Genomic DNA, 57,671 nt, shown 5'->3' with positions numbered 1-57,671 from the left:
CGCCGGTTTATCTAAAATGTCGATAGACATAACCAAGGCACTATTTAGAAAATTAGCCACTCAAGGGGTTACCTTTACCAGCGAAACAATTCGTTCTTTAAAAGCAACTTACTACCGTATTGGTTTAGACTTTATAGAAACGTATCATAACGATGCACTGATGAATGGTTTAACCTTAGATGTGCACCAAGAGGAAAAGGCCGTAGAAATGTTTGCCAAAAATGTTATGGAAGCAGGTCAGCACTTTTTAGATAACCCAATGGAAGCGCCATTTGTGCCAAGTTGGAACCGTGTTGTATCGGCCATGCCAGATGTTTTTGAGCGCTTAAGAGAAGCGGTTGATCTTGATAATAAAGAATTTAGTGAATAAATAAAACAATAATAAGGGGCGCGTGTGAATACAGTAAGTGAATTATTTTTACAGCGGGTAGAGCAACATCTACATATTATTTATAAAGATGTTGAACTGCCCTTGAGTATTACAGAGCTGGCTGAGCAGCTTATAACTATAATTTTAGGCGACAGCCCGCTGCGCGACCCTACACCCCATACTAACCGTTGGGACGAGCAAGATATTATATTAATAGCCTATGGCGACTCTATTATTAAGCACGATGAGGGAGACCAAGCTGTTGCAAAACCGGTAGAAGCACCGCTTAAAACCTTGCACCGGTTTATAAAAGAGCAGTGCGATATGCAGCTTAATGCTTTGCATATATTGCCATTTTACCCGTATAGCTCTGATGAAGGCTTTGCGGTAATGAACTACGTGCAAGTAAATGAATCGCTAGGAGATTGGCAAGATATAAAAAATATCGCCAAAGATGTAAAGCTAATGGCAGATTTAGTGATTAATCATTGCTCTAGCCGAAGTGTATGGTTTGAAAACTTTTTAAACGATTTAGACCCCGGCAAAGATTACTTTAAAACGGCAAGTTTAACCGATGATTTATCTAATGTAGTACGCCCGCGTACGTCACCGCTATTAAATACGGTAACCACACCAAGCGGCGAAAAACATGTATGGTGTACGTTTAGCCACGACCAAGTTGATTTTGATTTTGGTAACCCGGAAGTTTTAAAAGAATTTATAAGCATTATTCGCCATTATTTAGATAACGGCGTACGTTTGTTTAGGCTAGATGCGGTTGCATTTTTATGGAAGCAGCTCAATACAAATTGCATTAATTTACCGCAAACGCATGAAGCCGTTAGGCTTATTCGCACCCTAATAGAGCATACTGAGCCAAGCGTTGTCATAATTACTGAAACAAACATACCAAACCAAGAAAACCTCTCTTACTTTGGTAACGCCAACGAAGCCCACAGTATTTATAACTTTGCTTTACCGCCTTTATTACTGCATACATTACTCAGTGGAGATAGCACAGCCATTAAGCATTGGATGATGAGTATGCCGCCTGCGCAAAACGGCACCACATACTTTAACTTTATTGCCTCGCACGATGGCATTGGACTTAGGCCAATAGAAGGCTTGTTACAACCAAGCGAAGTGGCGTCATTGGTGAGTACGTCTATGCAATTTGGCGGGCGTGTATCAATGCGTACCAGTAACGATGGTACGCACACACCGTATGAGCTAAATATTGCACTTTTTGATGCATTACAAGGCACGCACAATGGACAAGATAAGTTTGGCCTTGAGCGATTTATGTGTGCACACGCCATTATGTTTGCGCTTGAAGGGATCCCTGGGCTTTATATTCATAGCTTGCTTGGCACAACGAACGATTACGAACGCTTTGAAAACTCACAGCATAACCGTGCAATTAACCGTCATCGTTGGCAAGAGTCAAAACTATTATCGGCTTTAGGTGATAAATATAGCCATCATCACAAAGTGTTTAATGGTATTAAGCATTTATTAGGTATTCGAAAAAAACAAAGTGCATTTCACCCTAATGCCACGCAATTTACGCTGCACTTAGCGGGGGGGTTATTTGGTTTTTGGCGGCAAAGTATAGACAGGCGCCAAAGTATATTTTGTGTTTATAACATAAGTGATAAACCACAAGTACTTACTCTTGCAGATTTAAATTTAATTAACACTCAGCAGTGGTTTGATTTAGTGGCTAATGAAACAATTACCGAGGATCAACTCACTATAGAGCTAGAGCCATATCAAAGTGTATGGTTAAGTAATATTAAATAAAGTGCAGTAATACCAATTTGCAAAATAGCTCACCTAATTAAGCGCATTGGTATAAAAAGGCTCGCAGTGCGAGCCTTTAACTTAATTAATAAACGTTGTTACTAATTATAAGCTGTAGCTTAAGTTAATGTAGCCAAAGCGGCCAATGTTATCGTAACTTGCGCTGTTTTCGCCGGTCCCGCGTGTACCGTACGGAAGTTTACGATTAAATAGGTTATCAACACCTACTTTAACGCCTAAGCCGCTATCGAAGTTGTAACCCACAGTCATATCAGTAATAAAGTATTTACCGTAAGACATTTGGTTACTTGGGTTAGGGTTGCTCGCAAGCTCTACATTTGTGTATAAATCAACTTCGCTGATAAAGCGTGTTTCAACCGTTGAATAAAAGTTATCCATTGCATAGCTAACCGATAGGTTAGTTTGCCATTTCGCTTCGCCAGTTGTACCTGCGTACTCAATATATGAACTAGGATCATCTTGGAACGGGTAATCTTTACGTTCAATAAGGTAAGTACCAATTAAACGTGTTTTAAAGCTACCTTCAAGCGCATCAAAGTCATAGCCTAGTTCAAAATCAACACCAGACGCCTTTTGACCAGCTACGTTAAGTACTGAGTTTTGAATTAGCGAAATTTCACCACTGGCATTACGTGTAATTAAATTACAGTACTGATTGTCTATACCTGTCGTGCTATCAACACAGCGGTCAAGAATTTCTTGCGCGTCGATTGTGTCAATTGCATCTTCAAGGTCAATTTCCCAGTAATCAATAGTCAGTACGGCATTGTCTAAAAACTCTGGTTGATAAACAATACCAACCGTTGTACTTGTTGACTCTTCTCCTTTTACATCGCGGTTACCGCTTGTTAAACCATCTAAAGAGGCTGAATCGTAATCTGAGTTAAAGTCACTCGCTACACCTAACGCGGCACAGTTAGCAGAGCGTGTTGCAGCATTCGATAAGTCACCTAGGTTTTCAGCGCGACATGGGTCTTCTACATTGTAGAAAGTTTGGCTTGCTGCACCAAATACTTCACTTATGTTAGGCGCACGAAGTGCTGCAGATTGCGTTACACGCACACGTAGTTCATCGTTAACAGTCCAATCAAGGCCTAGTTTCCAGCTAGTTGCTTCGCCAATTGTGCTGTAATCAGCATGACGTACAGCGGTATCAAATACTAAATCTTGAATAAGCGGTAAGTCAGTTAAAATAGGCATAGTCGCTTCAAAAAATACTTCACGCACATTAAACGAGCCTTTATCTTCGCCTAAAGCGTTAAAAAATGTACCTTCTGCGTTATCTGGCTCTTTTGTTTCGCTTTCTTCTTTACGGTATTCAGCACCAAACGCAACACCTACGTAACCTGCTGGTAATTCAAAAATAGCGCCATTGGCAAGTGAACCAGAAACCACGGTTTGTTTAATAGTTGACGTACCTACAGATACCGTATTTATGTAATCAATCGCTTGTTGAGATGGTGCGCCAAAACCCATAATGTTTACCGGTACACAGCCATCAGCTTGTGCAGCAGCGCTGCGACATACGATGTTGCCATCTGCATCTTCAACGGCATCAAGTGCATTAAAGTAGTTGGCTAAAATCATATTAGCGCCATTTTCGCGCTCTAAGTCAGTTTGACCATACACAACTGATGTATCTAATTCCCAGTCTTCAAACACAGTTCCTTTTAAGCCTGTAACAAAACGGGTTGTTTCACGGGTATTGTTTTCAACGCGGCGGCCCAGATCGGTCATCATGCGGTTAACCATGATTGAATCAACGCCTTCCTCTTCCATTCGCGCTTTGATATCTGGGTCTAGGTAAGGGTTATCAATTTTAATGCTGTTGTCGCTGTCAAAAAAGAAAAACGCAGGTTGACCTATGCTTTCGCCTTGGCTATTTACGTATTTTGCATCAAAGTAGACGTTTAAATCGTCGGTAACATCGTAGTTAACTTTAAAGTTTACGTTGTAACGCTCAAACTCAGGTTGAATTTCTTCAAATTGGCCAAGGTTAAACGAATCACAATTTGCACATGAAAGGCCATCTACATTATTGCCAATGTATAGGTCACGTGCGCTGCTATCCGGGTTAAAGCTATTTGTAAAACCATCTTCAAGTGCGTAAACACCCGCGTTGTTAATAGCGTAGTAACCTGCATTAGGTGTTAAAATTTTATCAGGAAAGTCAGCACTATCTTTGTTCTCATCCGTTTGAGCTTGATTACGTAAGCTGCTAAAAGATGTGCTAGTCCAAGGGTGGTCAAGTGCATTTAATGAATCTTGGCCTGAGTACTCAATAGCAAAAGCGGCATTACCACGGTCGTTATCAAAATTAGAGCCGTACGAGAACGTTGCTTTTTCGTTGTTGTAGCTGTTTAAATCGGCAAAACCACGGGTAACGCTAAAATCCATACCTTCAATGTTGTCTTTTAATATAAAGTTGACAACACCTGTAACCGCATCAGCACCGTATACAGCTGATGCACCACCAGTAATAATTTCTACTCGCTCAACCCAGACGCTCGGAATAGTATTTGTATCAACAGCTTGAGAGCCCGCTGAGCTAGATACGTGGCGCTTACCGTTTACAAGTACTAAGGTACGGTCGGTACCCATGTTACGTAAATCAAGAATGTTTAAACCAGCAGTACCAATAAAGCGGCCTGAGTTAGCCATTGAATATGTATTGCCAAGTGCTGGTAAGTTGTTTAGCGCTTCACCAATGTTTACAGCGCCAGTATTAATTAGCTGCTCGCCGCTTATAACTGTTACTGGTGCCGGTGCAATAGCGCCTTCACGTAAAATACGCGAACCCGTTACTTCAACGCGTTCAATTTTTGTCGCTTGCTCATCTTGTGCAAGTACAGAATTACTCGCTGTTGCAGCAGCAGTAATTAATGCACATTTAATGCTAGTAGAAAGTAAATTATGACGTTTCATGTGTTTCCCAAAGGAGATTTTATAATAATTAAATACATTAACTTTTTAGCTAAATACACAGTGCATTTAGCCTAAGCCCTATAACTTTTGTTATAGGGCTGGCGATTATTGCATGCTGAAACAATGAATAGAAGCGTCGTAATTTTTGCTTTTTCAGTAAGTTAACTCTTTATTAAATTGTCTAAAGTTGCCGATTATTATTATTAACGCAACAATAAACCGCTCGGGTTTTGTTAATAGTATTGAGGGTTAAAAGAGGTTGGTGTTACATTTTTTGTTGTTTTACAGGTGTGTTTACGTTTGGTTTATTTATTGGTTTGTTTTTTAATCTTTTTATGGCTTTGAAGTTGGTGTGGGGCTTAACTATGTTTTGCTCGTAAATTGAACTGTGGAGTTAAAAATGAGCTTTAATGTGTTTTTAATGTAATTACTTTGTGTCGGTTGACCCCGAAAGAGTAACATGATGAAACAGTTATATGTTTCTAAAAACAATAAATTGAGTAAATTTCATCTAAAAAAATAAAAAAGGCCCAATTAAGGGCCTTTCTAGGGAGGGTTAAAAACTAAAAATCGTATGATAAGTTTACATAGCCAAAACGGCCAATATTATCGTAACTTGCACTACCACTACCTGTACCACGTGTACCGTATGGAAGCTCTCTGTTAAATACGTTATCTACGCCTAATTTAACACCCATGCCATTATCAAAGTTATAACCTACTGTTATATCTGAAATAATATAAGTGCCATAGTTCATTAAGCTACTAGGGTTAGGGTTGTCTTCAAGTTCTTGTTCTGTGTATAAGCTCACTTGTTCAATATAGCGAGTGCTTAAAGAGGTGTAGAAACGCTCGTAGCTATACTCTATATTAATGTTAGCTTGCCACTCAGCTTCGCCAGTTGTACCCGCATATTCAATGAACTCTTCTGGTTCATCTTGGAATGGGAACTCTTTACGTTCAATTAAGTAAGTACCAATTAAACGGGTTGCAAAGCTACCCTCAAGGGCATCAAAGTCATAAGCAAGTTCAAAATCAATACCAGAAGCTTCTTGGCCTGATACGTTTAGAACTGAGTTTTGAATTAGCGTAATTTCACTGTTTGCATCACGCGTTATTAAATCACAGTATTGATTTTCAATACCTGAAGTGCTGTCGACACAGCGATCCAGAATTTCTTGAGATGCAATTGTAGAAATCGCATCTTCTAGTTCTATTTTCCAGTAATCTACCGTTAATACTGCATTTTCAATGAAATCAGGCTGGTACACTAAACCTATCGTTGTACTTGTTGATTCTTCACCTTTAACATCACGGTTACCACTTTGTAAGCCTTCAAGTGTTTGTGAGTCGTAGTCTGATTCAAAGCCAACTGGTACACCAAGCGCAGCACAGTTAGCACGGCGAGTGTCGCTATTTTGTAAATCATTTAAGTTATCGGCTAAACAAGGATCATCTACGTTATAGAAAGTCTGGCTAGGTGCGCCAAAAATTTCACCAATATTAGGCGCTCTTAGTGCTTCAGACTGTGTAAATCGCAAGCGTACTTGGTCATTAACAGTCCAATCTAAGCCAAGCTTCCAGCTTGTTGCATCACCAATGGTGCTGTAATCAGCGTAACGCACAGCTGCATCCAGTACTAAATCTTGAACAAAAGGAAGGTCAGAGACTAAAGGGATAGTGGCCTCAGCAAAAACTTCATTTACATCAAATTCGCCCTTATCCTCACCTAAAGCATTGAAGAAAGTCCCCTCAGCGTTATCAGGTTCAATTGTTTCACTTTCTTCTTTACGGTATTCAACACCAAATGCCATACCAACATAACCTGCCGGTACTTCAAAAAGTGCACCATTTGCCAGTGAAGCTGAAACCACTGTTTGTGTGATTTCAGAAGTACCGGTTGATACGGTATTAATATAATCAATGGCTTCTTGGCTAGGTGCGCCAAAGCCCATAATGTTTACAGGCACACAGCCGTCAGCACGTGCAGCTTCACTACGACATACAATGTTGCCTTCGTCATCTTCAATTGCATCAAGCGCGTAAGAATAGTTATCCAAAATCATATTAGCGCCATTTACACGCTCAAGCTCGGTTTTACCATGAACCACTGAAGCATCTAGATCCCAATCTTCTAAAACTGTTCCCTTTAAACCCGCTACAAAGCGCGTGGTTTCACGGGTGTTATTTTCGATACGACGACCTAAATCTGTCATCATACGTAAAACATTAATCGAGTCGACGCCTTCGCCATCATTAGCCTCTTCCATTAATGTTCTGACGCTGTCATCTAAGTATGGGTTATCTATACTGATTGTATTTCTAGGATCGCCGAAGAAGAATGCTGGTTGACCAATGCTTTCACCTTCACTGTTTACGTATTTTGCTTCAAAATAAGCATTTAAGTCTTCTGTTACGTCATAGTTGACTTTGAAATTAACATTGTATCTTTCAAATTCAGGCTGTATTTCATCAAATTGTGCAAGGTTAAACGAGTCACAATCGGCACACAGTAATCCATCAACATTGTCACCAATATAAATATCTCGCTGTGTTCCATCTGGATTAAACGTATTTACATAGCCGTTACCTACGCTAAATACGCCTGCGTTATTAATTGCATAGTAGCCTGCATTTGGTGTGTAAATTTTATCAGGAAAGTTTGGGTCATCTTTATTAGCATCAGTTTGTGCTTGGTTGCGTAAACTTGAGTAAGAGCCGTCTGTCCACGGGTGATCAAGTGCGTTTAATGAGTCTTGACCAGAGTATTCAACTGCAAATGCTGCGTTACCGCGGCCATTATCAAAGTTTTTACCATATGAAAAAGTGGCTTTTTCGTTGTTATAATCACTTAGATCAGAAACCCCTTTAGTCACACTTACGTTTAAGCCTTCAATGTTGTCTTTTAAGATAAAGTTAACTACGCCCGTTACCGCATCCGCACCATAAACGGCCGATGCACCACCGGTAACTATTTCAACGCGCTCAACCCATACACTTGGAATAGTATTCGTATCGACTGATTGAGAGCCCGCAGAACTTGAAACATGGCGCTTACCATTAACAAGTACTAAGGTACGGTCTGTACCCATATTACGTAAATCAAGAATATTTAAACCGGCAGTACCAATGAACCTGCCTGAGTTTGCAAGTGAGTATGTATTACCCAACGCTGGTAATTTGTTTAAGGCTTCACCAATATTAACTGCGCCGGTGTTAATAAGATCTTCGCCAGAGATAACGGTAACAGGGGCAGGGGCTATTGCGCCTACACGGCTGATTTTAGAACCTGTTACTTCTATTCTTTCTAATTTTTTTTCATCCTCTTCTGCCGCTAATGATGAAAATGCTAAACCTGCAGTTGAGAGACAAAGTGCAGCTTTAATACTGTGAGAGACTATATTAAACGTTTTCATTGAAATTCCCTAGATGATTACTTGTGATTTTAGGTACAGCTCTTGTGCAATGTGTATTAATTACTACGAGCTGTTTATTTATTATTTACATTGCACGTTAACAATTAACATGGATGTATATGGGAACAACTAATTTTCGCTGAAATCACAATAAAATAAGCCCAAATACAGTGTTAATTAAATGAAAAAAATATGCTTAACCTTTGTTTTAAAATAAGATTATTCTTCTAATTGAAATTGTTGTCACTGTTTTTAAATTGTATTTAATATAGGTAATTCATGTGTTTGTATTGATGTTTTTGAGTTTTTATTAGGCGGTGTTAATTTCTATTGTCCCTTTTATGGGGTGTTTTTTTAAGGTGTATTATTTGTATTTACTGTTTAGTTACATTTATAAAGGTAATACTTGTTATTTACTCGTTTATTGTAAAGCCCCTTTACAGTTATCTAGCTTCCTATGCGCCTTGAGTTACTTTATTACGTAAACTTGATACACTTATACTGTTTTTTATAAATAGGTTTTACCATGAAGTTTTTAGTTTTAATTTTTACTTTTGTATTTAGTACTGCGGCCATTTCAGAGCAAGAAGTTGATCTCGAAGTTAATATGAAAAATACAGGCCTTGCTTATAAAAATGCGGTGCAAGCAGTAGGTATAGGTGGCTTTAATACCGCCATAGATAAGTTTATTACTTTGGTTGAAACCAGTAAAAAAGCGACCTTTCATAAAGAAGCACAAATGTCGCTACAAGGGCTAGATAAAGTTATTGCGCAAGCAAAGTTGGCAAAAAAATTAGCGAATGAGCGCGGGCTTGATGCAGCAAAGCCAGCCCTTAAAAATATAGATGATTTACGCAAGAAGTATCATGAGTTGCACGAGCCTCCGGGTTTTTTTGACTTATTGTTTGGTAATTAACCTCAGCTTTTTTGTAAATTAATGTCGAGCAGTTATTTCAGCGCTACATATGCTAACTTTTTCGCTATAGCGCATTATTGATGCGCAGATTTGTGATGTTTTAATAAAATGTATAGCTGCAGATTAAGTAGTTTGAATGCTCATTTTTCAATATTTTAGTAAAGCTCTTATCTAGGGTGCAGATTAATTAAGGAATAGTAATGGAAATTTCAGTGTCATTGTTAGAGGGTCAAAAACAAAGTGCAAAATTTGGCGACCTTGAAGTAATAAGCGATCAAAGTATTAATGCTGGTGGCGGTGCCGAACACCCAGAACCGTTTGACTACTTCTTAGTAAGCATGGTGCTATGTGCTGGGTTTTATGCACGTAAATTTTGTGAGCAACGCGATATCTCTACACAAGGGATGACGCTTACGCAAAATAATGAAAACATAGATGAAGAAGGTAAAAAATTATTTTCTATCGAAATTAATTTACCAGATGGCTTTCCTCAAAAATATAAAAAAGCACTTATTGCTGCGGTTAATACGTGTACTGTTAAAAAAGTGATTCAGGCCCAACCTGAGTTTTCTGTAGTTGTTAAATAAAAATTACGGGTAAACATGGTTCGTTTACCCGTATACTTCACGGGATTAGTGTTATTTTTTCTTCATTCCTTGTACTGCTTTAAAACGTGGATTGTCTTTACATATTACAAAAACACGTCCTTTTCGCTTCACTATTTGACATCCTGGTCGTTGCTTAGCGCTTTTAAGCGAGCTTAATACTTTCATTACTCACCTTTTTTGGCAGTAGATAAGTTTTTAAAGCGACGGTTAAACTGCGCGACACGGCCGTCACTAGCCACTGTTTTTTGCTTACCAGTATAAAATGGGTGCGAGTCGCTAGACACATCAATAGGCACATACGGATACGTTTTCCCTTCAAGCTCAATAGTGCGGTCTGTTTTAATGGTTGAGCCAATAATGAAGTAGCTATCGGCAGCTGTATCGTGAAAAGCAACCACGTTGTAATCTGGATGGATATTAGGTTTCATAATACGCCTTAAGTTGTTATGTGATAATATAACTATAGGTTATCGCGTTTACGGTATTCGTGCAAATGATTTTTACTCTCATTTACTGACGTTTTTGCTGACTAATCGCGCAAATAATTCAAAAAATAACCACTTAAACCAAAAATACTGGCTATTAGTTTTTAGCCTGTTATAACTATATAAAAAGTGTTAACAAGAAAATTTTTTACGGTTTAGAGGTAAGCTATGAGCGACGCAGCACAACAAGAACAAATAGACCAAGGGGTGATGGAAACCCTTAGAGAGCGCGATCACACAGTCTTATCTGAGCAAATTAATCCAATAGACTGTACACACAACGATATTATTGAGTTATTAGCACAATATATGGCGTTAAGTGAGCAAGATAACGACGAACTATTTGACGATTGGTTTGATAATCTAAATAAAGAACAGCACACTGTTTTAAAAGTGTTTGAGGTATACCGCGGACAATACGAGCACCAAAATTAATACTTAGGCGCTGGTTAAACATTCACTTAGCTGCGCCTTATTAATTAACCACCAACCTGAGCTTTGGATAATAAAATCATCTCAAACTGCTAATTTGTTTTGTTTCACATAAAATTTTTAGCTAGCGAAAGCAAACTTAAATATTATAACCACAGCTCAGATTAATGAATGCAATTATAATCAGAGTGTTAAGGCGTTTTCATACAGTTTTTGTCTGCATAGGGCGGGGCTAAACTGACATCAGGGTTCCAAATTCTACCCCACACTTTACTTAGGCTACTTAAATTTGAGCGCTGATTTAGTTTTTCAAAGTTGCTTACCTGCACTCCTTTGTTAGTTTTTTCGCCAACTGCAAAATTAAATACGTAATAACACTCCATGCCCATACGTAAGTCAGATAAAACAATTTTATTTTGCTGCTCTTTCACGCTATAAAAACCTTTAGTAAACCACTGCAAACGTTGTACGCCCCATTCATTTTTAATATCGTTTAGCAAAGCGGGGCTTGTGTTATAGCGGTTTATTGTAACCTCTTCAGAGGAGTCAAATACCGAGGCATAACTTATGTAATATTGCCCATCAGACATCGCTACAACTCGCCATAGCAAGGTTGTAAGCGGGGCGGGGGTGCTTACATAGTTATTAATGTGTATGTGTTTATGTGCAAACGCGGCGTCTATTTTATTGTTAATTATTACTTTTAAAATAAGAGAGCTACATAAATAAAGGCTACTGAGCACAAGCATAGCGGCGTTAATTTTATAAATGCGCGGTGTGTGTATTTTAGGTATTAAAGTGCACAGAAAGGCCAAGAATAACGGCAGGGTGTACAGGGGATCGATTATAAATATATTTGAAATAGCAAAAGGGTGCTCGCTAAGCGGCCAGATTAATTGCGTACCATATACTGTAAAGCTATCAAGTAATGCATGGGTCGATAAACATAAAAATACCAGCCAAAACCAGCGTGCTTTATGTATTTGCATACCGGAGTGTATTTTTAAAATAAGCCAAACAATAAGTGGGCTAATTAATAAATGCACTATAAACGAATGGCTGAAACCGCGATGATAAGTAAATGCCTCCACTGGCCCGCCATAAGGAATAAAAACATCTAAGTCGGGTAAAGTACCTAAAGCAGCACCCCATAAAGCGGCTTTTCGGCCAATTTTATTACCTAATACGGCGTAACCTACTGCGCTACCTAAAACTACCTGTGTTAACGAGTCCATTTTATTCCTTCTTATTTAGGGTGTTAGTTATGCTGCCCTTGGGCTTAAAACCAATCCACAATAATACTTAATCATATTGCGGGGCTAAACGTGTCGCTACCTGCGTTAAAAAATTTTAATTTACGACTGCATGGATGCAGAAGGTAGAGCAATGCAGGAGCAATTGCTGAGAACAACGAAATAGCAAATTTTTTGCTTAGCTATCCACACGTTTTTCCAGTCACAATATAGATTACTTAATTAAGCGTTTGGTATAAAAACGTCACTTACAATTTCAGCAGTGGTTTTATAAAATCTAAAAAAGCAATTATACGTGACGATACAGCACTGTTTTTGTAATACACCGCTTGCACAATTTCGCGGTTGTTTGGCGTGCTGATACTCCCTGGCAGAATTTCAATTAGCTTGCCTGATTTTAAATCATCGCCAATCATAAAGTGCGAAAGCAGCGCGACCCCTTGGTTTGCCAAGCATAGCTGGCGTACAGTTTCGCCGCTACTGGCAGTTAAGCCAAAATTTAAAGCTGTGGGCGATTTTAGCGGCCAGTTATTAAGTTTGGGCGAGTCGGTAAAACCAATGAGTTTATGCTGGATTAAGTCGCTGGTGTGCGAAATAGTCGGTGTATGTTTAAGGTAACTAGGGCTTGCAACTAAATGCAATTTACTTACGCCGAGCTTTTTTGCATGTAGGTTGGAGTCTTTTAACTCGCCTATACGAATTGCTAAGTCGGTTTTATGTTCGAGCAAATCTATAATGCTGTCGTGGGAGGTTATATCGAGCGTAATGTGGGGATATTGCGTATTAAATTCAGCAATTAAAGGTACCAATTGGTGCAGTACAAAGGGGCTTGCTGCATCAATACGTAATTTTCCACTAGGGGCTTGTTTTAAAAGCTTTATTGCTTCTTCGCCGGTTTGTAAGGTGTTTAAGCCATCGCGAGCATATTTAATAAAGGTATGGCCCTCTTCGGTTAGCTCTAATCGGCGAGTGGTCCTATTTAGTAATGTACATTGTAACGTGTTTTCAAGGCGAGACACGGCCCGCGATACTTTTGCTACTTGCTGATCAAGCAAATTAGCTGCTGCTGAAAAACTTCCGCTGTCTACTACCGTTAAAAACATTTCTAAGTCTTCGGTTTTTGCATGCTGAGCCATACGTGAGCACCTTACTTTTGCATTAATTACAAAAGTATTTTGTCACTAATGCTATTTTTTGCAAACACATTTTTAGTCAAACTGTAAGTCTTAACTAATAATGAGGATTTAATTATGCCATTGGCTTTGTGGGCGCTCACCTTAAGCGCATTTGCAATAGGAACAACCGAGTTCGTAATAGTGGGATTAGTGCCTACTATTGCAAACGATTTAGGCGTAAGCCTACCTTCAGCCGGTTTGCTAGTTAGTTTATATGCAGTAGGGGTTGCCATTGGTGCACCAGTACTGACCGCACTAACTGGGCGTTGGAACCGTAAAATTGTACTAATAAGCTTAATGGGCTTATTTGTCTTAGGTAACTTACTTGCATGGCAAGCGCCTAGTTACGAAACATTAATACTAGCGCGTATTCTAACAGGCTTGGCTCACGGGGTTTTTTTCTCAATTGGCTCAATGATTGCCACAAGCTTAGTAAGTAAAGATAAAGAAGCCAGTGCTATTGCTATTATGTTTACCGGACTTACTGTAGCGCTAGTGACGGGGGTGCCACTAGGTACTTGGATTGGCCAACACTTTGGCTGGCGAGCAACGTTTTTAGTGGTGTCGGTACTGGGTTTAATCGCTTTAATTGGCAGCGCTATTTTAGTACCAAAAAACTTAAAACAGTCTATTCCGGCAACGTTTAAAGAGCAGCTTCAGGTGATTGTTAAGCCGCGCTTATTACTCGTATATTTAATGACAATTTTAGGTTACGGCGGCACGTTCACTGCGTTTACTTACTTAGCACCTATTTTAGAGCAAGAAACAGGTTTTGCTCCTTCAGCGATTGGTTTAATTATGCTGGTTTACGGTGTATCGGTAGCCATTGGTAATATTTGGGGTGGAAAACTGGCTGATAAACGCGGCCCAATTAGCGCACTGAGTATTATATTTAGCGCGCTGACAATTATTTTATTGGCTTTTACTTTTACGATGGAGTCAAAAGTAGCGGCCGTACTGACTATTCTAGTTTGGGGTGCATTTGCGTTTGGTAACGTACCAGGCTTACAGCTTTATGTCGTAAAACAGGCGCAAAAGCATACTCCTAATGCGGTAGATGTCGCATCGGGCTTAAACATAGCGGCGTTTAATATTGGTATCGCACTGGGCTCAATTATTGGTGGCAGTGTAGTAGAGGGTATGTCACTTCAAGATACCGCTTGGATTGGCGCAGCAATTTGTGCTCTAGCATTAGTAGTAACTCGTTACAGTGGCATGCTTGATAAGCGAGAAGTGAAACAAGCATAAAGTATTCTGCTAAGGTTGAAACTTAAATTTATGACCTCATTACCTGTATTGAGGTCATAATTTTTAGGTGACAACACAAAAGAAGTAAAAGGTGTATTTCGTAAAACTTTAAACAGTTTGTATTTTTAACCGATTATTTTATAAGGACAAAGCCATGACACAACGTGTAATAGAAATGCCAGATTTAGGCATGGGAACATTCCGTTTAGAAGGCGATACCGCCTACAATTCAGTAAAAATGGCGTTAGAAGTGGGGTTTCGTCATATTGATACTGCGCAAATTTATGGTAACGAAGAGCAAGTAGGCCAAGCCATAAAAGATAGTAATATTCCGCGCAGCGAAATATTTTTAACCACCAAAGTGTGGAACAACAAGCTTAACAAAACTGACTTTATTGCCAGCGTTGAAAAGTCACTTGAGAAATTACAAGTAGACTCTGTCGATCTACTGCTTATTCATTGGCCTGCGCCTTCAAATGATGAACCAATGAGTGAGTACCTAACAGAGCTTTTAAAAGCTAAGCAGCTTGGTTTAACAAAACATATTGGCGTATCTAATTTTACTATTGCCAACTTAAACGAAGCAATGCAAACACTTGATTCGCGAGAAATATTTACTAACCAAGTTGAGGTGCATCCGTATTTAACCAATACTAAGCTACGCGCTTTTTGTGCCCAGCACGACATTCACGTTACAGCGTATATGCCATTTGTAGTTGGTAAAGTACTAAAAGATCAAACTATTATTGATATTGCTAATAAGCATGAGGCATCGCCAGCGCAAGTAGTTATTGCATGGATTAATGCCAACGGCATGACCACTATTCCATCGTCAACTAAGCGTAAAAACTTAGAAGATAACTTTAATGACCATGTTAAATTAGATGCTGAAGACATTGCTCGTATTGACGGACTTGATTGTGGCGACCGCCAAGCAACGCCTGATTTTGCGCCGCAGTGGGATCAGTAATAAAATACGCAAAACAACATTAGGTGTAGCAAAGCTGCACCTTTATTTTTTTAAAAGGACTCCGTATGTTAACGGTAATTGCCACTATAGCGAGCAAAAATATCGACGCAGAGGTTGTTTTAACTGCGCTCGAAAATCTGCAAAAGTATTCACGTCAAGAAGTGGGTTGTTTGCGTTACGAGTTGTCGGTTAAACGAGACTCAGACAATACCGAGTACCTTGTAAGTGAGCAGTGGGCGTCGCAAGAACACTTTGAAGCTCATAAACAAGAGCCTCACTACAAAGCATTTGGTACCCAAGTTACCGGGCTTGTAACAAGCAGTAATATTGATGTGTACGACACCATCGGCTAGTAAAAGCACTCTTATTAGTTAATGAGTAAAATACAGGGGCGACGTAAGCATACATCGCCATTTGCGTTACTTAGTCTTTTAAATACCCACCTCGTATTAAAACCTCAGCCTTTTATTTAATCGATAAATCGTACTTTAAAATAAGTGCATCTATGTAACGGGCACGTAATGTGTGTTGTTTTTCGTGATCGGCGCCGTGGCCTAATGCTTTATTGAGTAACTTCATCGCGGGGTGAAGCTGCGTACGCTCTTGTTGGTTTAAACTCCCTTTAGTGCGCAATTCAGTAATATCGTCTACCAGCAAGCGGCCTATATCCACACATACTATTTCGTCAATTAAACCGTTTTGTGTCAGTACGCCGTATTTGCTGCATAAAAACTGTTGCCACACTTGCTGTAAATGCTCGTCTATTTCGCAGCCAAATAATTCTTCATTAAAACTAAAGCCTTGCTGAGCAAGTTTACTCAGGCTTGCCGTGTACTGCTGCGCAAAGTAATTAAAGGCATTACTAGAGGATTCAATTTTTTGTTTTATTAGCCCTTGCCCCCAATTTACACAGCCGCGCGGGTAATAGTCATCGTACTCTTCACATTCATACAAACCAGAGTACGAGCTGCAACTTAATTGGCTTTTTATACAATAACTTGGTTTAGGAAAAATACTTTGCTGCTGCCATGTATCTAGTTGCTCGGCATCAATATTTAAAGCATGGCAAAGCTCATCGGTGTTATAAAAATGAGTGGCTAAGTAGTCAGATAAACGCATAATGGCTCGCTTAAAGTTAAAAATATAAATACTGTTTAAATGTACAGTGTTTATATTTTGTATTATCAAACTAAATAACACAAGCCATTTTACGTTTATTATTCGCTTAGGCCTGCAAAAATGCGTGCAAGTATGTTACAAATAGCGCAAGTTTTATAAATAATGAATTTTTATGCGCACCCTAGAACAAATTAAACAAGCAAGCTTAATTACCGCCATTAAAACCCCATACTTAGCCAATGGTGAAATAGATTTAGCAAAGTACGATGAACTCGTTGAAATACAAATTGCAGCGGGTGTAGATGGCATTGTGGTTGGTGGTACAACCGGCGAAGGCCAGCTAATGAACTGGGAAGAGCATTTAATGCTTATCGCGCACAGTGCAAATAAATATGGCGATAAGCTGGTGATTGTAGGGAATACGGGGAGCAATAATACCCGCGAAGCTATTAAAGCCACTAAGTATGGCTTTGCAAGTGGTATGCATGCCGCGCTGCAAATTAACCCATATTATGGCCGCACTTCTATTGCTGGTGTTAACGAGCACTTTAAACGTGTACTGGATATAGGCCCTGCGTTTATTTACAACGTAGCAGGGCGAACAGGGCAAGATTTAACCCCTGATATTATTGAGCCATTAGCAAAACACCCTAATTTAATTGGTGTAAAAGAATGTGGTGGTAACGAGCGTATTGCCCATTACGAACAGCAAGGCATTGCGTGTTGGTCAGGTAACGATGACGAAGCACACGATGCACGTCACACGCACAATGCACACGGTGTTATATCGGTCACATCTAATCTTATACCAGGGTTGTTCCGCCAGTTAATGGATACTAAAAATGATGCGTTAAATACCTCATTACAACCTTTAATGAACTGGCTATTCTGCGAGCCAAACCCGATTGCAATAAACACCGCAATGATGATGACAGGCGCGGTAAATCCCGTATTTAGATTACCGTATGTGCCACTGAGCGATGAGCAACAAGCACAAGGCGAGGCCTTAATAAACGCGCTTAACGTTGATGATATTGTGGGCAATAAAGCTAAGTGTATAAAACAAAGTGATATTGCTTTGCTTTCTTAGGTTATATGAGCCAGCGCTGAACAGTTAGTAAGTGCTGGCATTTATTTAATGAATATTTTACTTTTATTGCTAATATCGGTAAAATTCTCGCCCCCTTACTTACTAAATAACGTTTATTTGTGAAATTTGTTGTTGAACAACTCGCTACATGGATTAAGCCTGAACAGCGACAAAGCCCCTCTGAAAATTGGTACGACTCATCACCAATTACATTAAGTTGGGTACCTGCAATGCAGCGCAGAAGAATGACACCATTTGTAAAAATGGTTTTACATACAGCGCACCAGGTTACAAATGATAAAGGGTATGAAAACATGCCTGTTATTTTTTCATCACGCCATGGCGATTTCCATAAAACAGCTAATTTATTAGGAGAGCTTGGTGAGAAACAACCTCTATCTCCGACAGGCTTTGGTTTAAGTGTGCACAACGCTGCGATTGGTATGTATAGCATTATTAGCGGTAACACCCAACCTATGAACGCTATCGCAGCGGGTAAGGATAGCTTTGCTTGCGCTTTGATTGAAGCATATATAAAGTTGGTTGAGTATAAACAACCACATATATTACTTGTGCATACAGATGAGTCACTCCCAGAGCCGTACACAACATTTGTTGATGAGGCACAAATAACACATTCTATTGCGTTAGTTATACGTTTAGCTACAGAAAAAGAAGCTCATTTTAGTTTAACTAAACAAGCCACTAACAATAGCGAACAAACAACTACTCCTTTAAGTTTAGAGCTTGCTAAAGCAATGTTTAACAAACAAAGCGCCAGTGCTAATGGTTGGTTGTTAACACACTATGCTTAATACAATAATAAGAGTAATAGGCCTTGTTTGGCGCATTATAGCCACTGGCCTTTGTTTTAGTGTATTTGGTTTAGGTGGGCTATTTTTAGCCTTACTACTATTCCCCGTTCAACGTTTATTTCAACGCTGTCCTGTAAAGCAAAAAGAAGATGCGCGTACGGTAGTGCATTATAGCTTTAAATTTTTTGTCGCTTTAATGCATTATACTGGCGCTATCCGTTTTCATATTAAAGATAAAGCCCATTTAGCTAATTTGAAAGGCGAGCTTGTTTTGGCTAATCACCCATCACTTATTGATGTTGTGGTACTTATATCGGTTATTAAAAATGTTGATTGCGTTGTAAAAGCACACCTTTTTAAAAACCCTTTTATGCGTGGTGTGATAAAAAGTACAGGTTATATAAGCAATGAAGACCCGCAAGAATTATTAAAAGAATGCGAGCAAACACTAAAAAGAGGGAATAACTTAATTGTTTTTCCTGAGGGAACACGTTCAGTACCTCATAATTCGCTTAAATTTAAAAGAGGGGCTGCAAATATAGCCCTTAGATGTCATGCCCCTATAACCACCGTATTGATTAAAATGAAACCTTATACGTTAACTAAAGGGACGCCTTGGTACAAAGTAGCCCCATACCAAGCGCATTTTTCTATGCAACTAGCACCACATTCTTTCAAAAGCGATATTATTTATACAAGCGACGTACCAGCAATACAGTCCCGCCAGCTTACGAAAGGCTTACAACAATACTTTACAAAAGAGCTTAGCTATATATGAGTGAATTAAAACAACAAATTAAACAATTGATTATTTCGAGCCTAGATCTTGAAGATATGACCACTGCCGATATAAAAGACGACGAGCCTTTATTTGTAGATGGTTTAGGGCTAGATAGCATTGATGCGCTAGAGCTCGGGCTTGCTATCAAAAAAGAATTTGACGTAAAAATTGATGCAAATTCAGAACAAACTAAAGCGCATTTTGCGAGTGTTAACTCTTTAGCGCAATTTATAGAACAATCACGTACTTAATTAACACACACTAGGAATAATAATGAAAACCGCTGCTGAAATTTATGATGTATTACACGGCATTTTAGAAAATGAATTTGAAATAGATGCTGAAGATATCTCTTTAGAAGCTAACCTGTACGAAGATTTAGACTTAGACAGTATTGACGCTGTAGATTTAGTTGTTAAGTTACGTGAAATTACAGGTAAGAAAATTGAGCCTGACGCATTTAAACAAGTTCGCACTGTGCAAGATGTTGTATCTGCAATAGAAAAGCTCGTTAAATAAGCATGTTTAAGGCATTTTTAACAGCGTTAATAATGATTTTTTTAACCTGTTACCCTTTCATTGTTTATATAGGGCTGACACGTTTCAACAGTTATTTAATCACTGTGATTTTATTAACACTGTTAATAATAAGGCTTTGGTTAAGCAAGCCTTTATTAGCTAAAATGCCATGGATAAAGCCAGCCTCATTACTTGGAATTTTAGCTATTGGCTTATCTAAAACGATGGGCAGTGATTTTGGTATTCGGCTTTATCCGGTTATTGTAAATACTGTTATGTTTTTTGTTTTTGCTTACTCGCTTTATAAAGGTCCAAGTATCATAGAAACGTTTGCGCGTATCACTGAGCCAAAGCTTGATAAAAGAGCCATTTCGTACACTAAAAATGTAACTAAAATATGGTGCGTTTTTTTTGTTTTTAACGCCAGTATAGCGTTATACACTAGTGTGTTTACAAGTCTTGATGTGTGGGCATTTTATAACGGTTTTATTGCATACATTATTATGGGTGTTTTATTTGCAGTAGAGTGGTTAGTAAGGAAAAAAGTAAAAAGGAATGCAGGTGTTTAATACTTTAGATAACGCAAGCATAAATATTCGATTTAATCATAATGGCTCAGCGTTATCTGAGCGTCAATTTGTTAATGATATTAATCAAGTTTTGGCTAAAATTCCGCAATCGCCTACTAAAGCATCGGCAGTGCTTTTCAACAGTAGTAGCTATGATTTTGCTGTAAACCTTTTTGCATTGGCGCATAAAGGCTGGACTATAATTTTACCGCCTAATGGTCAAAGCGAAACACTCAATGCGCTTTTAGAGCAAACCCCTTACTATTTGGGCGATAGTGATTTGGTCGAGCATGCGACTACGCCATTTGATAATATTGGTAATTTAACAACGACACCTAACTACACACCGTTCAATAAAATTGCTTGGCCGAGTGAAGGTAACCTTGTTTTTTATACTTCTGGCTCTTCAGGTCAAGCTAAGCCTATTTTTAAATCGTGGCGTGTGCTTAATAAAGAGGTAAAAACGCTCAACAGTACGTTTGCTTTAAAACGTAACCCTGTATTTATTGCCAGTGTTTCGCATCAGCATATTTACGGTTTGTTATTTAGAGTGTTATGGCCGCTTAGCAATAACCACATAATTGATACAGACTTGCTTAACTACCCCGAGCATATTGCTACTAAACTTAAAACAATTACACAGGCCGTGTTTATATCCAGTCCGGCACAGCTAAAGCGGCTGCATCAAGATAACGTTTTAATAGAAGAAAAGTCACATTTACAGTGGATTTTTTCATCTGGTGGGCCGCTTCAAAATGAAGACGCTGTCACTTTAAATAAACAGCTAAATAAACCCATTACTCAAGTATTTGGCAGCACCGAAACTGGCGGAATTGCATATCGTCAGGTTGTGTCTTTAGAGAACGTTAGTCATTGGCAACTATTTTTAGGGATCACATTACACAGTACCTCTGAACAACGATTAGTGTTGAATTCGCCTTTAGTTGAGCAAACAAACTATTTATTAGATGACCGAGGTACATTATTTCAAAATGGCCAATTTGAATTACTAGGTCGTTTTGACCGTATTATAAAGCTTGAAGAAAAACGCTTAAGCCTTGACGAACTAGAGCTACATTTATGCAAAAGTGAGTGGGTACAGGAAGCTAAAGTAATAATGCTAAATGGGAAACGTTTAGTATTAGGCGCTGTTATAGTGCTTACACAGAAAGGACAAGCATATTTAAATACAAATGGAAAGTTAGCGACTAATACGCTTTTAAAAACACATACATTGAATCGTTTTGAAGGGATCTGCACGCCTAAAAAATGGCGTTTTCTAAATCAATTACCCTACAACACGCAAGCTAAAATAAATTTAAAAGTATTGGAGTCTCTTTTTGTCAAAGCTGATTAACACAAAGCCTGAACTTGTTAACTGTGTATCGTCAACGCAGAGTCATTGCCTAACGCTTTTTATACCGCCAAGTTTAGATTATTTTAAAGGTCACTTTAGTCAGGGCCCTATTTTAGCAGGTGTAGTGCAGCTCGATTGGGCCGTAAATGCCATGCGAAAATACTTTAATGTTACACGTGAAGTAAAAGATATTGAAGTGCTTAAGTTTCAGGTTGTTATTACCCCTGGTCTAACAATTAAATTAACTGTTGAAGAAAAGCCTGGCGGTAAGTATGGCTTTTCGTATCAATCAGATAAAGGCCAACACGCCTCTGGGCGTATAGTGTTTAAAAGTGATACAGATGAATAATTTTTGTATTGTTATACCTAATTTTAATCATGTAAGTGTTATAGATGAAGTACTTGCAGCGTTAACTGAGTATACGCTGCCAATAATAATGGTTGATGATGCCAGTAGTGTGCAGGCAAAATCTCTTTTTGCTACTCTTGAGAAAAAATATGCCCACCTCACTCTTATATCGCATGAGCAAAATGAAGGCAAAGGCGGTGCGGTACAAACAGGTTTGCGCTGCGCGTATGAGCAAGGTTATAGCCATGCAATACAAGTAGATGCAGATGGGCAACATAATTTATCAGATATCAAAAAGTTGATTGAGCTTTCAAACACACACCCACAGGCATTAATTAGTTGTTGCCCAGTGTATGATGAATCGGTTCCTAAGCACCGTTACTTAGCACGTTATTTAACCCATGTGTGGGTATGGATAGAAACGCTCAGCTTTAAAATTGTGGACTCAATGTGTGGTTTTAGAGTCTACCCTTTAAATGTGACTAATAAGCTTATAAGTGAGGTTAATCTCGGTAAGCGTATGGACTTTGATCCAGAAATACTGGTTAGGTTATATTGGCGCAACGTTCCATTTGTTTTTTTACCAAGCCAGGTTATTTACCCAGAAAATGGCTTGTCACACTTCCAGCCACTCCAAGATAATGTGCGTATTTCGTGGTTACATACGCGTTTATTTTTTGGCATGCTTCTTCGTTCACCTGTTTTACTATGGCATAAATATAAGAGACGTTATGGCCGTTAAACATTGGTCTAAAATGCAAGAGCGAGGTAACTTTTTAGGTATACAAATATTACTATTTGCCCATAAAGTACTTGGTCGTAAAGGGCTGTGGGTTATTTTGTTCCCGGTTGTTTGCTATTTGTTTATTACCGGTAAAGTTGCACGCGCGGCTTCTAAGCAGTTTTTAGTCCAAGTTAATAATTACAATAATGTTGAGCGTAAAGTAACTTTTAAACAACAGCTTATGCATTTTTGTAGTTTTGCCGATAGTGCCCTTGATAAAATTGATGGTTGGCTCGGTCGAATTTCAAAAAAGGATATCCAATATACTAATGAACAGCTGTTTATTGATTTAAATGAGCAACAGCAAGGGGCCATTTTTATTGGCTCTCACTTGGGTAACCTTGAGGTATGTAGAGCACTGAGCCTGCATCGCAGCAGTAAAAAAATTAATGTGCTTGTATTTACTCATCACGCTGTTGAATTTAATAAAATGCTTAAAAAAATTAACCCCGCGGTGTCGGTTAACTTAATTCAAGTGAGCGATATGGGGCCTGATCTAGCTATTTTATTAAAAGATAAAGTAGAGCAGGGTGAAATAGTCGTTATTGTTGGTGATAGAACAAGCGCTACAACGGGTGAGCGATCAACACGTGTTGAGTTTTTAGGTAAGCCAGCATCTTTTTCTCAAGGGCCTTTTATATTAGCTGCATTATTAGATTGCCCCGTTTACTTTTTATTTTGCTTAAAAGATAACAAAACAAAAAAGTATCATGTGATTTTTGAACATTATAGCCAAACATTAAAAATACCCCGCTCACAAAGGCAAGGTCTATTAACCACTGTAATTACAGATTTTTCTGCGCGTTTAGGCTTTTATGCCGCGCGGTATCCTTATCAGTGGTTTAATTTTTATGATTTTTGGCAAAACGATCAGCAAGTAGAACGCAGCAATGCAAAGGAGAAGTAGAGTGTCAGCTCAGGAAGTACAGCTTTTTGGAAACCAACAACTTTCTATTGAAGATATTGTTAATATTGCACATCAAAATACTCAGGTGCAATTAAGTGGCTGCGAGCAATTTAGCGCAAAGATTGATAGCGCGCTTAGCTTTTTAGACTCTCTACTCAAAGAAGATGGTGTGATTTATGGGGTAACTACAGGCTATGGTGACTCAGTCACGGTTCCTGTGCCACTTAACTTAGTTGATGAGCTGCCATTACATTTAACGCGCTTTCATGGTTGTGGACTAGGCGATGTGTTTAATAAAGTACAAGGGCGTGCAATTTTAGCTACTCGCTTAGCATCACTTTCACAAGGCTATTCTGGCGTAAGCTGGGAAATGCTTAATCTTCTCAAAGACTATTTAAACCTTGATATAGTACCTGTTATTCCTCAAGAAGGTTCGGTAGGCGCTAGCGGTGATTTAACCCCACTGTCGTATGTAGCAGGTGCTATGGTTGGTGAACGTGATGTTTTTTACAAAGATAAAATACTTAACAGCGCCCAGGTAATGCAAGCGGCTGGTTTAAAGCCTTTAACGCTTCGCCCAAAAGAGGGGCTTGCAGTTATGAATGGTACAGCTGTGATGACCGCACTGGCTTGTTTAGCGTTTGATAGAGCTAATTATTTAGCAAAACTTGCAAGTAGGATTACTGCATTGTCTAGCCTTGCTCTCAAAGGTAATAGTCATCATTTTGATGAAATTTTATTCTCTGTTAAGCCTCATCCTGGGCAGCAACAAGTTGCTAAATGGATACGAGATGATTTAAACCATCATGACCATCCTCGTAACGCTGATAGACTGCAAGATAGGTACTCTATTCGCTGTGCACCGCATGTTATTGGTGTATTGCAAGATAGTTTGCCATTTTTCAGGCTGATGATAGAAAACGAGCTTAATTCTGCAAACGATAACCCTATTATTGATGGCGAGGGTGAGCATGTACTTCATGGTGGCCATTTTTATGGCGGCCACATTGCAATGGCAATGGATAGTATGAAAACGGCGATTGCAAATCTGGCAGATTTAGCTGACAGGCAAATCGCTTCATTGGTCGATACTAAATTTAATAATGGATTACCATCAAATTTATCAGACAGTGAGGCTGAACGTCGTTACATAAATCATGGCTTTAAAGCCGTGCAAATAGGCGCCAGTGCTTATACTGCTGAAGCACTTAAGTTAACGATGCCTGCAAGTGTATTTTCTCGCTCTACTGAGTGCCATAATCAAGATAAAGTAAGTATGGGGACTATTGCCTCACGTGATTGTTTGCGTATTTTACAGCTTACAGAGCAGGTTATTGCAAGTACGTTACTAGCAAGTATTCAAGGGGTGAGGCTGCGTATTAAACAAGGCGAACTCGAATTTTCAAGTTTAACTGCAGATATGCAAGCGATGTATACTGACATAACTCATTATTTCGAAAACCTAACTGAAGATAGGCCAATGGAAGCGGTACTTAGACAAACCATTAGTTATATTCAAGAAAAACGTTGGGCTTTATATGAATAGTAAAGGCGCTTTGCTAACTCATGAAGTGGAAATTGAAATTCCATTTCATGACTGCGATCCGATGAATGTTGTATGGCATGGTAATTACCCTCGCTACTTAGAGGTGGCTCGCTGTGAGTTACTGCGATTATTTGATTACGACTATCCTCAAATGATGGAGTCGGGTTATGCGTGGCCAATAGTGGATATGCAAATTAAGTACGTGGCATCCGCCATATTTACCCAAAAAATTAAAGTGACCGCGCATTTAAAAGAGTTCGAAAACCGATTAAAAATTGATTATGTAATTACAGATGCCATAACGAATAAGCGTATTACTAAAGCGACTACTACTCAAGTTGCTGTTGAGATATCGACTAAAGAAATGCAGTTTGCCTCACCAGCGGTGATAGTTGATAAGCTTGCAAAAGTACTTAGCTAATATTGGATGATACTATGAATTATTTTAAAAATTGTGTGTTTGTAAGTTGTCTTTATTTTGTTTTTTTTAGTGCCAGTTTATTAGCTGCTACGACAGTTTCGGGTGAATTTAAGCAATTAAAGCATTTTGCCGGCTTCTCTAAACCATTCATCTCTAAAGGGGAGTTTACACTTGAAGGGGAAAAGCTGCTTTGGTATGTAAAAACACCAGTGCAAAGTACATTACTAATCGAGAATGGCCAAGTATTTGTGAAAAATAAAGAGGGTGAACTTACTCCTCAGCCTGGCAGCGAGCAGTTTGTAGGCTTATTAACTGACTTACTCGCATTAGATATGAAAGCCTTATATGCGCGGTTTGATGTAACAAATCAAACAGGCTGTTTATTATTAAAGCCAAAAGATACGCTATTAAAACAGCTGTTTAGCCATTTTATTCTTTGTGAAAATAACCAGCGTGTACAAAGTATAACCTTAAATGAGCACTCGGGTAGCAACACAGTAATAGAGTTTTCTTATGCAAATACACCTAATAATTAATAAGTGTAAGTAACCTTCGGAAAAGTGATGTGATTAAACGTATTAGTGTACTTATTACATGGTTTGGTTTTTTAGCTGTTTTACTTTGTGCTGCTTTGTATATCACTAAGCCTGTATTAAATGCTGATATGTTTAGTTTATTACCAAAATCACATTCTCAATTGGCGTACGGCGAAGAGGTCTTTTTTAAAAAAAATGCAAACCGTATTATGTTTTCATTTACTGGTGATGGTAAAAACTTAGCACATGACGAGCTTAAATCATGGCTGTTAAAACGTGATATAAAAAATAGCTTTGAACTGCCAAGCATTGAGCAGTTATCTTCAGTGTTCTCTGCGTATCAACATGCGCTGCTCAGCGAAAATTATAAAAATAGTATGGTTGATAAAGCACAGTTTGAGTCATCTTACCTTACTCAATTAAATCAATTAGGAAACCCTTTTGTAAGTGCCACCCTAAAAGCCGATATTAGTTTAAGTCTTGCTGCATTTATAGGTGATAATTTAAAACAAAGTCAGTTATTCTCTTTAAGAAATGAGCGGTTAACGCGCCGTTTAAAGCATACTGATTATGCTGTTATATTGGCTACCATTCCTAACAATAGCCTCCCAATTGATGAGTCTATTAAGCTTGCGAACAGCATTAAAAATAAGCTTGAAAGTTTAAATGATACGTACCCACAGACCACTATTCGCTATTCAGGTGCTCTTTTTCATACAGCTGAAAACGCTCAGCAAGCTAAGTATGAAATGAGCTTATTTGGTGGACTTAGTGTAATCGCATTACTTTTAATGGTGTTTTGGGTATTTAGGCAAGTCAGTAGCATTTTGCTTGCAAGCTTAACCGTACTTAGTGCACTGGCTGGTGGTGCTACGGCCATGGTATTTGTGTTTAATTCGATTCATTTGTTAACACTAGTTTTTGCTGTAACCCTAATTGGTATAGCTATTGATTATGCATTTCATGCGATGACTGATTTAGCGTATGGCAACAGTTTTTACCAAAGTAGTGGGTTAAGTAAAGGCACAAAAACAGCTTTGCTTTTATCTTTTATTACAACAGGCCTCGGCTATAGCTGTTTATTAGGTGCGCCAATTTCACTTTTATCGCAAGTAGCAGTGTTTGTAATTGCTGGGCTTGCTAGCGCCTGGTTATTCACATTAATTATATTACCTATCTGGCAATCTAAGCTTGTACTCTCTGAGCGAAGTTTGATTAAAAGTCAGCAGTTATTAGGTTTAATGGTGCGCTTTAACCGTTGTAAGCAATCGGTTTTACTCGTATTGGGGCTGGTGTTAATGTTTTTGTTTTACCTTAAACCGGTTTCATTTAACAACGATGTACGTTTACTAAATGCAAGCCCACAGCAACTAATACTTAATGAGCAAAAGCATTTAACTTTATTGGGACAGTTAGATGCCCACATTGTATTTTTATTTGCATCAAATGCTGAACAACTACTGCAAAAGCAAGAGCAACTAATAGATGATTTAAAGCGTATTAACCCACATCTTAAACACAATGCTATTAAGCGTTGGCTACCTAGTAAGCGCACGCAAAAAAATAATTTAGCGCTCTTTAACGGGGCTGTTAAAAACGATGTGTTAATTATCACTGAAAAATATACAGGGATAAAAGTTGAGTCAGCTAACACAGAACTTTTGAGTTACGACGCTTTAGCAAATAGTCATTTTTCAGCGCTTTTAAATGCACAAATGTTTGTTGAGCCTAATAAGGCTGTTACTTGGTTTTCTGTATCGGGAATATCCACGCACGCGTTAACTTCTAGCGTTAATGCTTATGAAGATGCATTTATATATAACAAGCCTAAGCAAATCAGTAGCCTACTAGAAAACTACAGCCAGTATTTATTGCTTACATTGGGTGTGGCCATTGTTATTTGCTTTGTTTTATTTAGCTATAAATTTGGCCTTCGGATTGGCACTGTGCAGGTGATAACATTAAGTGCCAGCCTGTTGACTATGCTTTGGGTATGTAATGCAGCGCAAGGAAGTATCTCAATTTTTAATCTGTTAGGTGGCTTACTCATTATTGGCCTAGCAATAGATTATTTAGTGTTTTACCAAATTAACAACTTAGCGGCGGTAAATGTATTGGCCATTAGCTTGTCGGCCGCCTCTTCGATGTGTGTATTTGGTATGCTCGCCTTTTCAGATACCCCCGCCATTTTTAGTTTTGGCCTTACTGTTATGGTAGGGATTTTAGCCGTATATATTTTATCTCCATTAAGTGTATTAAAGTCTCAAAAGGAATAATAATTTGAACAACCTTGAGCAGTATGATGTTGTGGTTATAGGAGCAGGGCCTTCAGGTGCACTTGTAAGTAGCTTATTAGTACAAAAAGGCTGGAAAGTGCTGGTGCTAGAGCAACAAGTATTTCCTCGTTTTTCAATTGGCGAAAGCTTATTACCTCAATGTATGGAATATTTAGCGGATGCTGGGCTAGTTAACACAATACATGAACATGCAGATGAGCTTGGCTTTCAATTTAAAGATGGTGCTGCGTTTCATCGTAATGGCCAAAATACAGCTATAAATTTTACTGAAAAATTTAGCCTAGGCCCGGGTACTACTTTTCAAGTTAAACGGGCTGATTTTGATAAGCTGATTGCTGATAGAGCGCAGCTTCAAGGCGTTGAAATTCGCTATCAGCATAGTGTTATTGGTTTTACTGATGAAGCTGCTAGTGCGACGCTGCAAGTGCAAAATAATAAAAATCAAACGTATGATGTAAGGGCTAAGTTTGTACTTGATGCGAGTGGTTTCGGCCGAGTTTTACCAAAACTTTTAAATTTAGAAAAACCTTCTACTTTTCCTGTGCGTAGTGCTTATTTCAGTCACTTTAATGATGGCATTACTGACGAGCTGTTTGATAGAAATAAAATTTTAATAACCGTTCACCCTAAATTTAATGATGTTTGGTATTGGCTCATCCCCTTTAGTGATGGCACGTCCAGCATTGGGGTTGTGGCAAAGCAAACACGCTTTAATGAGAGTAGTGAAGCTGACACCTTAAAACAGTTTATAGAGCAAGACCCTTACTTAAAAAAACTTTTAGCTAATCGCGTACCTATAACACAGGCGCGTAGCATTAGTGGTTACTCTGCTAATGTATGTACGCTACATGGAAAACATTTTGCTTTACTAGGCAATGCGGGTGAATTTTTAGATCCGGTGTTTTCATCTGGGGTGACTATTGCTTTAAAGTCTGCACACTTAATTGCCCCCCTTATTGATGATTATTTAAATGGAGAAGTGATTGATTTTGAGGAATGTTACGCCGAGCCATTGCAGGCAGGAGTTGATTGTTTTAAAACCTTTGTTAAAGGTTGGTACGATACCCGATTTCAAGACGTTATTTTTTATTCAGAACAAAACTCGCAGGTTCGTGAAATGATCAGTGCTATTTTAGCGGGTTACGCATGGGATAAAAATAATCCATTTGTTGCTCAAAGTGAGCGTCGTTTAAATGTATTAGCGCAGCTATGTCAAAATTAATCCCAGTTATTGAGGCTCATACCAGACACTTTTTAAAATGTACTTTTATAGCTTTAGTGTGTGTTTGCATAACAGCATGTAGTAGCACATATAAAAGCAGTGAGCGTGTTGATATTTCTGCAGCCACTACACTTGATATTTCGCATGTGCCTGTACAAATGTTTGATCAAAATTGGCAGCATGTTTTATATATTCAAAACAATGAGAAAGAGCATACATTATTAGCACAATTAGAAATAAACAAGCAGGGTACTATCAACTTATTGTTAATGACTACACAAGGTTTACCTATTTTAAAGCTTGAGAAACTAAATAACCAACCACCTAATGTTACTAAAATGATAGTCGGTGTTGATTTAGACCCAGCTTATATATTGGCAGATATTGCCTTAGTGCATTGGCCTGTATTATTTCTTAATAAGAAAATATCTGGGGCGATTATAAAGCAGATAGCCACACAAAGGCGTGTAGTAAAAAATAACCGCTCGATTATTACAATAAATTATAGCGATAATAAAACAGTACTAAATAATAGTGAGCGACATTATCAAATTACATTTGAGAAGGTAAACTAGTGACTTTTTGGTTAAATGATTTAGGCATTGTAAGTGCAATGGGCAAAGGCGTTGAAGATACAATTGTTAGCCTAAATAACTTACAAAATAATGAAGCCCCACAGCTTTTAAAGACAAAAGATTTAAGCACAGAGGGTTTGCCATTTTATATTGGGCACGTGGACTGCGTTCCTCTAAATCAAAAGCACCGTATTGATACGCTAATTGATATAGCCCTTGAGCAAATATCCCCAACACTTAAGCGTTTTTCACATATTGATAAATCACGAATTGCTGTTGTGGTAGGTACAAGTACATCTGGGGTGCATGATGGCGAACAAGCTCGAGCTGAACACGACAGTTCAGGTGTGTGGCCAAGTGACTTTTTATATGCTGATCAAGAACTTGCTACTCCTTCGCATTACATAGCCGAAAAAGTAGGGGCGTTAGGTCCTTGTTATAGTATTTCAACGGCATGTACCTCAAGTGCTAAAGCTCTCATTAGCGCAAAAGCTTTAATAACTGCTGACTTAGCAGACGTTGTAATTTGTGGTGGCGTAGACAGCCTTTGCAAACTTACCATTAATGGATTTAATGCCTTGGCATCAATGAGCACTGGAATGTGTAAGCCTTTTTGCGATGACAGAGATGGTATTAATATTGGTGAGGGTGCTGCGTTATTTGTCATGAGTAAAGAAGCACCGTTAGAAAATGGCGTCATGTTTTTAGGTGGTGGTGAAAGCTCTGATGCTCATCACATTTCGGCGCCAGACCCTAGCGGTAATGGTGCAAAATCGGCAATGAAAGCAGCTCTGGCCGTTGCTGACTTATTACCTAGTGATATTGACTATATAAATGCACACGGCACAGCGACAATTAAAAATGACGAAATGGAAGCCCTTGCAATTAATAGTGTGTTTGGCAACAATACACCGCTGAGCTCCAGTAAGTACTTAACTGGGCACACTTTAGGTGCAGCTGGTGCAATTGAAGCAGGTATTTGTTGGCTGTTGCTCAGAGGGAGAGGAAATATTACTTTGCCTTTTAATAAATGCACACACAGAAATAAGCTGGCAGATGTTAACGTTATTGAGCAAGCTAGCACGGTTAAATTAAATTACTGTCTATCTAACTCATTTGCGTTTGGTGGTAATAATGCTAGTTTGATTTTAGGTACTCATAATGAATAATTATTCTATAGAGCAGGTTGTACCCCACGATGCTCCTATGATCTTAATAGATCAGTTAGTTGAATACAGCGATGAAAGTGCAACCTGCTCTGTGACTATTACACCCCAAAGCCCTTTTTATAATGAGCAAATTGAGGGAGTGCCAAGTTATATCGGTGTTGAATATATGGCCCAGTCTATAGCTGCCTATGCTGGAGCATTAGCTAACGATATTAATGAAGCGGTTAAAATTGGCTTTTTGATCGGCACGCGAAAATATAAAACACATCAGGCTATGTTTTATAAAAACAGCACCTTAACTATTTATGTTCACAAGCTTTACCAAGAAGAATCTGGTTTAAGTGTGTTTGAATGCCAAATAAGTGAAAATAAAAAAATACTGTGTGATGCAAAAATAAATGTATTTCAGCCAGAAGAACCGCTGGAATTTATAAGAGAAAACCAATGAATAAAAGAATTTTAGTGACCGGCTCTAGCCGGGGTATAGGTAAGGCTATTGCACTTAAACTTGCAGCTCAAGGCTATGACATTACTGTTCATTGCAGAACTGGTTTAGAGCAAGCTCAGCAAACATGTGCAGAAATACACGCACTTGGACAAAGCACTACACTACTACAATTTGACGTATGCGATAGAGCAGCGGCAAAGCAACAAATTGAGCAAGATATTACAAACAATGGTGCTTACTATGGTGTGGTGTGTAATGCGGGCATTACCAACGATATGGCTTTTCCGGCAATGCAGGGCGATGATTGGGATAGCGTAATTAGAACTGGGTTAGATGGCTTTTATAATGTTGTGCACCCAACAGTTATGCCCATGGTACAAACTCGTAAAGGTGGGCGCATTATTACTATGGCTTCAGTGTCGGGTATTGCGGGCAACAGAGGGCAAGTAAATTACAGCGCAGCGAAAGCAGGTATTATTGGCGCTACCAAAGCCCTATCGCTGGAACTAGCTAAGCGAAAAATTACTGTAAATTGTGTAGCGCCTGGTTTAATTGAAACAGCAATGACGGATGAGCTTCCGGTTGCTGAAATGATGAAAATGATTCCACTTAAACGTATGGGAACAGTGAACGAAGTGGCTGGTACAGTTGCGTTTTTAATGTCTGATGATGCTGCTTACATCACTCGCCAAGTTATTTCGGTTAACGGCGGGATGGTTTAATGAAACGTGTTGTTGTTACAGGGATGTCGGTTATAACCGCATTGGGCGATGATTGGGATGAATTTAAAAGCGCCTTGATTAAAGGTGAAAATGCAGTTGTAACAATGCGTGAATGGGATAAAGCTGATGGGCTTAATACACGCTTAGCTGCCCCTGTCACCCATTTTGAAAAACCTAACCATTATAAACGTAAGCAAATACGCTCAATGGGGCGAGTGGCACTTATGTCCACACGTGCAACTGAGCGTGCGCTTGAGCAAGCTGATTTACTTGAACATAAAAGTCTTACAGATGGCTCTACCGGTGTAGCATATGGCTCATCCACCGGCTCAACACCGCCGCTTCTCGCATTTGCAAATATGTTGGAAAGTGGCTCAATGTCTGGAGTCACAGCTACAAGCTATATTCAAATGATGGCACATACAGCGCCAGTAAATGTAGGCGTTTTTTTTGGCTTAAAAGGACGAGTGATCACCACAAGTTCGGCATGTACGTCTGGCTCGCAGGGTATTGGCTACGCCTATGAGGCAATTAAGTTTGGTCGTCAAAAAGTAATGGTAGCAGGGGGGGCAGAAGAGCTTTGTATTACCGAAGCAGCTGTATTTGATACGCTGTATGCTACAAGTATTAAAAATGACACCCCTAAAAATACGCCTCGCCCATTTGATAAAAGCCGTGATGGCTTGGTTATAGGAGAAGGTGCCGGTACTTTAATACTTGAAGAGTATGAGCATGCTAAAGCTAGAGGGGCAAATATATTGGCTGAGGTTGTCGGTTTTGGCTGTAACTCTGATGGACAACATGTTACTCAACCATCTTCAGATACCATGCAAATAGCTATTGAAATGGCATTGCAAGATGCCAATTTATCACCTGATAAAGTAGGTTATGTCAATGCGCATGGTACCTCAACCGATAGAGGTGATATTGCTGAGTCTCATGCTACTTTTAATGCGCTGGGAGTTAAACCTATTAGTTCTTTAAAAAGCTATTTAGGGCATACTTTAGGGGCGTGTGGTGCAATAGAAGCATGGGCTACTATTAATATGATGAGCGATAATTGGTTTGCACCTACAATAAATTTAACCGATATAGATAATGATTGCGCTGAGCTTGATTATATTAAGACACAAGGGCGAGAAATTAACACCGATTATGTCATGAGTAATAACTTTGCATTTGGTGGGATTAATACATCTCTTATTTTTAAACGGTATAAGCAAGATTAATCAAGTTTATAAACACTAATCACTAACTGTTGACTCATTTTTGCTGTATAATTTGCGACCCTTGATAAATGTGGCCGCAGGTTATACAGCATGAATTTTAAATCTTTTAGTTTTTCCCCTGAACTTATTCAGGCGTTAGACGAACTTAATTACCACACCCTTACGCCCATTCAGCGTTCAGCTATTCCGGCTGTTCGTAAAGGTAAAGACGTTTTAGCAAGTGCCCAAACAGGCACAGGTAAAACGGCTGCGTTTGCTTTACCTATCATCCAAAAATTAACTGAATCTGAGCTAAGCACAAGCAATGCTCCGCACGCGTTAGTGCTTGCGCCAACTCGTGAGCTTGCAGAGCAAATAGCAAATAACTTTAAAGCCTATGCAAAACATACCGCTTTAAAAGTAGTGAGTCTATTTGGCGGTATTAATACCGCAGGCCAAGCAAATGCACTTAAAGACGGCGTAGATGTTGTAGTTGCAACTCCAGGGCGTTTACTTGATCATATTCGTTTAGGTAATTTAAGCCTAGCAAGTGTTAAACACTTAGTACTTGATGAAGCTGACCGTATGCTTGATATGGGCTTTATTGAAGATATGCAAAGTGTTATTAAAAGTTGTGACGAGCAGCGCCAAATTTTACTTTTCTCAGCCACTTTTCCAGCGGCTATTAAGCAGTTTGCAGCAAAAGTATTAAAACAGCCTGAAATTGTTCGCGTAGATCAAACTAATAGTACTGCAAGTACGGTACAGCATGTTGTGTACCCAGTTGAAGAGCGCCGTAAACAAGAGCTGCTTTCTGAGCTGATAGGTAAAAAGAACTGGCAACAAGTACTTGTGTTTGTAAACATGAAAGAAACGGCGGATGAGCTGGTTAAAGAGCTTAACCTTGATGGTATTCCTGCCACTGTATGTCATGGTGACAAATCGCAAGGTAACCGCCGACGTGCACTTCGTGAATTTAAAGAAGGCAAAGTACGTGTTTTAGTGGCTACTGAAGTTGCAGCGCGTGGTATTGATATTGAAGGCCTACCACGAGTAATTAATATTGATTTACCATGGCTTGCAGAAGATTACGTACACCGCATTGGCCGTACAGGTCGTGCTGGTAACCAAGGCCAAGCTATTTCGTTTGTAAGCCGCGAAGAAGAAAACACCTTATTTGAAATAGAGTCGTTAATTGGCCAAAAAATCAAACGTGTTTACTTAGAGGGTTATGAAGTAAGTAGCCGTGAAGTACTTATTGATAAAATAGGTAAAAAACCAGCGCATTTACGTCGTAGCCGTACGAATAAGCCAACAGGCCAAGCAACAGGCGAAGCACGTGCGGTAAATCGCTCACGTATTTCAAATGTGCGTAAAAGCTTAAAAGGCGCCAAGCTTACCCTTAAAAAGTAAGCATAAAAATTTAGCATTTATAAAAAACCTGAGGTTTACTCAGGTTTTTTTGTGCCTCAATTTAGCTCAAGGTGTAAACAAAAAAGCCTCACAAAGCGAGGCTTTTCGGTAAATAACTTAAAAAACCGGTTTAAGCGTTTTCTAACATTGAGAGTGCAACTGCTTCAGCCGCTTTAATACCATCAATACCTGCAGATAAAATACCACCTGCGTAACCTGCGCCTTCACCCGCTGGGTATAAACCTTTAGTATTTATGCTTTGGAAGCTTTTATCGCGCTTGATACTAATAGGTGATGATGTACGGGTTTCTACCCCTGTTAATAATCCGTCGTTTGTAGAAAAACCACGAATTTGCTTATTAAAGGCTGGAATGGCTTCGCGTATTGCATCGATAGCAAACTGCGGGAGTACATTTGCTAAATCGGTGAGTTTTATTCCTGGTGTAAACGACGGTTGTACATCACCTAAATCGCCCGATGCTTTTCCTTTTAAAAAGTCGCCAATTAACTGTGCTGGTGCATCGTAGTTGCTACCGCCTAATGCATAGGCTTGCTCTTCTAGTTTACGTTGCAAATCAATGCCGGCAAGCGGGTGACCAGGGAAGTCTTTTTCAGGTGTAATACCTACTACAATGGCACTATTTGCATTGCGCTCACTACGAGAGTATTGGCTCATACCGTTTGTTACTACGCGGCCTTCTTCAGAGGTGGCGGCTACAACAGTCCCTCCTGGGCACATACAAAAGCTGTAAACTGTGCGGCCATTATCACAATGGTGAACGAGTTTATAATCAGCAGAGCCTAAAATGGGGTTACCCGCGTTAGGCCCAAAACGACACTCATCAATCATCGATTGCTTGTGCTCGATTCTAAAGCCCACAGAAAACGGTTTAGCTTCTACATAAATGCCTTTATCGTGGATCATTTTAAAGGTATCACGGGCGCTATGTCCCACAGCAAGTACTACATGGCGGGTATTGAGCTTTTCACCGTTTGAAAGCGTTAAGCCAGTTACTTGTCCATCATCTATATGAATGTCGTCTACGCGGGTGCTAAAGCGGATTTCGCCGCCAAGTTCAATAATACGTGCGCGCATTTTTTCAATCATGGTAACAAGTTTAAACGTACCAATGTGTGGCTTACTTACATATAAAATTTCATCTGGTGCGCCGGCTTCTACAAATTCGGTGATAACTTTACGCCCGTAATGTTTTGGATCTTTTACTTGGCTGTATAGTTTACCGTCTGAAAATGTACCTGCGCCACCCTCGCCAAACTGCACATTAGACTCTGTATTAAGGGTACGTTTACGCCAAAAGCCAAAGGTGTCTTTGGTGCGTTCGCGTACTTCTTTACCGCGCTCTAAAATAATAGGGTTAAAACCCATTTGAGCCAGCACTAAGCCCGCAAATAATCCACACGGGCCAAAGCCAATTACTACAGGGCGCTCAGTAAGGTTAGCGGGGGCGTGGGCAACAAATTTGTATGAGGTATCAGGGGCAGGCTTTACGTGCTGATCTTTAGTAAATGCGTTTAACAGCGCTTCTTCGTTATCTACTTCAATATCGAGGGTATAAATAAGTAAAATAGCCGTTTTTTTACGTGCATCGTACCCACGTTTAAACACATTGTAGCTGTGTAGCTGCGCTGGCTGTATTTTTAGTTTATCAACTATGGCTTGGCCTATAGCGTCTTCATTATGATCAAGCGGCAGCTTTATTTCGGTTAAACGTATCATTGTTATCTCTTTTAGGTGTCTTAGCGGTAATAGTATCCGCTCACAATAAGAAGTGTAGGGCACGTAATGGCTATACATTAAGGGCGCATATATTACGTTAAATTGACCGCAGATGGCACATATTTATTGTGTTTTTAATGGGGTTGGGTATGATCCTCGCTTTAGATAATTAATTACTAGGTTTAAACTATTATGGCGTTTGTGGTCACCGAAAACTGTATTAAGTGTAAATACACAGATTGTGTGGCAGTGTGCCCTGCAGATGCCTTTTACGAAGGCCCTAACTTTTTAGCAATAAGCCCTATTGATTGCATAGATTGTGGATTATGCGTACCAGAGTGCCCAGCTGAAGCAATTTACCAAGAAGACGAGCTGCCAGAAGACCAAAAAGAGTTTACCGAGCTTAATGCTGAGCTTGCATTGGTGTGGCCACACATTGTTGAGGTAAAACCAGCGCCTGCTGATGCCGATAGTTGGAATGGCGTGGCTAATAAGGTTAAATTAATTGAAACCTAGCTTTTAAATTAAGCCTTTAATATTAATTAGTTAAAAAAGCTATTGTTTTTAGTATCAAACTATTAACAAATGTACTGACTTAAATTACACTGCATAAATAAGTTTACCTTTTAAGGGTAAACACGTCTAAATGGATGTTTATGCAGTACTTAATAATTATAAAAAAACAATGCAGTGCTTTATTCCCCTTCTTATTAGCACTTTTATTTTCTAACCACCTTTATGCCAGTGAAAAACAGCAGCATTCTCTTGTACATATAAATGCAGATATTACTGTAGATGGCGTACTTGATGAGCCCCACTGGCAAAATGCCACTTTAGTTCCTATAGCATTTCAAGATGAGCCTAACGAAAAGGGCACCCCACCGGTTAAAACCGATGCTTACATGTATGAAGATGGCAGCAACTTATATGTTGCATTTGTAGCCGAAGATCCACAGCCGAGCGAAATAACAGCGTCACTACGTGATAGAGATACGCTTTGGCAAGATGATACGGTTATTTTAATTATTGACACTTTTAACGACGAACGTTCAGCTTACGAATTTTATGTAAACCCATTGGGTGCGCAAGGTGATACGCGAATGAGTGACACCGATGGCTGGCAATCAGACCCGTCTTGGGATGCAATATGGGATAGCGCAGGGCAAATTACCGACCAAGGGTTTGTGGTTGAAATGCGTATACCTTTTAAAGCGCTAAGATTTCCTGAAAATAAAACAGATTTAACATGGGGCTTTGCCCTTATGCGAAATTACCAACGTGATGTACTGTATCAGCTTTCAAATATGGGGTTTGACCGAGATATAAAATGCAGTTTATGTCAGTTTTATAAATTAAATGGTTTTAAAAATATAAAAGCCAGTAAAAATCTGCAACTAACGCCTACACTTACGGCGCTCAGAAATGATTCAAAAGCTACCTTGCCAGGGCAGTGGGATAATGGCGATATAGACACCGAAGCTGGCCTTGATTTACGCTGGGGGGTTACACAAGATGCGGTAATTAATGCCACTATAAACCCAGATTTTTCGCAAATAGAAAGTGATGCGTTAGCCCTTGATGTAAATACCACGTACTCAATTTATTATGCAGAAAAACGACCATTTTTTTTAGATGGCGCATCCTACTTTAAAAGCAGTTTATTTGAACTACTGTACACCCGCACTATTGCAGAGCCTGAAGTAGGGGCAAAATTAACAGGTAAAACAGGGCAACATAGCTATGCATTTATGTATGCCGATGACAATAATAGCAATATTTTATTGCCTACAAATCAAGGCTCTGGTTTTGCAATTTTAGAGGATAAAACCCATGCAGCAGCGGCGCGTTATCAATACGATATTGGCCAACAAGGCACTATAGGGCTAAGTACGACTCACCGCGAAAGCGATGATTACTACAATACAGTACTTTCTGTCGATGGCAGCTATTGGTTTAATCAATCAGATCTACTGACCTACCAGGTAGCTACAACAGATTCTAAAAACTCTGATTTTTTAACAAGTAACTATAACTTATCTAAAACTCAATCTGATGAAGCGTACGCTATAGAGTTTACCCGTGATAAACGTGACTACAATTTGTTTGCCAGCTACGAAAACATAGGTAAAGACTATCGTACTGACTTAGGTTATCAAGAAAAAGTAGATTATGAGAACGTAGGCTTTGGGGGCGGGCAAACCTGGTATGCAGATGAGTCTGGCTTATTAACGTCATGGTCTTATGAGGCTGATTGGGATAAAACATGGGCACAAAATGGCGACCTACTTGAAGAAGAATACCAAGGGTTTATAACATTAAAAGGGCAAAAGCAGTCTATTTTTGAAATTGGCTTACTGCATCGTTATGAAAACTATAATGATGCTTTTTATAACCAAAATATTGGCTTTGTTTATACGGGCTTTAAACCTAAAAATAATATATGGCTTTCGTTTTATGGTGAGTATGGCAGCCGCATTGATTACGCCAATGAGCAAATTGGCGATTCTTATGCAACGCAAACGCAAGTTACGTGGGATATAAACGATCATTGGCAAGTAGACGCTACGCATAACTACAGCGTTTTAGATAACCCTCAAGGGGAGCGAGTTTATACTGCTAACTTATTAGATTTTAGGCTTTATTATAAATTTAGCATGCGCGCTATGCTCAAGCTTATATTGCAATTTGAAGACATTGATAGAAATAAAGACGCCTACTACTACCAAGTTAGCCACATTAATAAAGACTATGGCAGCCAATTAGTTTACTCGTATAAAATTAATGCTCAAACATTATTTTATTTAGGCTACTCAGATAAAAGCTATCAAGACGATTCCCTAAAACACGTTGAAAGAGATCAACGCACATTTTTTACAAAAGTTAGCTATGCATGGCAACTTTAAATAACCATTAAAAGGATGAATATGAAAACAATAAAAATAACTATCGCAGCTGCAATGGTAGCAACCCTAGCGGGTTGTGCTGCTAAGCAAGATATAACTCGCTTTGACACTGTGAAACCAGAAGTAGTATGTATAGCTGAACATAAGGCAGTTAAAGAAGGCGTTGTCACAGCAATGGAAGAAGGGTTTGCAAAACATAACGTCAAAACACGTGTAATTGCTGCTAACTATGTATTGAAACATCAGGAGTATCAAACTGAATTACCTAATGCTGACATCGCAGGGTGTAATGCCGTTGCTTATTACGTGGCTAACTGGCATTGGGATTTAGCGTTGTACATGTCATACGCGAATATTTGGGTTACAGACGCTCAAACCAATAAAAAAATTGCGCAAGCATCTTATCGCACCGGCGGTGGTTTGGATAAGTTTATAGACGCGAAAGAAAAAATTATCGAACTAATCGATGGTATGTATTAAATACTTGTAATATTAGTTTTTTCAAACATTTTAAGCTTAAGGTTTATTTTTATTCATCACACTCTATAATTAGCTAATTATTAAGCATTAATTTATTCTTTTTGAGTACAGTTCTAAAAATTTTGATGAATAAGGACTGTGCTATGGCTTGCTTAGTACTAAAAACAGGCGATATAATCGTCTTTTAGTAACGGGTTTATAGGATAAGTAATTTAGATGGATTTTATTGATGAATAAATTTAAACCCTTAGGCGGCATTTTTTTTGTATTTATCTTGTTTTGCTTTTGTTTAAACATCGAACTAACAAACCAGATTAACCGCATTAATTTATTCAACCCTGATATAGATTTACGCCACTTTGATATTATAGATACAACGCTCGAAATGGCGCCTTGGTATAACCCTATGCTCAATGGGCACTATTTAATACACCAGCCTTCTGCCGATTTTTTGTTAGTTAAAACTACCGACACGGAATTTATCGCTGCAAACGCAACAAAGCTTATTTTAATGACGTTAACGTCGCCAATAAACTTTATATTGGTGTGTATGGTATTGTTTGTTGGCTTTACAATTATTCGTAAAGAGCGTAAAAAAATCTCTTATCAGCATCAAATTGCACAGCTAAATAACAACGCTAATCAATTGCTTGTAGCCTTTAACCTACAACCCCAACACGGCAACCCATCAGGGCTTGGCAATTTAAGCCAGTCAATAAACAATTTAAATACCCATGTTGCTAATTATTTAAAGCAAACACAAACAAGTATCTGCCAAGATAAGCTAACTTTGCTCATTGACCGCCATGCTTATATTGAGCATATAGATAGGCAAATAAATTTTACTGACGAACAGCAGCTTAAATGCGCCTTGTTGTTTATTGACCTAGATGGCTTTAAGCAGGTAAATGACTCGTTTGGTCACAGCTTTGGTGATGAAATTTTGGTGCAGGTTGCTACGCGCCTAGCTAACGTATTACGCCATCATAAATTAAGTAATATTAACGAGGCGAATCAGTTAGAGCAAAATTTATCACGTTTAGGCGGTGACGAATTTTCAATTTTTATTGAGTCAGTAGATACCGATAATAAAGTAGTCGATATTTCTAAGCACGTACTCAGTGAACTTGAAAAGGACTTTGTACTAGGTAATAAAATAATAAAAATTAGCGCCAGTATTGGTATAGCGGCCTACCCAGAGAGCGCATCAACACCACAAGCATTATTGCAATTGGCCGATGTGGCAATGTACCGTGCAAAAAGCGATGGTAAAGGCATTTTTAAAGTGTACTCCCCAGAGATGGGTAATAAAATGCGCCGCTATCACTATTTATTAGAAGAGTTGCGTTTAGCGGTTGCGTGTAAAGACTTTTACTTATCGTTTCAACCTATCGTGCATGTAGAAGATTGCATGATAGATTATTTTGAAGCGCTTACACGCTGGGATCACCCTATAGAAGGGATGATATCACCGGCGGAGTTTATACCGATTGCCGAAGAGTCTAATCTTATTTTAGAGCTTGGCGATTGGATTATGCATGAGTCGTGTAGGCAAATGGCGGCATGGCATAATGCAGGTATGCGCAAAGTAAAAATTTCGGTTAATGTATCGGGTGTGCAACTAAAACACCGCTCAGTGTATGACTGGATAATGAAAAACCTAAAAAACACAGGGCTGCCATCGCATTCTTTAATGCTAGAAATAACAGAGTCTACGTTTATTAAAGCCAGTAAAAGTATGATTGAAGAGCTTGAGCGGCTTCGTGCAGAAGGTGTGACGATTGCTATAGACGATTTTGGTACTGGCTTTAGCTCATTAAGCACATTGGCTGATTTGCCCATTGATGTAATAAAAATAGATCGCTCGTTTATCTCTCAAGCCGATAAAAGTCCAAAGTACAACGACATCCTTAATACGATTAGCGAATTAGGTCAAAAGTTAGGACTTAAAATAGTGGCAGAGGGCGTAGAAGAAATCGAGCAGTTTGAACTTGTAAAACGCATGGGAGTAAGCTCTGTGCAAGGTTATTTGGTTAGTCGCCCAGAATCCTCTATCAATGTGGGTAACAAAGTTTTGCGTAAAAATACGGCTAACTTATCTGCAGCGGGCACCAGCGCGTGGGAAATAGAAGGTTAGAGCCTGTTTATTATAGGTAATTTAATAGCTTATGTAGGGTTTTAGGCTCAGGTTATGCTATGAAATTGCCCCTACCGATAGCGATTAACTTGAGCATTCACTGGTGCAGCTATTTAGGCCACGAAACGTTAAACCCTATATTGTGCTTAATTGCCCCTAAATAAAACTAAGTTCTTTAGGGCTACAGCCTTAAAATTTAGTAAAAAAAATGCCACTTTTAAAAGTGGCATTTTTGTTTGTAGAATCTAACAACTACAAATTTATAAATCGAATGTGCGTGATATAGCAAGTACTATACGCTCATCAGCGTAATCGTAATCTAGGCTTGTGTCTTCAGCAGCAATCTCAATGCCAAAGCCTTCGTAGCTAGTTTGATACGCTAGGCGGTAATGTTTGTATGATTTCTTTTGGTTTACATCCCATGCCCATTTTTCGCCATCAAGCGAATTAGAAATATCAAAGCTTGCACGAATGGCATGATTTGGGGCAATTTCAAAGGTGTGGGCAATCATAGAAATAACATGGCCAGCACCTGTACCAAAGTAATCCCAGCTATACCAAAAGTTTAGCTCTGTTTGACCATACTCACTTGCATAGCCAAATTTTGTGTAGGCTTCGGCGTAGTTACCATCGCTGTTATTACCTTGGTATGTGTAATAAGCAATACCATAATCAGCGCTAACCGTGTCAGTTAATTGCACGTATTTACCTAGGTAGGCATCAAGTTCAAAATCAGTGTCATCACCAAAATCTACATTAGATGCCCATGCACCCGCATACACACCGCTGTCGAACGCGTAATCAAGACTTGCTTGAATTGCAGGGTCGTTATCAGTTTGTGTTACACCGTTAAAAGTATAGTCAGATGCTGCTGTAATGGTTGTTGACCAGTTAGCTGACACCGTAGTTGATAAAAGTGCGAAAGGTAGCGCTACTGCTAGTTGTTTTAGTTTGTTATTCATTGTTGATCCCTAATGTACAGTTTCTATTTTTGTGTAATCTATTTTGTTTGCTTTTGGCGAACTGTCTATATTGTTAACCGTTTTAAATTTGCTGTAGCCAATAAACGCAGCACAACCAAAAAACAGTGCAATTACTAACGCGCCAACCCATTGAATTTGTAAAAACTCAAGCTTAAACAATAGGGTTAGTAACGAAAGGGCAACAATATTGAGTATCATATAGTTCATTTTACCTAAACGTTTAACCGTTAAGTTAAGGTTATCTGTGTATAAGCGTATTAATGAATCAAGCGAATTAATAACAAACACTATCCCAACAAATACCATGGCAAAGTTTTTAATACCCGCTGTTGAAATACCCATTTCGTGGTAGTGATAAAGTACGCTAAACCAAATCGCAATCGGAATAGATGGAAATATCAACATTGCACCTAATACTTGGTATGTTTTAAGGCCGCCTACAAAGCGAGACGTAAATTGGCCAATCATAATGCTCCACGCAAACCACCAAAATAGATAAAATTCATGGTAGTCATTAAGCGGTAAAACAAACTGATTTATATTGGCAAAGTAAGTACCAATTTCAGCAAGGTTATTGGTAAATGCCGACATTTCGCTGTCACCAACGACAAAGGCACCTGCCCACATAAAGGCAATTAATGCGATAAATAACCACGTTGTAGAAATACTTAAAAAGCGCACGTATTTAATATCTGTACTTGAGTACACAGCAAAGCAAATAGCTGCAAATACAATAAAGTAGAAGGTAGGTATAACGCTCGAACCATCGCCTAGCTCTGGTAAGTACCAGGGTAAGTTAGAAAGCAGTAGGTAAGCCGTAAAGGCACATGTGCCAATAATAACCACGTTATTAATGAACTTAACCCATGAAATTTCGAAAAATTTAACTTTGGGCTCTATTACACAGAAATAAAAGCACGTAAGAAAGTAAAATCCCCAGATCAAGAATCCCCAGTAGCCAAACTCAATAGCCAGTGGGTTTGCAAACGCGTATTCTGGGCTTGCTTTTATGTCTGCATAACCTGCAAATTCGGTTAATGGAAACATGATTAGGCCAACGTCTAGGCCTGAGGTAAATAAGATTGCGATAAAGGTAAACGTTCTCACTGGTGTTACGCCTACTACGCGTACGTTACCCCATTTAAATAAAATAGTGATAACTGCAAGTAGCGTAAATATAATGCCAGCACTAAGCCATATAGTCATTATCGCCCTCCCAAAATGAATAAAAGTAACTCATAAGTTCTCCGTTTTTGTTTTATTGCTTGCATAAACACCGCGTAACCAATTTACGCCGTGAGCCACTGCAAGTTGAACGTGCCCTACATAGTGTTAGGCACGTTATGGCTTAATTAAATCTCGCTATTACGTTGCGTTGTTTGCCAGTTACTGCTCATGGCAACGTTTACCGATGCCTGTGTAAGTGGGGTTTTACCTAAAATTAGATCAGCTGCTTTTTCTGCAACCATAATTGTAGGGGCATTTAAGTTGCCATTTGGCACCGTAGGGAAGATTGACGAGTCAACAACACGCAGCCCTTCAATACCATGAACTTGGGTATTAGAATTAACCACGGCCATGTCATCTTCGCCCATTTTGCAAGAACAAGACGGGTGATAGGCACTTTCTACTGCTTGGCGTACAAAGGCATCTATTTCTTCGTCGGTTTGAATGTGCTTACCTGGTTGAATTTCTTCATCGCGGTAGTCATCAAATGCACTTTGCTCAATAATGTCGCGAGTTAGGCGCACACACGCTCTAAAGCCTTCAATATCGTCTTTATGCTGCAAGTAGTTAAATAAAATTTTCGGCGGTTGCTCAGGATTAGCTGATTGAATAGTGACACTACCACGGCTTTTAGGTTTGTTATGACCTACATGAACCTGAAAACCATGACCCGCAAATGCACTGCGCCCATCGTAACGCATCGCCGCTGGTAAAAAGTGGTACTGAATATCTGGCCATTCAACGTCTGGTTTTGAGCGAATAAACGCACACGACTCAAAGTGGTTTGTTGCACCTAAGCCTTTTCGGGTCAGTAGCCATTTAGCGCCAATTAAGCCTTTTGAAATAAGACCTAATTTACCGTTTAAGGTAATAGGTTGTTTACACTTATACTGAAAGTAAAACTCAAGATGATCTTGTAAGTTTTGACCTACGCCTGGTAAATGATGCTTTACCTCAACACCGGCTTCTTCAAGTATGGCTTTATCGCCAATACCCGAAAGCTGTAAAATATGAGGTGAGCCAATTGGACCTGCACTTAATACAACGTCTTTAGTAGCATGCGCCGTTTTAAGAGTGCCATTTACTGTGTACTCAATGCCTGTGGCTTTTTTGCCTTCTAAAATCACTTTTTGTGCTAAAGCACCTGTAATAACTGTTAGGTTACTGCGTGATTTTACTGGGTCTAAATACTCGCGCGAGGCCGAACTGCGAACACCGTCTTTAACAGTCATGTGCATCGGGCCAAAGCCTTCTTGCTGAGCTGCGTTGTAGTCGTCTGTGTGTGCATACCCTGCTTCTACACCTGCTTTAATAAAGGTGGTGTAAAGCGGGTTTTGCATTTCGTTACCGTTATTAACGCCAAGCGGGCCTGTGCCACCACGGTGCGCATTTTCACCTAAATAAAAGCTTTCTGCTTTTTTAAAGTAAGGTAAGCACGACTGATAATCCCAGCCGTTAGCACCGTGTTGCTGCCACTCGTCAAAATCTTTCGCGTGGCCACGTACATATACCATGCCATTAATTGATGACGAACCGCCTAACACTTTACCGCGTGGGCAGTGCATTTCTCGGTTATCTAAATACGGCTCTGGCTGAGTGTGAAATTGCCATGCGTATTTATCTGTATTCATAGGAATAGAGAGCGCAGTTGGCATTTTTATAAATATACTTTTATCGCTACCACCGGTTTCTAGCAATAGCACTTTATTGTTTGTATCTTCAGATAAGCGATTTGCAAGTACACAACCTGCAGAACCGGCGCCAACAATAATATAGTCGTAAGTGTTACTCATAGTTGCCACCTTAAAACGGGCTTTCTATGTCGGCCATGCCCACATAAATAGACTTAGTTTGCGTGTAATGATCAAGCGTTTCTATGCCATTTTCACGGCCAATACCTGATTGCTTGTAACCACCAACAGGCATTTCAGCAGGTGAATTACCATAAGCATTAATCCAACAAATACCGGCTTCTAATTGGTGAATAACACGGTGCGCACGTTTAATATCGCTAGTAAATACGCCTGCGGCTAAGCCAAGGTGTGTACCATTTGCACGGGCGATAACATCGTCTTCGTCTTCAAAAACAAGCACGCTCATAACTGGGCCAAAAATTTCTTCTTTAACAATAGTCATGTCATCGTTGCAATCGGTAAATACCGTAGGTGCTACAAAGTAGCCATTAGGCGCTGATTCAGGAGAAAGAGTTTTACCGCCAGTAAGTAGTGTTGCACCTTCGGCCAAGCCACTTTCTATGTAGCTCATTACCAACTCTTGATGCTTTTTAGAAATTAATGCCCCAAAGTTAGTATTTAAATCTTGTGGGTCGCCGGCAATAATATTTTGCTCAGTACGTGTTTTAAGCTCATCAATAAATTGTTGATAGACATTTTTATGAACATAAATACGGGTACAGTTAGTACAAATTTCGCCTTGCGTATAAAAGTTACCTAACATGGCAGCACTGACTGCTTGCTCAATATTGGCATCTTCAAACACTAATAAAGGTGATTTACCACCTAATTCCATTGTTACGTCTTTTAATGTACCAGCAGCGCTTGCCACTACTTTTTTACCTGTGCCTACTTCACCAGTGAACGACAATTTGTCTATTTCACTGTGAGAGGTTAACCACTGACCTACATCACCGGCACCTTGCACAACGTTAAATACGCCGGCAGGTACGCCTGCTTCAACAAAAACTTCAGCTAGTTTAATAGCACCTAAAGGGGTTTCTTCAGAAGGTTTAAAAATAAACGCATTACCTGCGGCAAGGGCCGGGCCCGATTTCCAACATGCAATTTGCAGCGGGTAGTTCCACGCACCAATACCGGCACAAATGCCTAGTGGCTCTTTGCGGGTATAGTAAAAGTCTTCGCCAACCATTTGCTGCTGGCCAACTTGCGCTGGTGCTAGGCCTGCAAAGTATTCAATTACATCTGCGCCTGTTTCTATATCAACGCAGTTAGCTTCTTGCATTGGTTTACCTGTATCAAGCACTTCAACTAAGGCAAGCTCGTCATTACGCTCACGTAATAAAGCAACCGCTTTTAATAAAATACGGCTACGCTCTATTGGGCTCATTTTTGACCATTGAGCAAAGCCTTGTTTTGCACTTTCGATAGCCGCGTTTTGAATAAATTCGTCGGCAACTTCTACCGAGTAAATAACTTCATCTGTGGCTGGGTTTTTTACATCAAAAGTTTCACCACTTTGGTTTGCAAGGAAGTGGCCGTTTATAAAGTTTTGATAGACAGGTGTAGTCACGCTAGGCTCCATATTGCTTGATGAGTGAATGTACATAGCTTTTTGCTAATGTTTCACTGTGTTTAAATTGGTTTTCGTCAGATTGACTTAATACTGCTCTTAACCATAGGCCATCAATCATGGCGGCGCTAAGTTCTGCAGCTTGTTTTGCTTGCTTTACGGGCATTAGTTGCTTAAAAGAAAATGCTAAATTACTTTGCAAGCGATTACTGTTTACATTTTGCAGCCTGTGCAGTTCTTGATCGTGCATTGACTGCGCCCAAAAACTTAACCACGTACGTGTGGTGTCGTTGCGCTGTTGAACAAGTGCAAAGTTGGCCTCAACAATAAACATCAAACGCTCAATTGCGCTTGTGGTTGGCTCAACCTTTTCAATTAATTCATTTTTTAAATTCGATAACAAATACCTAACGGTTGCCTCTATTAACCCCTGCTTGCCACCAAAGTAATGGCTAATAATGCCAGATGATAAACCCGCATTTTTACTGATGGTGTTAATAGTTGTTCCTTGCAAACCGCGCTGTGCAACTGACTCAATGGTCGCGTCAATTAGCTGCTGACGCCTGACAGGTTCCATTCCGACTTTAGGCATAATTTTTATTGATTGAACGTTCAATAAAGATAAGCTTAATGTAATAGCTCTAACAATTCAAGGCGCAAGTAAACAACCAGATACCAAGATGTAGATGGATTATTAATAAAAACGGGTTAATTTGTAGTAGTGCTATATGCAGGTCTTTATTAATAAAATCAATTATATTCAGTGAGTTATGTTTCTATTTTTAAATGGTAAAAATAGTAAGGATTTGTTTACGGGGTATGAGTAATAAAAAAGATAAATATTCGTTAGAATGGTAATAGTTAGAGTACGAAGGGTATTTTAAATAAGCAAACGAAACCATTTCACATGTTTAATTAGTGTACTAATTAAAAAAGTAGCAGTGTGTAATGGCTATAAGAGGAGGCGTTAAGGTTAAAAAAGGCGTGCAAATTAGGCGCTATTAATAACGCCTTTAAATAATAGCGGGTAGCGTCTAAGGCGATTACCTATGTAATCATCGGCTAAGATTTGTTGGCATATAAAATTAACATCGTTACTGGCCTCAAACACCCAGTCAAAGCGTTCAATAGCCAGCAAAAAACCGCGTTTAAGGTGAGTCTGTTCGCGGTATTCATTTAGGTTTCGACGGATTATCTCCAGCTTTTCTGGGTGCACTTGCAGCTCAGTAATTACCTGGTTTATAAACGTGGTGGTTTGCTTGTTTGTGGTGCGTTTACGAATGCGTCTTGGCTGCATTATTCCTCATTAGCAATGTTGTATAGTTTTTTTAAAAAGTCGTCTTTATGTTTGTCATGCTCATAATCTAGGTGATAAGCATTATGAAACCCAAAGCGCAATAATACGCCGCTACCTTCTAAGTAAATAGTGTAGCCGTCAATGTCAGAGTAAGCCGTAACACCTTGATAATGTTTACCAATATCATTTTGTTTACCGCGCTGCTGAATACGTTCGTACACAGAGAGGATCTGCTTGTTATCGAGTTCGTTTTTCATCATTAACCCTTTATTGTTTAAAGCTATTACGTTTTATATATGAGGGTCGATCACCGTAAAAACAATGGCTAAAAAGCGCTAAAATAATCTTGCTATTAACTGGTTTTACCTTATGCTCAAGCCTCATTTTTTGTTGAGCTTACACCATGATAGACAAGGCTTTACTCCTTAAAACTCGCGAACTGTCAGAGCAATTAATTGCTTTACAAACACCCATTAGAATACTCGATGCCATTAACTGGGATAAACAAATCAAAGAGACGTTTTTCAGGCAAAAGTGCCAAAAAAATCCGCTAATCGATAGCGCCTATTACCAGCAACGAGATTTAGGATTTGTCCCCAGCGAATTACGCCAAGCGTTTTCTAACTTGCATCGCAATATTATTAACCAGTTAGGTCAGCTAAATCCTATTTCTCAATACATGGGTAAAATGTGTAGTGAGTATAAAACGGTGCTCAGTATGCTTGAGTATAGAGGAACGCCTGAGTTTCATGATTTGTCGGTAGAGCTTTTTGGTCACCCAAAAGATTTATTTCATGCGGGTGAACCTTCACTGTTCGAACTTGCCAATATGCTAGAAAAACCACTGCAAAACTTATTAATAGCCGATATTTTGCCTGATGATCCTAAAAATATTAATGCAAGTGATGCCGTGCGTATTCTGTCTGGGCAAGTAAATAGCAGTATGGCGGGTATTAATGTAGAGGTTATGCTCAGCGATGGGATTGTCAGTGATGCTGCTGCAGGTGCAAATAACATTAAGCTAAATCAAGATGTTAAATTCTCACAGCGTGAGCTCGATATTTTAGAAGTGCACGAAGGGTGGATACACGTAGGTACAACGCAAAACGGGCTAGCTCAGCCTTATTTAACCTGTTTAAGTAAAGGGACGCCAAGCTCAACAGTGACTCAAGAAGGCTTAGCTGTTTTAACCGAAATAATTACCCTTAAATCAACACCTAGGCGTTTATCAAAGTTAGTAAATCGTATTCAAGCAGTTACTAAAGTGATTGATGGTGCAGAGTTTGTTGATATATACCGTGACTACTTAGTGCTAGGGCTTTCAAAAGATGAAAGCTATACGTTAGCACAACGTGTATTTAGGGGCAGCACGGCAACAGGCTTACCTTTTACTAAGGATATTGCTTACATTAAAGGATTTGTGCTGGTATATAACCTAATTCGTGTTGCTATACAGCTTGGGCGCATTGATCAGCTGCCATTATTGTTGGTCGGAAAAATATCGATTGATGATTTTAGACTTATATCGCAATTACATAGTTTAGGTGTAATAGAAAGTCCAAAATTTGTACCACCACATTTTAAAGATTTACGAGGTTTAGCAACGTGGCTGAGCTTTGGCAGATTTATAGGCGACTTATCGTTTGAACAGTTAGAAAACGACTATAAACCATTATTTTTGTAATAAGTAGCGCAGGTTGCTTTTATTAGAGCCTGCTCTGTTGAGTAAAAAGGTAAACAAGCCCCAGTTATTTAACGCAATAAAAAAACGCAGTTGGAATGAGCAACTGCGTTGAAATGTATAGGTACAAGCCAGCGTACCTATAGCGAGGAACTTATTTTCTTAACCTGTTAATACTTGGCTGTGCATTTGCTCGTTTAATACAACGACCTCAGCACGTTTAAAAAAGTTAAAGTCGGTTGCTGTAGCAAGTGTGTAGGCACCCATCATACGGCTAATAATTAAATCGCCATTGTTTAGTTTTGGCAGCATAATTGAATCACTTATTACATCTATACTGTCGCATGTTGGGCCTGCAAGTACCGACTCAAAACGCTCGCCATCTTGTTTTGCACTATCGATAGGGTAGGCTGCTTCATCAAACATTAAACCGCTAAAAGAGCCATAAACGCCATCATCTAAGTAGTACCATGTTTTACCTTCGCGCGTGGCTTGTCCCATTACAGAGGCAACACTGGTTACACTACTTGCTACAATAAAACGGCCAGGTTCAGCAATAATTTGCATTGTTTCCGGTAATTGTGCCAACGCGATATTAATAGGCGCACAAAATACATCAATTGGTAGCACATCTGCGCTGTACGGAACAGGAAACCCACCACCAATATCGAGCGTACTAAGTGCTGGTAAGCCTAACTCAGCCACCTGTTTAACCACTTTTGCAGATGCATTTATCGCTTCAACGTATTTAGTTGGGTTAGGTGATTGCGAGCCAACATGAAACGATAACCCTTTAATACGAATACCAAGTTGCTGGGCAAGGCTAATAATGTCGATTGCCGCCTCTGGGCTGCAGCCAAACTTTTTAGATAAATCAGCAAATGCATCTTTATTACGAAAGCTTAAACGCACTAAAATTTCGGCTTGATCTTTATAGGCAATAAATTTTTCAAGCTCGTTAATGTTATCCACCACAAACACTGTACAGCCGAAGGCAAGTGCGTCGCGAATGTCACTGTCGCGCTTTATTGGGTGCGTGTGAATTGTACGCTCGCTTGGTACGCCTTGGCTTGCTACTAAGTCAACTTCGCCACTGGTTGCTAAATCAAAGCTTGCGCCTTCATCTAACAAAGTGCGCACGACAGCAGCATGCGGTAAAGGCTTTAAAGCAAAATGTAACACAACGCCAGGGAGTGCATGTTTAAGTGCACGGTATTGACGGCGTATAGCGTCGCAGTCAAGCACCATTAGAGGTGCGCCAAATTGTGAAGCAAGTTGTTCAATGTGGGCAATACTCGGTTGCGCGTAATCAATTGCTTGATTTGCAGCAACCGCTGCTGCAGGTACTTTAGTTACGGTGTCTTGTTGTTGTGTTGATAAAGCCATTTTATTTTCCGAGTCAATTAAGCAACTGCTCGGGTATGGTGTATCCACGAGTCAGTTGAGTGAGATCAATAGTGCAAACGCACAGTCAAATTCACTCTTGGATAGTTGCTCTATCGCCTTGCTACAAACGGGGTTTGTAATGTACTCGGATTGGCTATCATCAAGAAGCGGCGAGATAATAATGTAGGTTTTTATCCAGCGCAATAAAAATTTTAAATAAATTTAAAATAATTTATTTGTTATAAAAATCAGAAGTTTATGTAGATTTGTGGTATTTATCTTGACGATTAAAGTTACTAATCTTAAGGTGTTGTATCAAACTCTTTTTTATAAGCTAATAACATTTCGCTGGTGGTTTCAGCGCTATAAGTCTGCTTTAAGTTTTTTTGAAAGTAACTATATAAAGAAGGTGTTTTCATTAAGCGGTTGATAGCTTGAATTGCTTTATCGCCAACCGTTGATTTACTGCATGCAAAAAAACCATTAATAAATGCGGGATATTCTGTAATTTCACGACTTTCTAGCTGTTTAAATTGCTCACTCGTTAACGCTTCTCGAACATTTATCTCGTAATCTACAATCATATCAATTCTGTTATGTGTGATTAGGTTAGGTAGTTGTGAGCTGGTGTCTTCGCTGCTAATGGCTGCAATTTGATCTTTATATTTACTAAAAATAGGTTCTAATGTTTGATAACTAGTACCAGAGTCAACGCCTAAGGTGAAATCTTTCTTGAGTAAGCTATCAACAGATACTCGCAAAGGGAGGTCTTTAAAAGTTTGCTTTAATGCAAATAACTTTCTTTGTTCATATACAGAGGTTGGCACATCTGAAAATAAGATATGTTTTTCACGCTCAGCTGTTTTTATAATATTGTAGCTACAGACAGCTTCGTTAGTAGCGAGGCGTTTAATTAATCGAGCTTGGTTTGTCCATTGTAATTTTGTAGCAAATGAGCGACTAAGTAAGCGAGTAAAGGCTCTATCTGAGTTTAAAAAGTCATCAGTAGCCCCATTGGCTCGAGAAAGCAATGTAAGCGGTTCATTTGCAAGGCTTAGTGGTGTAAAAACTAATACAAGCAATAAAGAAAGGTGTTTAATTAAAGTAGTCATTAAAGACTAGTGTAAATGTTCTAAATATTTTTGTCACAAAAAAAAGCCCAAATGGGCTTTTTTTAGGTCGAAATATTATTAATCCAAGCTGAATATTTAACGCGCGTTAGTGCTTTCAAAGATTTTATCAGCAGAGGCTGCAACAAACCCCGTGTAAAGCTCGCCATCGGCTTTAGGGTATCTAATGGCAAACTCATAAAAACAGCTAGGGATGCGCAGTTCGCCGTCGCTAAAGGTGACAGCATACTCATCTGCAAGGGTTGATGATTGCTCTAATAATACCTCTGGTGAGCCTTTTACTTCGCCGCCTGATGTATTTAGGGCGAAGCCTGCGTCTTTAAGTGCTTGGTTAACATCCTGAATATTATCAAACTTAGCAAGCATATTAATATTTACAGTAAAGTGGTTTGCACGATAGCCCCATGCCGACATCCACGCTGCGTACTCACTTTCAGCGAGTAACTGCTTGTAGGTATCGCTACTTACTTGCCAATGGGTACCTGAGTATAAAAAGTTATCGGCAGTTACTGCGTTTTCATCTATTTGCTCTACCATATCTGTCACAATGGCTTGTAACTCTGGTGAACACTTTTCAACTAATAGCTCTGAAATAAATACTTTAGGTTGCTTAGGGTCGCTATGCTCGTAGTGTTTAGCATAGAGCTTTTTAGCTTCAAAGTGGTATTCACCACACTCTGTATAACCAAGTGCTAAAAAGTGCGCGGCTAGTTTTTCTAGGCCTACTTTTTCAATATTAAAGGTCCGCAGCGCAATATGGTCGTTAATAATGTCATCTTTTTGCGTTGAGCCTAATAAATCATGAATTTTATCTGCCGAGGGGGTAACGGCTAAATAGTTATCCCATAGGTTTTCAAATAATGTATTTACGTTAGTGTGCATGTTAAATCCTTAAATTGGGTTATTCACTTATTCAATTACTAAGCCTGGCGCTAAAGTTTGTGGCAGGTTTACCTTATCGGCCTCAACTGATGCTACAGGGTAGGCACAATAATCAGCGGCATAATACGCACTTGCTCTGTGGTTTCCACTTGCGCCTATGCCACCAAACGGTGCTGCACTAGAGGCACCTGTAATAGGGCGGTTCCAATTGACGATGCCGGCACGAATGCGCTTTAAAAAGTGGCTGTAATCATCTTCGTTATCGCCAAGTAAGCCTGCTGATAGACCAAAGCTGGTGTTATTAGCCTCTGCTATTGCGCTGTCAAAGTCGTTGTAGCGATACACTTTTATAAGCGGGCCAAAGTGTTCTTCATCGGCCATGTTTGTAATGTTAGTTACATCAATAATACCTGGGCTTACAAACCCAGTGCCTGCTTTTAGCTGCTTAAGCTCAACAAGTATTTCGCCACCACTTGCAACTAATTCATTTTGCGCTGCAACCATGCCTAAGGCGGCTTTTTCGCTGATCATGGCACCCATAAATGGTTGATCGCCAGCAAAGCTGTCATCAACAACAATGTTTTTAGTGGCGCTAATCAGTTTTTCTAAAATAGCATCGCCATTGAGCGATTTCTCAATAAACACGCGGCGTGCACAAGTACAGCGCTGGCCAGAAGTAATAAAGCCCGATTGAATAATATCGTGCACTGCAGCGCTTACATCGGCTACATTTTTAACGATTAAAGGGTTATTACCGCCCATTTCAAGCGCTAATATTTTACCTGGGTGGCCTGCAAACTGTTTATGTAATAAATGGCCAGTGTTTGAGCTGCCGGTAAAAAATAAGCCGTCTATGTTTTGATGCGAAGCAAGAGCTTTACCTGTTTCTACTTCACCTTGCACTAGGTTAATAACACCTGCTGGTAAGCCTGCTTTTAACCAAAGTGATAAAGTAAATTCAGCAACGTGAGGAGTTAGCTCAGACGGTTTAAATACCACGGTGTTACCCGCTAAAATAGCAGGGACTATATGGCCATTAGGTAAATGCCCAGGAAAGTTATACGGGCCAAATATAGCCACAACGCCGTGTGGTTTATGGCGTATAAAGGCTTTTGCACCCGGCATTGGGTTTTCAGTGGTGCCGGTACGCTCGTTGTACGCTTTAATCGAAATGGCCACTTTACCTGTCATAGCGCCTACTTCTGTGCGTGTTTCCCAAAGAGGCTTGCCGGTTTCGCGCGCTATAATGGCTGCAAATTCTTCGCCGTGCTCTTTTAATTGTGCTACAAAGTTTTCAAGTATGGTTATACGCGACTCAATAGGCGTATCTGCCCATTGTACTTGTGCGGCTCTAGCTGCATTGATTGCAGCATCTACTTGCTCAGCTGTTGCGCCATTACCTTGCCATACAACTTTGCCGTTACTCGGATTAACAGAGCTAAAAGCGGGGCCTTGGCCTGAATGCCATTGGTTATTTATAAGGTGTGTGTTCATAGTTGTTTTACAGGCGGAAAAAACGCGCTGCATCTCCTTGGGATAAATTAAGGGCATCAGCCACTTCTTGGCTTATTACTAATGTGTGTTTAGCGTGGTTATAGTGGGCGTGCTGGGTAAAGGTTGCTCTAAACCCACTTACACCTTGATTGCAAACGGCTAAAGTATCTGAGCTGTGCTGGCTAATATGTTCCAGCTCGCCAATAGTAATAGGGCAAACTTGAGATTCACGAATACTGCGAATATTACCAAGCTTGGCTTCTACCGTTGGGCCTGCATCAAACAAATCAACATAGCCACGGTGCTCAAAACCTTCTTTTTCGAGCAGTTTAAGTGCCGGTTTAGTTTTTTCATGCACGTTGCCAATCACTGCTTGGGCTTTTTTACTGAGTAAGTTGACGTAGATAGGGTATTTAGGCATTAACTCACTAATAAACACTTTATCGCCAAGCCCCACTAAATGATCGGCCTTGGGAAACTCAATACTAAAAAAGTGCTCTTGCAGCCACTGCCAAAACGGTGAATGACCATCTTCGTCGCTTACACCGCGCATTTCAGCAATCACGGTATCGGCAAAGCGTTCGCTGTGCTGCGCCATAAATAAAAAGCGTGAGCGTGATAAAAAGCGCCCGGTTAAGCCTTTACGGCTGTTTTCGCGCAAAAACAAAGTACATATTTCAGAGCATCCGGTGTAATCGTTACACATGCTTAAAATATCAACGGTGTTATAAACATTAAGTGTAGGCGAGTGGTGTACTGTTTTACCTAAATGGTAATGATAAAGCGGCACCGATAAGCCAACAGCGGCTTCTATGGCGGTTGTGCCAATAACCTCACCTGTTTCACTGTCTTCTAAAACAAATAGGTAGCTTTCATCTAACGGCTGATTGATATTTTTAGCAAAGCTTTTCTCGGCGCGGTCTATTTTGTCTTTTAATAGCTGGTCGTCCACCGGAAGTGAGGTAAACCCATGGCCCGATTCAATCGCAATTTGCTTAAGTGCAGCAAAGTCTTCAGTGGTAATAGGACGTAATACTTGCATTTATTACTTGCTCCAACAGCGCGCCCTAAGGCGCGCTTAATTAAATTAGCCGTTTACTACGTCGCTTACTGCTTTTTCAAAGCGTGCTAGGCCTTCTTTAATATCTTCAAATGGAATAACTAAAGAAGGGGTAAAACGAATGACATTCATGCCCGCAACAAGGTTCATTAAACCATTGTTAGCACTGGCAACTAAAAAGTCACGTGCACGGCCTTCAAATTTATCGTTTAATACCGCACCAATAAGTAAACCTTTACCACGTACTTCACTAAATACGTTGTATTTTTCGTTTATTGCATTTAAACCATCGCGAAATAGTTGTTCACGCTCTTTAACGCCGTTGAGTACATCCGGTGTGTTTACGGTGTCAAATGCAGCTTCTGCTACTGCACAAGCTAGTGGGTTACCACCGTACGTAGAGCCGTGCGTACCTACTTTTAAGTGCTCTGCGATATGAGTACGAGTGATCATAGCGCCAATAGGAAAACCACCGCCTAACGCTTTAGCTGTAGTTAAAATATCGGGCACTACACCTAAGCCTTCGTAAGCGTATAA

55 protein-coding genes (2 of these 55 cut by a window edge) are annotated in these 57,671 nt (G+C 39.5%); 34 read left to right on the top strand and 21 right to left on the bottom strand.

What is annotated here, in order from left to right; translation table 11 throughout:
- On the top strand, positions 1-370 hold the 3' portion of the coding sequence (locus tag PSH41_RS06380) for a hypothetical protein (RefSeq protein WP_029771978.1). It extends 854 nt beyond the left edge of the window; only the last 370 of its 1,224 coding nucleotides appear in the window; its start codon lies off the left edge, out of view; the stop codon is at positions 368-370.
- A gap of 24 nt (positions 371-394) precedes the next feature.
- Positions 395-2,173 carry a sugar phosphorylase gene (locus PSH41_RS06375; RefSeq protein ID WP_004586493.1) on the top strand — a complete coding sequence of 593 codons (1,779 nt, stop codon included), beginning with the start codon at positions 395-397 and terminating at the stop codon, positions 2,171-2,173.
- 105 nt (positions 2,174-2,278) lie between these two features.
- Here the strand turns inward: PSH41_RS06375 and PSH41_RS06370 are convergent, their stop codons facing one another.
- Positions 2,279-5,119 carry a TonB-dependent receptor domain-containing protein gene (locus PSH41_RS06370; protein ID WP_273588452.1) on the bottom strand — a complete coding sequence of 947 codons (2,841 nt, stop codon included), beginning with the start codon at positions 5,117-5,119 and terminating at the stop codon, positions 2,279-2,281.
- Positions 5,120-5,682: 563 nt separating this feature from the next.
- Positions 5,683-8,535, bottom strand: a complete 2,853-nt coding sequence (locus tag PSH41_RS06365) for a TonB-dependent receptor domain-containing protein (protein WP_273588453.1) — start codon at positions 8,533-8,535, stop codon at positions 5,683-5,685.
- Positions 8,536-9,061: 526 nt separating this feature from the next.
- On the opposite strand from PSH41_RS06365, the gene PSH41_RS06360 reads away from it, so the two are divergent.
- Entirely contained in the window at positions 9,062-9,451 is a 390-nt protein-coding gene (locus PSH41_RS06360; RefSeq protein ID WP_024031804.1) for a cytochrome b562, read from the top strand.
- Positions 9,452-9,651: 200 nt separating this feature from the next.
- Positions 9,652-10,038, top strand: a complete 387-nt coding sequence (locus PSH41_RS06355; protein WP_273588454.1) for an OsmC family protein — start codon at positions 9,652-9,654, stop codon at positions 10,036-10,038.
- A 51-nt stretch (positions 10,039-10,089) separates the two neighbouring features.
- Here the strand turns inward: PSH41_RS06355 and ykgO are convergent, their stop codons facing one another.
- The gene (gene ykgO, locus PSH41_RS06350; RefSeq protein ID WP_004586489.1) at positions 10,090-10,224 is read right to left on the bottom strand and encodes a type B 50S ribosomal protein L36; all 135 of its coding nucleotides are present in this window, start codon (positions 10,222-10,224) and stop codon (positions 10,090-10,092) included.
- On the bottom strand, positions 10,224-10,487 hold the full coding sequence (locus PSH41_RS06345) for a type B 50S ribosomal protein L31 (RefSeq protein WP_004586488.1): 264 nt from the start codon (positions 10,485-10,487) through the stop codon (positions 10,224-10,226). Before PSH41_RS06345 ends, ykgO begins: the two co-directional genes overlap by 1 nt.
- Before the next feature lie 225 nt (positions 10,488-10,712).
- Between PSH41_RS06345 and PSH41_RS06340 the strand changes: the two genes are divergently transcribed.
- A complete protein-coding gene (locus PSH41_RS06340) occupies positions 10,713-10,979 on the top strand; it encodes a hypothetical protein (RefSeq protein ID WP_024031803.1) in 267 nt (88 codons plus the stop codon).
- Positions 10,980-11,167: 188 nt separating this feature from the next.
- Here the strand turns inward: PSH41_RS06340 and PSH41_RS06335 are convergent, their stop codons facing one another.
- Together PSH41_RS06335 and PSH41_RS06330 are read right to left on the bottom strand one after the other, a co-directional pair.
- Positions 11,168-12,211 (bottom strand): metal-dependent hydrolase, encoded by a 1,044-nt coding sequence (locus PSH41_RS06335; protein ID WP_273588455.1) that lies wholly within the window; start codon positions 12,209-12,211, stop codon positions 11,168-11,170.
- A 266-nt stretch (positions 12,212-12,477) separates the two neighbouring features.
- Positions 12,478-13,365, bottom strand: coding sequence for a LysR family transcriptional regulator (locus PSH41_RS06330; RefSeq protein WP_273588456.1), 888 nt, complete (start codon positions 13,363-13,365; stop codon positions 12,478-12,480).
- A gap of 114 nt (positions 13,366-13,479) precedes the next feature.
- On the opposite strand from PSH41_RS06330, the gene PSH41_RS06325 reads away from it, so the two are divergent.
- The 3 genes from PSH41_RS06325 to PSH41_RS06315 all read left to right on the top strand — a co-directional run bounded on the left by PSH41_RS06325 (position 13,480) and on the right by PSH41_RS06315 (position 15,975).
- Positions 13,480-14,652 (top strand): MFS transporter, encoded by a 1,173-nt coding sequence (locus PSH41_RS06325; protein WP_004586485.1) that lies wholly within the window; start codon positions 13,480-13,482, stop codon positions 14,650-14,652.
- Between the two features lie 154 nt (positions 14,653-14,806).
- Complete coding sequence (dkgB, locus tag PSH41_RS06320) at positions 14,807-15,622, top strand: 2,5-didehydrogluconate reductase DkgB (protein WP_004586484.1); 816 nt, start codon at positions 14,807-14,809, stop codon at positions 15,620-15,622.
- Between the two features lie 65 nt (positions 15,623-15,687).
- Positions 15,688-15,975, top strand: a complete 288-nt coding sequence (locus PSH41_RS06315; protein WP_273588457.1) for a putative quinol monooxygenase — start codon at positions 15,688-15,690, stop codon at positions 15,973-15,975.
- 112 nt (positions 15,976-16,087) lie between these two features.
- Here the strand turns inward: PSH41_RS06315 and PSH41_RS06310 are convergent, their stop codons facing one another.
- Complete coding sequence (locus PSH41_RS06310; protein ID WP_064387197.1) at positions 16,088-16,741, bottom strand: DUF6058 family natural product biosynthesis protein; 654 nt, start codon at positions 16,739-16,741, stop codon at positions 16,088-16,090.
- 172 nt (positions 16,742-16,913) lie between these two features.
- On the opposite strand from PSH41_RS06310, the gene dapA reads away from it, so the two are divergent.
- From dapA to PSH41_RS06205, 21 genes are all read left to right on the top strand, one after another.
- Positions 16,914-17,831 carry a 4-hydroxy-tetrahydrodipicolinate synthase gene (dapA, locus tag PSH41_RS06305; RefSeq protein ID WP_029771987.1) on the top strand — a complete coding sequence of 306 codons (918 nt, stop codon included), beginning with the start codon at positions 16,914-16,916 and terminating at the stop codon, positions 17,829-17,831.
- A 119-nt stretch (positions 17,832-17,950) separates the two neighbouring features.
- Positions 17,951-18,646 (top strand): beta-ketoacyl synthase chain length factor, encoded by a 696-nt coding sequence (locus tag PSH41_RS06300; protein ID WP_095206597.1) that lies wholly within the window; start codon positions 17,951-17,953, stop codon positions 18,644-18,646.
- Positions 18,639-19,424 (top strand): lysophospholipid acyltransferase family protein, encoded by a 786-nt coding sequence (locus tag PSH41_RS06295; protein WP_273588458.1) that lies wholly within the window; start codon positions 18,639-18,641, stop codon positions 19,422-19,424. Before PSH41_RS06300 ends, PSH41_RS06295 begins: the two co-directional genes overlap by 8 nt.
- Positions 19,421-19,678, top strand: a complete 258-nt coding sequence (locus PSH41_RS06290; protein ID WP_004586478.1) for a phosphopantetheine-binding protein — start codon at positions 19,421-19,423, stop codon at positions 19,676-19,678. Before PSH41_RS06295 ends, PSH41_RS06290 begins: the two co-directional genes overlap by 4 nt.
- A 22-nt stretch (positions 19,679-19,700) precedes the next feature.
- A complete protein-coding gene (locus PSH41_RS06285; RefSeq protein ID WP_273588459.1) occupies positions 19,701-19,946 on the top strand; it encodes an acyl carrier protein in 246 nt (81 codons plus the stop codon).
- Positions 19,947-20,110: 164 nt separating this feature from the next.
- Positions 20,111-20,515, top strand: a complete 405-nt coding sequence (locus tag PSH41_RS06280) for a hypothetical protein (protein WP_236695087.1) — start codon at positions 20,111-20,113, stop codon at positions 20,513-20,515.
- Positions 20,508-21,872, top strand: coding sequence for an AMP-binding protein (locus PSH41_RS06275; protein WP_273605086.1), 1,365 nt, complete (start codon positions 20,508-20,510; stop codon positions 21,870-21,872). Before PSH41_RS06280 ends, PSH41_RS06275 begins: the two co-directional genes overlap by 8 nt.
- Positions 21,856-22,221, top strand: coding sequence for an ApeI family dehydratase (locus PSH41_RS06270; protein ID WP_273588461.1), 366 nt, complete (start codon positions 21,856-21,858; stop codon positions 22,219-22,221). The genes PSH41_RS06275 and PSH41_RS06270 overlap by 17 nt, the downstream gene beginning before the upstream one ends.
- The gene (locus PSH41_RS06265; protein WP_273588462.1) at positions 22,214-22,963 is read left to right on the top strand and encodes a glycosyltransferase family 2 protein; all 750 of its coding nucleotides are present in this window, start codon (positions 22,214-22,216) and stop codon (positions 22,961-22,963) included. The genes PSH41_RS06270 and PSH41_RS06265 overlap by 8 nt, the downstream gene beginning before the upstream one ends.
- Positions 22,953-23,912 (top strand): LpxL/LpxP family acyltransferase, encoded by a 960-nt coding sequence (locus tag PSH41_RS06260; RefSeq protein ID WP_273588463.1) that lies wholly within the window; start codon positions 22,953-22,955, stop codon positions 23,910-23,912. The genes PSH41_RS06265 and PSH41_RS06260 overlap by 11 nt, the downstream gene beginning before the upstream one ends.
- Before the next feature lies 1 nt (position 23,913).
- On the top strand, positions 23,914-25,458 hold the full coding sequence (locus PSH41_RS06255) for an HAL/PAL/TAL family ammonia-lyase (RefSeq protein ID WP_273588464.1): 1,545 nt from the start codon (positions 23,914-23,916) through the stop codon (positions 25,456-25,458).
- Entirely contained in the window at positions 25,451-25,879 is a 429-nt protein-coding gene (locus tag PSH41_RS06250) for an acyl-CoA thioesterase (protein ID WP_064387201.1), read from the top strand. Before PSH41_RS06255 ends, PSH41_RS06250 begins: the two co-directional genes overlap by 8 nt.
- Positions 25,880-25,893: 14 nt before the next feature.
- Positions 25,894-26,415 carry an outer membrane lipoprotein carrier protein LolA gene (locus tag PSH41_RS06245; protein ID WP_273588465.1) on the top strand — a complete coding sequence of 174 codons (522 nt, stop codon included), beginning with the start codon at positions 25,894-25,896 and terminating at the stop codon, positions 26,413-26,415.
- Positions 26,416-26,444: 29 nt separating this feature from the next.
- Entirely contained in the window at positions 26,445-28,691 is a 2,247-nt protein-coding gene (locus PSH41_RS06240; RefSeq protein ID WP_273588466.1) for a transporter, read from the top strand.
- Positions 28,692-28,695: 4 nt separating this feature from the next.
- Positions 28,696-29,934: an NAD(P)/FAD-dependent oxidoreductase gene (locus tag PSH41_RS06235; RefSeq protein WP_273588467.1), complete on the top strand. Its 1,239-nt coding sequence runs from the start codon at positions 28,696-28,698 to the stop codon at positions 29,932-29,934.
- Positions 29,922-30,509, top strand: coding sequence for a DUF3261 domain-containing protein (locus tag PSH41_RS06230; protein WP_273588468.1), 588 nt, complete (start codon positions 29,922-29,924; stop codon positions 30,507-30,509). The genes PSH41_RS06235 and PSH41_RS06230 overlap by 13 nt, the downstream gene beginning before the upstream one ends.
- A complete protein-coding gene (locus PSH41_RS06225; RefSeq protein ID WP_273588469.1) occupies positions 30,509-31,678 on the top strand; it encodes a beta-ketoacyl-ACP synthase in 1,170 nt (389 codons plus the stop codon). Before PSH41_RS06230 ends, PSH41_RS06225 begins: the two co-directional genes overlap by 1 nt.
- Positions 31,671-32,126, top strand: coding sequence for an ApeP family dehydratase (locus PSH41_RS06220; RefSeq protein ID WP_138577288.1), 456 nt, complete (start codon positions 31,671-31,673; stop codon positions 32,124-32,126). Before PSH41_RS06225 ends, PSH41_RS06220 begins: the two co-directional genes overlap by 8 nt.
- Positions 32,123-32,848: a 3-oxoacyl-ACP reductase FabG gene (gene fabG / locus PSH41_RS06215; protein WP_029772005.1), complete on the top strand. Its 726-nt coding sequence runs from the start codon at positions 32,123-32,125 to the stop codon at positions 32,846-32,848. Before PSH41_RS06220 ends, fabG begins: the two co-directional genes overlap by 4 nt.
- A complete protein-coding gene (locus tag PSH41_RS06210; protein WP_029772006.1) occupies positions 32,848-34,077 on the top strand; it encodes a beta-ketoacyl-ACP synthase in 1,230 nt (409 codons plus the stop codon). The genes fabG and PSH41_RS06210 overlap by 1 nt, the downstream gene beginning before the upstream one ends.
- Positions 34,078-34,167: 90 nt before the next feature.
- Positions 34,168-35,469, top strand: a complete 1,302-nt coding sequence (locus PSH41_RS06205; protein WP_064387207.1) for a DEAD/DEAH box helicase — start codon at positions 34,168-34,170, stop codon at positions 35,467-35,469.
- 130 nt (positions 35,470-35,599) lie between these two features.
- On the opposite strand, the gene PSH41_RS06200 is transcribed toward PSH41_RS06205, so the two are convergent.
- Positions 35,600-37,207 carry an NAD(P)/FAD-dependent oxidoreductase gene (locus PSH41_RS06200; protein WP_064387208.1) on the bottom strand — a complete coding sequence of 536 codons (1,608 nt, stop codon included), beginning with the start codon at positions 37,205-37,207 and terminating at the stop codon, positions 35,600-35,602.
- Between the two features lie 192 nt (positions 37,208-37,399).
- On the opposite strand from PSH41_RS06200, the gene fdxA reads away from it, so the two are divergent.
- The 4 genes from fdxA to PSH41_RS06180 all read left to right on the top strand — a co-directional run bounded on the left by fdxA (position 37,400) and on the right by PSH41_RS06180 (position 42,727).
- On the top strand, positions 37,400-37,723 hold the full coding sequence (fdxA, locus tag PSH41_RS06195; RefSeq protein WP_273588470.1) for a ferredoxin FdxA: 324 nt from the start codon (positions 37,400-37,402) through the stop codon (positions 37,721-37,723).
- Positions 37,724-37,863: 140 nt separating this feature from the next.
- Positions 37,864-40,110 (top strand): carbohydrate binding family 9 domain-containing protein, encoded by a 2,247-nt coding sequence (locus PSH41_RS06190; RefSeq protein WP_273588471.1) that lies wholly within the window; start codon positions 37,864-37,866, stop codon positions 40,108-40,110.
- 21 nt (positions 40,111-40,131) lie between these two features.
- Positions 40,132-40,590, top strand: a complete 459-nt coding sequence (locus tag PSH41_RS06185; RefSeq protein WP_004586456.1) for an Sbal_3080 family lipoprotein — start codon at positions 40,132-40,134, stop codon at positions 40,588-40,590.
- 229 nt (positions 40,591-40,819) lie between these two features.
- Entirely contained in the window at positions 40,820-42,727 is a 1,908-nt protein-coding gene (locus PSH41_RS06180) for a putative bifunctional diguanylate cyclase/phosphodiesterase (RefSeq protein WP_273588472.1), read from the top strand.
- A 260-nt stretch (positions 42,728-42,987) separates the two neighbouring features.
- Here PSH41_RS06180 and PSH41_RS06175 read toward each other — a convergent pair whose 3' ends face one another.
- From PSH41_RS06175 to PSH41_RS06145, 7 genes are all read right to left on the bottom strand, one after another.
- Positions 42,988-43,689: a TorF family putative porin gene (locus tag PSH41_RS06175; protein WP_004586454.1), complete on the bottom strand. Its 702-nt coding sequence runs from the start codon at positions 43,687-43,689 to the stop codon at positions 42,988-42,990.
- 9 nt (positions 43,690-43,698) lie between these two features.
- Positions 43,699-44,916 carry a BCCT family transporter gene (locus PSH41_RS06170; RefSeq protein ID WP_004586453.1) on the bottom strand — a complete coding sequence of 406 codons (1,218 nt, stop codon included), beginning with the start codon at positions 44,914-44,916 and terminating at the stop codon, positions 43,699-43,701.
- Positions 44,917-45,062: 146 nt separating this feature from the next.
- On the bottom strand, positions 45,063-46,730 hold the full coding sequence (betA, locus tag PSH41_RS06165; RefSeq protein ID WP_096042949.1) for a choline dehydrogenase: 1,668 nt from the start codon (positions 46,728-46,730) through the stop codon (positions 45,063-45,065).
- Positions 46,731-46,740: 10 nt separating this feature from the next.
- Positions 46,741-48,204, bottom strand: a complete 1,464-nt coding sequence (betB, locus tag PSH41_RS06160; RefSeq protein WP_273588473.1) for a betaine-aldehyde dehydrogenase — start codon at positions 48,202-48,204, stop codon at positions 46,741-46,743.
- A 1-nt stretch (position 48,205) separates the two neighbouring features.
- A complete protein-coding gene (gene betI, locus PSH41_RS06155; protein ID WP_024031790.1) occupies positions 48,206-48,781 on the bottom strand; it encodes a transcriptional regulator BetI in 576 nt (191 codons plus the stop codon).
- Between the two features lie 414 nt (positions 48,782-49,195).
- Positions 49,196-49,501: a hypothetical protein gene (locus PSH41_RS06150; protein ID WP_273588474.1), complete on the bottom strand. Its 306-nt coding sequence runs from the start codon at positions 49,499-49,501 to the stop codon at positions 49,196-49,198.
- A complete protein-coding gene (locus PSH41_RS06145) occupies positions 49,501-49,758 on the bottom strand; it encodes a DUF3081 domain-containing protein (protein ID WP_024031788.1) in 258 nt (85 codons plus the stop codon). The genes PSH41_RS06150 and PSH41_RS06145 overlap by 1 nt, the downstream gene beginning before the upstream one ends.
- 146 nt (positions 49,759-49,904) lie before the next feature.
- On the opposite strand from PSH41_RS06145, the gene PSH41_RS06140 reads away from it, so the two are divergent.
- Entirely contained in the window at positions 49,905-51,185 is a 1,281-nt protein-coding gene (locus PSH41_RS06140; protein ID WP_273588475.1) for a flavohemoglobin expression-modulating QEGLA motif protein, read from the top strand.
- A 159-nt stretch (positions 51,186-51,344) separates the two neighbouring features.
- On the opposite strand, the gene PSH41_RS06135 is transcribed toward PSH41_RS06140, so the two are convergent.
- From PSH41_RS06135 to PSH41_RS06110, 6 genes are all read right to left on the bottom strand, one after another.
- The gene (locus PSH41_RS06135; protein ID WP_273588476.1) at positions 51,345-52,568 is read right to left on the bottom strand and encodes a type III PLP-dependent enzyme; all 1,224 of its coding nucleotides are present in this window, start codon (positions 52,566-52,568) and stop codon (positions 51,345-51,347) included.
- Positions 52,569-52,870: 302 nt separating this feature from the next.
- Positions 52,871-53,680: a transporter substrate-binding domain-containing protein gene (locus tag PSH41_RS06130; RefSeq protein ID WP_273588477.1), complete on the bottom strand. Its 810-nt coding sequence runs from the start codon at positions 53,678-53,680 to the stop codon at positions 52,871-52,873.
- 96 nt (positions 53,681-53,776) lie between these two features.
- Positions 53,777-54,580 (bottom strand): DUF1338 domain-containing protein, encoded by an 804-nt coding sequence (locus PSH41_RS06125; protein WP_248462003.1) that lies wholly within the window; start codon positions 54,578-54,580, stop codon positions 53,777-53,779.
- Positions 54,581-54,607: 27 nt separating this feature from the next.
- Positions 54,608-56,074: a succinylglutamate-semialdehyde dehydrogenase gene (gene astD / locus PSH41_RS06120; protein WP_273588478.1), complete on the bottom strand. Its 1,467-nt coding sequence runs from the start codon at positions 56,072-56,074 to the stop codon at positions 54,608-54,610.
- A 7-nt stretch (positions 56,075-56,081) separates the two neighbouring features.
- Positions 56,082-57,116, bottom strand: coding sequence for an arginine N-succinyltransferase (astA, locus tag PSH41_RS06115; RefSeq protein ID WP_024031782.1), 1,035 nt, complete (start codon positions 57,114-57,116; stop codon positions 56,082-56,084).
- Between the two features lie 45 nt (positions 57,117-57,161).
- Positions 57,162-57,671, bottom strand: the end of a protein-coding gene (locus tag PSH41_RS06110; protein WP_029774471.1) for an aspartate aminotransferase family protein. 696 nt of this gene lie beyond the right edge of the window; 510 of the gene's 1,206 nt are visible here — the last part of the coding sequence; the start codon falls outside the window, past its right edge; its stop codon occupies positions 57,162-57,164.

This window comes from Pseudoalteromonas sp. CST2, from assembly GCF_028599385.1.
Lineage (GTDB): Bacteria > Pseudomonadota > Gammaproteobacteria > Enterobacterales > Alteromonadaceae > Pseudoalteromonas > Pseudoalteromonas atlantica.
The sequence above is the reverse complement of the archived record's forward strand: the minus strand, read 5'-3'. Positions and strand labels throughout refer to the sequence as shown.

Coding starts and splice junctions, on each gene's coding strand:
- betA (WP_096042949.1), bottom strand. CDS start 46,730: ATGAGTAACACTTACGACTATATTATTGTTGGCGCCGGTTCTGCAGGT.
- PSH41_RS06190 (WP_273588471.1), top strand. CDS start 37,864: ATGCAGTACTTAATAATTATAAAAAAACAATGCAGTGCTTTATTCCCC.
- PSH41_RS06290 (WP_004586478.1), top strand. CDS start 19,421: ATGAGTGAATTAAAACAACAAATTAAACAATTGATTATTTCGAGCCTA.
- PSH41_RS06210 (WP_029772006.1), top strand. CDS start 32,848: ATGAAACGTGTTGTTGTTACAGGGATGTCGGTTATAACCGCATTGGGC.
- PSH41_RS06335 (WP_273588455.1), bottom strand. CDS start 12,211: ATGGACTCGTTAACACAGGTAGTTTTAGGTAGCGCAGTAGGTTACGCC.
- PSH41_RS06200 (WP_064387208.1), bottom strand. CDS start 37,207: ATGATACGTTTAACCGAAATAAAGCTGCCGCTTGATCATAATGAAGAC.
- PSH41_RS06170 (WP_004586453.1), bottom strand. CDS start 44,916: ATGACTATATGGCTTAGTGCTGGCATTATATTTACGCTACTTGCAGTT.
- PSH41_RS06340 (WP_024031803.1), top strand. CDS start 10,713: ATGAGCGACGCAGCACAACAAGAACAAATAGACCAAGGGGTGATGGAA.
- PSH41_RS06355 (WP_273588454.1), top strand. CDS start 9,652: ATGGAAATTTCAGTGTCATTGTTAGAGGGTCAAAAACAAAGTGCAAAA.
- PSH41_RS06315 (WP_273588457.1), top strand. CDS start 15,688: ATGTTAACGGTAATTGCCACTATAGCGAGCAAAAATATCGACGCAGAG.
- ykgO (WP_004586489.1), bottom strand. CDS start 10,224: ATGAAAGTATTAAGCTCGCTTAAAAGCGCTAAGCAACGACCAGGATGT.
- PSH41_RS06310 (WP_064387197.1), bottom strand. CDS start 16,741: ATGCGTTTATCTGACTACTTAGCCACTCATTTTTATAACACCGATGAG.
- betI (WP_024031790.1), bottom strand. CDS start 48,781: ATGGAACCTGTCAGGCGTCAGCAGCTAATTGACGCGACCATTGAGTCA.
- PSH41_RS06175 (WP_004586454.1), bottom strand. CDS start 43,689: ATGAATAACAAACTAAAACAACTAGCAGTAGCGCTACCTTTCGCACTT.
- astD (WP_273588478.1), bottom strand. CDS start 56,074: ATGAACACACACCTTATAAATAACCAATGGCATTCAGGCCAAGGCCCC.
- PSH41_RS06325 (WP_004586485.1), top strand. CDS start 13,480: ATGCCATTGGCTTTGTGGGCGCTCACCTTAAGCGCATTTGCAATAGGA.
- PSH41_RS06145 (WP_024031788.1), bottom strand. CDS start 49,758: ATGAAAAACGAACTCGATAACAAGCAGATCCTCTCTGTGTACGAACGT.
- PSH41_RS06220 (WP_138577288.1), top strand. CDS start 31,671: ATGAATAATTATTCTATAGAGCAGGTTGTACCCCACGATGCTCCTATG.
- PSH41_RS06330 (WP_273588456.1), bottom strand. CDS start 13,365: ATGGCTCAGCATGCAAAAACCGAAGACTTAGAAATGTTTTTAACGGTA.
- PSH41_RS06345 (WP_004586488.1), bottom strand. CDS start 10,487: ATGAAACCTAATATCCATCCAGATTACAACGTGGTTGCTTTTCACGAT.
- PSH41_RS06370 (WP_273588452.1), bottom strand. CDS start 5,119: ATGAAACGTCATAATTTACTTTCTACTAGCATTAAATGTGCATTAATT.
- PSH41_RS06250 (WP_064387201.1), top strand. CDS start 25,451: ATGAATAGTAAAGGCGCTTTGCTAACTCATGAAGTGGAAATTGAAATT.
- dkgB (WP_004586484.1), top strand. CDS start 14,807: ATGACACAACGTGTAATAGAAATGCCAGATTTAGGCATGGGAACATTC.
- astA (WP_024031782.1), bottom strand. CDS start 57,116: ATGCAAGTATTACGTCCTATTACCACTGAAGACTTTGCTGCACTTAAG.
- PSH41_RS06280 (WP_236695087.1), top strand. CDS start 20,111: ATGCCATGGATAAAGCCAGCCTCATTACTTGGAATTTTAGCTATTGGC.
- PSH41_RS06125 (WP_248462003.1), bottom strand. CDS start 54,580: ATGCACACTAACGTAAATACATTATTTGAAAACCTATGGGATAACTAT.
- PSH41_RS06360 (WP_024031804.1), top strand. CDS start 9,062: ATGAAGTTTTTAGTTTTAATTTTTACTTTTGTATTTAGTACTGCGGCC.
- PSH41_RS06260 (WP_273588463.1), top strand. CDS start 22,953: ATGGCCGTTAAACATTGGTCTAAAATGCAAGAGCGAGGTAACTTTTTA.
- PSH41_RS06140 (WP_273588475.1), top strand. CDS start 49,905: ATGATAGACAAGGCTTTACTCCTTAAAACTCGCGAACTGTCAGAGCAA.
- PSH41_RS06185 (WP_004586456.1), top strand. CDS start 40,132: ATGAAAACAATAAAAATAACTATCGCAGCTGCAATGGTAGCAACCCTA.
- fabG (WP_029772005.1), top strand. CDS start 32,123: ATGAATAAAAGAATTTTAGTGACCGGCTCTAGCCGGGGTATAGGTAAG.
- PSH41_RS06285 (WP_273588459.1), top strand. CDS start 19,701: ATGAAAACCGCTGCTGAAATTTATGATGTATTACACGGCATTTTAGAA.
- PSH41_RS06150 (WP_273588474.1), bottom strand. CDS start 49,501: ATGCAGCCAAGACGCATTCGTAAACGCACCACAAACAAGCAAACCACC.
- PSH41_RS06180 (WP_273588472.1), top strand. CDS start 40,820: ATGAATAAATTTAAACCCTTAGGCGGCATTTTTTTTGTATTTATCTTG.
- PSH41_RS06295 (WP_273588458.1), top strand. CDS start 18,639: ATGCTTAATACAATAATAAGAGTAATAGGCCTTGTTTGGCGCATTATA.
- PSH41_RS06205 (WP_064387207.1), top strand. CDS start 34,168: ATGAATTTTAAATCTTTTAGTTTTTCCCCTGAACTTATTCAGGCGTTA.
- PSH41_RS06245 (WP_273588465.1), top strand. CDS start 25,894: ATGAATTATTTTAAAAATTGTGTGTTTGTAAGTTGTCTTTATTTTGTT.
- fdxA (WP_273588470.1), top strand. CDS start 37,400: ATGGCGTTTGTGGTCACCGAAAACTGTATTAAGTGTAAATACACAGAT.
- PSH41_RS06365 (WP_273588453.1), bottom strand. CDS start 8,535: ATGAAAACGTTTAATATAGTCTCTCACAGTATTAAAGCTGCACTTTGT.
- dapA (WP_029771987.1), top strand. CDS start 16,914: ATGCGCACCCTAGAACAAATTAAACAAGCAAGCTTAATTACCGCCATT.
- PSH41_RS06265 (WP_273588462.1), top strand. CDS start 22,214: ATGAATAATTTTTGTATTGTTATACCTAATTTTAATCATGTAAGTGTT.
- PSH41_RS06135 (WP_273588476.1), bottom strand. CDS start 52,568: ATGGCTTTATCAACACAACAACAAGACACCGTAACTAAAGTACCTGCA.
- PSH41_RS06230 (WP_273588468.1), top strand. CDS start 29,922: ATGTCAAAATTAATCCCAGTTATTGAGGCTCATACCAGACACTTTTTA.
- PSH41_RS06130 (WP_273588477.1), bottom strand. CDS start 53,680: ATGACTACTTTAATTAAACACCTTTCTTTATTGCTTGTATTAGTTTTT.